General features: G+C 61.0%; 46 protein-coding genes (1 of these 46 only partly in view). 14 read left to right on the forward strand and 32 right to left on the reverse strand.

Annotation, left to right across the window (positions count from 1 at the left end):
• The first annotated feature begins 159 nt into the window (after positions 1-159).
• Both QWJ34_RS10870 and QWJ34_RS10875 read left to right on the forward strand, forming a co-directional pair.
• A complete protein-coding gene (locus QWJ34_RS10870) occupies positions 160-897 on the forward strand; it encodes a DUF554 domain-containing protein (protein WP_302727647.1) in 738 nt (245 codons plus the stop codon).
• A 28-nt stretch (positions 898-925) separates the two neighbouring features.
• The gene (locus QWJ34_RS10875; RefSeq protein ID WP_302727649.1) at positions 926-1,651 is read left to right on the forward strand and encodes a metallophosphoesterase; all 726 of its coding nucleotides are present in this window, start codon (positions 926-928) and stop codon (positions 1,649-1,651) included.
• 61 nt (positions 1,652-1,712) lie between these two features.
• On the opposite strand, the gene QWJ34_RS10880 is transcribed toward QWJ34_RS10875, so the two are convergent.
• The 4 genes from QWJ34_RS10880 to QWJ34_RS10895 form a co-directional block, all read right to left on the reverse strand.
• Positions 1,713-3,068: a S41 family peptidase gene (locus QWJ34_RS10880; protein ID WP_302727651.1), complete on the reverse strand. Its 1,356-nt coding sequence runs from the start codon at positions 3,066-3,068 to the stop codon at positions 1,713-1,715.
• 204 nt (positions 3,069-3,272) lie between these two features.
• Positions 3,273-3,776, reverse strand: coding sequence for a hypothetical protein (locus tag QWJ34_RS10885; RefSeq protein ID WP_302727652.1), 504 nt, complete (start codon positions 3,774-3,776; stop codon positions 3,273-3,275).
• A gap of 161 nt (positions 3,777-3,937) precedes the next feature.
• Positions 3,938-4,219 carry a hypothetical protein gene (locus tag QWJ34_RS10890; protein WP_302727653.1) on the reverse strand — a complete coding sequence of 94 codons (282 nt, stop codon included), beginning with the start codon at positions 4,217-4,219 and terminating at the stop codon, positions 3,938-3,940.
• An 83-nt stretch (positions 4,220-4,302) separates the two neighbouring features.
• A complete protein-coding gene (locus tag QWJ34_RS10895) occupies positions 4,303-5,649 on the reverse strand; it encodes a VWA domain-containing protein (protein WP_302727655.1) in 1,347 nt (448 codons plus the stop codon).
• Positions 5,650-5,952: 303 nt separating this feature from the next.
• On the opposite strand from QWJ34_RS10895, the gene QWJ34_RS10900 reads away from it, so the two are divergent.
• The 3 genes from QWJ34_RS10900 to QWJ34_RS10910 all read left to right on the forward strand — a co-directional run bounded on the left by QWJ34_RS10900 (position 5,953) and on the right by QWJ34_RS10910 (position 9,286).
• The gene (locus tag QWJ34_RS10900) at positions 5,953-6,768 is read left to right on the forward strand and encodes a ZIP family metal transporter (protein ID WP_302727657.1); all 816 of its coding nucleotides are present in this window, start codon (positions 5,953-5,955) and stop codon (positions 6,766-6,768) included.
• Positions 6,769-7,370: 602 nt separating this feature from the next.
• Positions 7,371-7,907, forward strand: a complete 537-nt coding sequence (locus tag QWJ34_RS10905; RefSeq protein WP_302727659.1) for an ArsR/SmtB family transcription factor — start codon at positions 7,371-7,373, stop codon at positions 7,905-7,907.
• A 2-nt stretch (positions 7,908-7,909) separates the two neighbouring features.
• Positions 7,910-9,286 carry an MFS transporter gene (locus QWJ34_RS10910; RefSeq protein ID WP_302727661.1) on the forward strand — a complete coding sequence of 459 codons (1,377 nt, stop codon included), beginning with the start codon at positions 7,910-7,912 and terminating at the stop codon, positions 9,284-9,286.
• A gap of 485 nt (positions 9,287-9,771) precedes the next feature.
• Here QWJ34_RS10910 and QWJ34_RS10915 read toward each other — a convergent pair whose 3' ends face one another.
• From QWJ34_RS10915 to QWJ34_RS10935, 5 genes are all read right to left on the reverse strand, one after another.
• Positions 9,772-10,755 (reverse strand): ABC transporter permease, encoded by a 984-nt coding sequence (locus QWJ34_RS10915; protein WP_302727663.1) that lies wholly within the window; start codon positions 10,753-10,755, stop codon positions 9,772-9,774.
• Complete coding sequence (locus tag QWJ34_RS10920; RefSeq protein ID WP_302727665.1) at positions 10,752-11,477, reverse strand: ABC transporter ATP-binding protein; 726 nt, start codon at positions 11,475-11,477, stop codon at positions 10,752-10,754. Before QWJ34_RS10920 ends, QWJ34_RS10915 begins: the two co-directional genes overlap by 4 nt.
• 12 nt (positions 11,478-11,489) lie before the next feature.
• A complete protein-coding gene (locus QWJ34_RS10925; RefSeq protein ID WP_302727667.1) occupies positions 11,490-12,464 on the reverse strand; it encodes a hypothetical protein in 975 nt (324 codons plus the stop codon).
• 169 nt (positions 12,465-12,633) lie between these two features.
• Positions 12,634-13,350: a response regulator transcription factor gene (locus QWJ34_RS10930; protein WP_302727669.1), complete on the reverse strand. Its 717-nt coding sequence runs from the start codon at positions 13,348-13,350 to the stop codon at positions 12,634-12,636.
• 3 nt (positions 13,351-13,353) lie between these two features.
• Positions 13,354-14,835, reverse strand: coding sequence for a sensor histidine kinase (locus tag QWJ34_RS10935; RefSeq protein WP_302727671.1), 1,482 nt, complete (start codon positions 14,833-14,835; stop codon positions 13,354-13,356).
• A 333-nt stretch (positions 14,836-15,168) separates the two neighbouring features.
• On the opposite strand from QWJ34_RS10935, the gene QWJ34_RS10940 reads away from it, so the two are divergent.
• Positions 15,169-16,050 (forward strand): hypothetical protein, encoded by an 882-nt coding sequence (locus tag QWJ34_RS10940; protein WP_368046497.1) that lies wholly within the window; start codon positions 15,169-15,171, stop codon positions 16,048-16,050.
• A 394-nt stretch (positions 16,051-16,444) separates the two neighbouring features.
• Here the strand turns inward: QWJ34_RS10940 and QWJ34_RS10945 are convergent, their stop codons facing one another.
• A complete protein-coding gene (locus tag QWJ34_RS10945) occupies positions 16,445-17,953 on the reverse strand; it encodes an MFS transporter (protein ID WP_302728198.1) in 1,509 nt (502 codons plus the stop codon).
• A 191-nt stretch (positions 17,954-18,144) separates the two neighbouring features.
• On the opposite strand from QWJ34_RS10945, the gene QWJ34_RS10950 reads away from it, so the two are divergent.
• A complete protein-coding gene (locus QWJ34_RS10950) occupies positions 18,145-18,561 on the forward strand; it encodes a MarR family winged helix-turn-helix transcriptional regulator (protein WP_302727673.1) in 417 nt (138 codons plus the stop codon).
• A gap of 30 nt (positions 18,562-18,591) precedes the next feature.
• Here QWJ34_RS10950 and QWJ34_RS10955 read toward each other — a convergent pair whose 3' ends face one another.
• The 3 genes from QWJ34_RS10955 to QWJ34_RS10965 all read right to left on the reverse strand — a co-directional run bounded on the left by QWJ34_RS10955 (position 18,592) and on the right by QWJ34_RS10965 (position 21,870).
• On the reverse strand, positions 18,592-18,987 hold the full coding sequence (locus tag QWJ34_RS10955) for a hypothetical protein (protein ID WP_302727674.1): 396 nt from the start codon (positions 18,985-18,987) through the stop codon (positions 18,592-18,594).
• Between the two features lie 35 nt (positions 18,988-19,022).
• Positions 19,023-20,234 carry an enoyl-ACP reductase FabV gene (gene fabV, locus QWJ34_RS10960; protein ID WP_302727675.1) on the reverse strand — a complete coding sequence of 404 codons (1,212 nt, stop codon included), beginning with the start codon at positions 20,232-20,234 and terminating at the stop codon, positions 19,023-19,025.
• 250 nt (positions 20,235-20,484) lie between these two features.
• Entirely contained in the window at positions 20,485-21,870 is a 1,386-nt protein-coding gene (locus tag QWJ34_RS10965) for a methyl-accepting chemotaxis protein (protein ID WP_302727677.1), read from the reverse strand.
• Between the two features lie 286 nt (positions 21,871-22,156).
• Here QWJ34_RS10965 and QWJ34_RS10970 point away from each other — a divergent pair, with 286 nt between their 5' ends.
• Positions 22,157-23,716, forward strand: a complete 1,560-nt coding sequence (locus QWJ34_RS10970; protein ID WP_302727679.1) for an SMI1/KNR4 family protein — start codon at positions 22,157-22,159, stop codon at positions 23,714-23,716.
• A gap of 418 nt (positions 23,717-24,134) precedes the next feature.
• Here QWJ34_RS10970 and QWJ34_RS10975 read toward each other — a convergent pair whose 3' ends face one another.
• Positions 24,135-25,820: a methyl-accepting chemotaxis protein gene (locus QWJ34_RS10975; protein WP_302727681.1), complete on the reverse strand. Its 1,686-nt coding sequence runs from the start codon at positions 25,818-25,820 to the stop codon at positions 24,135-24,137.
• Positions 25,821-26,144: 324 nt separating this feature from the next.
• Between QWJ34_RS10975 and QWJ34_RS10980 the strand changes: the two genes are divergently transcribed.
• The 5 genes from QWJ34_RS10980 to QWJ34_RS11000 all read left to right on the forward strand — a co-directional run bounded on the left by QWJ34_RS10980 (position 26,145) and on the right by QWJ34_RS11000 (position 30,242).
• Complete coding sequence (locus QWJ34_RS10980; protein WP_302727682.1) at positions 26,145-27,338, forward strand: M20 metallopeptidase family protein; 1,194 nt, start codon at positions 26,145-26,147, stop codon at positions 27,336-27,338.
• Positions 27,339-27,475: 137 nt separating this feature from the next.
• Positions 27,476-28,219 carry a tRNA(His) guanylyltransferase Thg1 family protein gene (locus QWJ34_RS10985; RefSeq protein WP_302727683.1) on the forward strand — a complete coding sequence of 248 codons (744 nt, stop codon included), beginning with the start codon at positions 27,476-27,478 and terminating at the stop codon, positions 28,217-28,219.
• 1 nt (position 28,220) lies between these two features.
• Positions 28,221-28,691, forward strand: coding sequence for an AAA family ATPase (locus tag QWJ34_RS10990; RefSeq protein ID WP_302727684.1), 471 nt, complete (start codon positions 28,221-28,223; stop codon positions 28,689-28,691).
• On the forward strand, positions 28,688-29,923 hold the full coding sequence (locus tag QWJ34_RS10995; protein WP_302727686.1) for an MFS transporter: 1,236 nt from the start codon (positions 28,688-28,690) through the stop codon (positions 29,921-29,923). The genes QWJ34_RS10990 and QWJ34_RS10995 overlap by 4 nt, the downstream gene beginning before the upstream one ends.
• 49 nt (positions 29,924-29,972) lie before the next feature.
• A complete protein-coding gene (locus QWJ34_RS11000) occupies positions 29,973-30,242 on the forward strand; it encodes a hypothetical protein (RefSeq protein WP_302727688.1) in 270 nt (89 codons plus the stop codon).
• A gap of 98 nt (positions 30,243-30,340) precedes the next feature.
• Here QWJ34_RS11000 and QWJ34_RS11005 read toward each other — a convergent pair whose 3' ends face one another.
• The 10 genes from QWJ34_RS11005 to QWJ34_RS11050 form a co-directional block, all read right to left on the reverse strand.
• Positions 30,341-31,633 carry an amino acid permease gene (locus tag QWJ34_RS11005; RefSeq protein ID WP_302728199.1) on the reverse strand — a complete coding sequence of 431 codons (1,293 nt, stop codon included), beginning with the start codon at positions 31,631-31,633 and terminating at the stop codon, positions 30,341-30,343.
• Between the two features lie 259 nt (positions 31,634-31,892).
• Complete coding sequence (locus QWJ34_RS11010) at positions 31,893-32,750, reverse strand: hypothetical protein (RefSeq protein ID WP_302727690.1); 858 nt, start codon at positions 32,748-32,750, stop codon at positions 31,893-31,895.
• Positions 32,751-32,883: 133 nt separating this feature from the next.
• Positions 32,884-35,466, reverse strand: a complete 2,583-nt coding sequence (locus tag QWJ34_RS11015) for an ABC transporter permease (protein WP_302727692.1) — start codon at positions 35,464-35,466, stop codon at positions 32,884-32,886.
• Positions 35,463-36,161, reverse strand: a complete 699-nt coding sequence (locus QWJ34_RS11020) for an ABC transporter ATP-binding protein (RefSeq protein ID WP_302727694.1) — start codon at positions 36,159-36,161, stop codon at positions 35,463-35,465. Before QWJ34_RS11020 ends, QWJ34_RS11015 begins: the two co-directional genes overlap by 4 nt.
• 156 nt (positions 36,162-36,317) lie before the next feature.
• Entirely contained in the window at positions 36,318-37,382 is a 1,065-nt protein-coding gene (locus QWJ34_RS11025; RefSeq protein ID WP_302727696.1) for a sensor histidine kinase, read from the reverse strand.
• Entirely contained in the window at positions 37,382-38,077 is a 696-nt protein-coding gene (locus tag QWJ34_RS11030; RefSeq protein WP_302727697.1) for a response regulator transcription factor, read from the reverse strand. Before QWJ34_RS11030 ends, QWJ34_RS11025 begins: the two co-directional genes overlap by 1 nt.
• A gap of 77 nt (positions 38,078-38,154) precedes the next feature.
• The gene (locus tag QWJ34_RS11035; protein ID WP_302727698.1) at positions 38,155-38,712 is read right to left on the reverse strand and encodes an SUKH-4 family immunity protein; all 558 of its coding nucleotides are present in this window, start codon (positions 38,710-38,712) and stop codon (positions 38,155-38,157) included.
• 40 nt (positions 38,713-38,752) lie between these two features.
• The gene (locus tag QWJ34_RS11040; protein ID WP_302727699.1) at positions 38,753-39,274 is read right to left on the reverse strand and encodes an Imm30 family immunity protein; all 522 of its coding nucleotides are present in this window, start codon (positions 39,272-39,274) and stop codon (positions 38,753-38,755) included.
• Between the two features lie 124 nt (positions 39,275-39,398).
• Positions 39,399-40,232: a hypothetical protein gene (locus QWJ34_RS11045; protein WP_302727701.1), complete on the reverse strand. Its 834-nt coding sequence runs from the start codon at positions 40,230-40,232 to the stop codon at positions 39,399-39,401.
• A 164-nt stretch (positions 40,233-40,396) separates the two neighbouring features.
• A complete protein-coding gene (locus QWJ34_RS11050) occupies positions 40,397-41,008 on the reverse strand; it encodes a TetR/AcrR family transcriptional regulator (protein ID WP_302727703.1) in 612 nt (203 codons plus the stop codon).
• A gap of 202 nt (positions 41,009-41,210) precedes the next feature.
• Here QWJ34_RS11050 and QWJ34_RS11055 point away from each other — a divergent pair, with 202 nt between their 5' ends.
• Complete coding sequence (locus QWJ34_RS11055) at positions 41,211-42,248, forward strand: aldo/keto reductase (protein WP_302727705.1); 1,038 nt, start codon at positions 41,211-41,213, stop codon at positions 42,246-42,248.
• 136 nt (positions 42,249-42,384) lie between these two features.
• Here the strand turns inward: QWJ34_RS11055 and QWJ34_RS11060 are convergent, their stop codons facing one another.
• From QWJ34_RS11060 to QWJ34_RS11095, 8 genes are all read right to left on the reverse strand, one after another.
• Positions 42,385-45,945: a glycoside hydrolase 5 family protein gene (locus QWJ34_RS11060; RefSeq protein ID WP_302727707.1), complete on the reverse strand. Its 3,561-nt coding sequence runs from the start codon at positions 45,943-45,945 to the stop codon at positions 42,385-42,387.
• The gene (locus tag QWJ34_RS11065; protein ID WP_302727709.1) at positions 45,942-46,937 is read right to left on the reverse strand and encodes a glycoside hydrolase family 130 protein; all 996 of its coding nucleotides are present in this window, start codon (positions 46,935-46,937) and stop codon (positions 45,942-45,944) included. Before QWJ34_RS11065 ends, QWJ34_RS11060 begins: the two co-directional genes overlap by 4 nt.
• A gap of 47 nt (positions 46,938-46,984) precedes the next feature.
• Complete coding sequence (locus QWJ34_RS11070) at positions 46,985-48,304, reverse strand: glycoside hydrolase family 125 protein (RefSeq protein WP_302727711.1); 1,320 nt, start codon at positions 48,302-48,304, stop codon at positions 46,985-46,987.
• Between the two features lie 395 nt (positions 48,305-48,699).
• Entirely contained in the window at positions 48,700-51,846 is a 3,147-nt protein-coding gene (locus tag QWJ34_RS11075) for an alpha-mannosidase (protein ID WP_302727713.1), read from the reverse strand.
• Positions 51,847-51,984: 138 nt separating this feature from the next.
• Entirely contained in the window at positions 51,985-54,303 is a 2,319-nt protein-coding gene (locus QWJ34_RS11080; RefSeq protein WP_302727715.1) for a glycoside hydrolase family 3 N-terminal domain-containing protein, read from the reverse strand.
• An 86-nt stretch (positions 54,304-54,389) separates the two neighbouring features.
• Positions 54,390-55,343 (reverse strand): carbohydrate ABC transporter permease, encoded by a 954-nt coding sequence (locus QWJ34_RS11085; protein ID WP_302727717.1) that lies wholly within the window; start codon positions 55,341-55,343, stop codon positions 54,390-54,392.
• Between the two features lie 50 nt (positions 55,344-55,393).
• Entirely contained in the window at positions 55,394-56,323 is a 930-nt protein-coding gene (locus QWJ34_RS11090) for an ABC transporter permease (RefSeq protein WP_302727719.1), read from the reverse strand.
• Between the two features lie 78 nt (positions 56,324-56,401).
• A protein-coding gene (locus tag QWJ34_RS11095; RefSeq protein ID WP_302727721.1) for an ABC transporter substrate-binding protein crosses the window boundary here: on the reverse strand, positions 56,402-57,671 show its 3' portion. It continues 209 nt past the right edge of the window; the window shows 1,270 of its 1,479 coding nt (coding positions 210-1,479); its start codon lies off the right edge, out of view; the stop codon is at positions 56,402-56,404.

Raw genomic sequence — 57,671 nt, forward strand, 5'->3', positions numbered from 1 at the left:
AGTCTCCGCAGTCTCTCCCTGTCTTTCTCCACTGCCGCCTACCGGCCCTCTCCTTCCGCGTTCGTTATTGTCGCGGCGCGCAATCGGGATTAGAATAAGAGGAATGCCGAAGATTTCGGCGATTCAAGCTCAAGCCGTTCGGCAAGGAGGAGAATTTCAATGCCCGTAGGGCCTTTAATCAATGCGCTGGCCGTCCTGCTGGGCGGTGTACTCGGCGCGATGCTCGGCGGTAAAGTCCCCGAGCGCCTGCGCGTCAATCTGCCGCTGACGTTCGGCGCGGCTTCGATGGGCATGGGCGTCGTGCTGATCGCCAAAGTACACGCGCTCCCGCCCGTGATCCTGGCTCTGCTGCTCGGCAGCGCAATCGGCGAGCTGGTCATGCTGGAAAAAGGCATCGAACGGCTGGCCGGAAAAATTCGTGGTCCGATCGAACGGCTGCTCCCCGCCGGAGTTTCCGGTTCTTCTTCCGGCGCCGGTCCGGACCCCAACGTCTTTATGCAGCAGTTCGTCGGCATCGTCGTGCTGTTCTGCGCCAGCGGTACCGGCATCTTCGGCGCGCTGAACGAAGGCATGACCGGCGATTACACGGTGCTGCTGTCCAAGTCGTTCCTCGACTTCTGCACGGCGTTGATCTTCGCGGCTTCGCTCGGCTATATCGTGCCGACCATCGCGCTGCCGCAGGCCGCGATCCTGCTGGCGCTGTTCTTCGGCGCGGGGCTGATCCTGCCGCTGACCACGCCGGAGATGATCGCCGATTTCTCGGCCGCCGGCGGCATCGTTATGCTGGCGACGGGATTCCGCATCTGCGGCATCAAAGCTTTCCCGGTGGCGAATATGCTGCCGGCCCTGGTTCTGGTCATGCCGATCTCGCATTACTGGACCGTCCTGTTCGGTTAAACTTTTCCCCGAAAGAGAGGCCTCTCACATGTCAAAAAGAATGCTGGCCATCAGCGATATTCACGGCGAGCTGGATCTGCTGGACCGGCTGCTGGAGAAAACGGGTTACGATCCGGCAGCCGACCGATTGATCCTGCTCGGTGACTATATCGACCGCGGAGCGAACTCCATGCAAACGCTGGAACGGGTCATCGAGCTGCATGCCGGCGGCGCGGCGGCGCTGATGGGCAATCACGAAGATCTGATGCTGCGAGCGCTGGACGGAGGCGGCGAAGAAGACTGGAGCCGCTGGGTCGTGCGCAACGGAGGCTTCGCCACGCTGCAAAGCTACGGGTTCAGCGAAAGCGAGCTGCGCGTTATGCCGGGACCGGACTTTCGGCGCCCGGAGCTGAACTCTCCCGTACTGGAACGCCATCTGAAATTCGTGCGCGGCCTGGACCTGTATTACGAAACGCCGGACGTTATCTATGTCCATGCCGGCGTGGAGCCCGGGCGCGATCCGGCCGACTCGCCGGCGTCCCAGCTTGTCTGGATTCGCGAAGAATTTCATAGGGGCTACCGCGGCGAGAAAACGGTGGTGTTCGGCCATACGCCGACGCAGGGCCTGCACGGCGATCTCGACAACAACAGTATCTATTACGGAACGAACCGGATTATCGGCATCGACGGCGGCGCCGTGTTCGGCGGACAGCTCAACGCCATCGATATGACGAGCGGCGAGACGTTTTATGTAAAGTCGCAGCCGCGGATTTAGCCGTAATCTCGATCCGACTTTCCCGCAACCGGGCCGATCCGTTTTTTCGACGATCGGCTTTTTACTTGTTGCCTCGACATCGCTTCTCCGCGGCCAGCACCGCCCGCACATCGGGATCGTTCTCCAGCCCTTCCACGCTCCGGGTCCGGTCCCCGATCCGGATATCCGGCTCCGTGCGTACCTCGAAATTCGCCGCTCCGGTCGAGTCCAGTCCCATCCCGAGCTCCATGCGAAACATATAACCGCTGTTCGGAAGCGTCACATACGCGCCTTCCCAGCCGATCCCGTCTCCGCCGGTAAGCCGGCCGACCAGGGTCGCCCAACCGGTGGACTTCGCAAACACCGCCCATTTCTCCGCCGATGAAAAAACGCCTCCGTCCACCAGCAGATAAATCCGGCCCCGGAATCCGATCGAGTGTTCGCGGTCCGGTTCGATCCGGTTTTCGTATTTCTCGTAGCGGTCGAAATCCGTGTAAATCTCGGGCGGAAGAGCCGGCAGACGTTCTTTTTTCAACGCTTCGATCCCGGGCAGACTCGCGTAGACCATCCCCCGCTTCGCTTCGATAAAAGAAATCCCGGTCTCGCCGCCGCGATACGCGCTGTACTCGGTCCATGCGGCCGGCTCGTCCAGCAGAATCGGGATCAAATGATGCGTCCAGTACCGACTGTCGCCTCCCCCGTTGCCGCGAATATCGAAGATCAGCGCGTCGGCGCCGCAGTTTTCCCGCAGAAAAGGCAGAAGCTGCTCCATATCGCCCTCGATACGCTCGTTTTCCAGTCCGGGAATCTTGACGTATGCGACTTTGCCCGCCTCCAGGCTGTCCAATACAAGCGGTTTGCTCTGCCGGAGCATGGCCGCGGATCGTTCCAGCGCGCTGTCGCGATCCGGTTGATCTTCCTGCCGGTAACGGGCCCGCGCCGCGGGAAGATCGAACTGCTCGATCCAAGGTCCGTAGTTTCCCGGCATGTGCCGTTCCATCAGCGCTTTGACCGTCCGGTACTCTCCTTCGTCGACCATGCGCGCATGACCGTTGTGCAGCTTTCGCAGAATACGGTTCATCGTCCGGAAAAATTCTTCGTCGCTTTCGGTCCGGGCAGCCGCCCGCTCGTTGAACTCTTTTTGCGCCAGCCAGTCTCCGCCTCCCGTCCGCTCGTTCACTTTCAAATAAGGATAATTCTCCCGATACTGCTCGTATAAAAAATCGAAATCCGCGATCTTTTGCTCGGCTGTAAGCGGCGCGGATATCGGGGCGGCTTGGTCATGCGCGTTTTCCGATTGCGCGCGGACAGCGGGGCGAAGCGTTCCCTCGCCGGTCTTCCCGCCGTCCGCCGCCGGCTCCGCGAACGGACCGCCGGTCGCGCTGCAAGCCGCAGCCGCCACAAACACGATACAGACGGCAATTCTCCCGAACTTCATCCCGCTCCACTCCTTCTGACGGGTTCCTGACGACCGCCCCGTTCGAAGAAAATAATACCATTCAAAGAATAAAAGAGGAGTCGAAAAACGCACAAAAACCCATTTCCTCCGATAAAAGTTTCCGGAAGAAACGGGTACTCGAAAATCGCTTGATTAGGGTATGTCTTTAAACCCACGGCGTGCCCAAAGCCGGTCGGCCGGGCTTCAGAACTCCGGCGGATTGACAGGCTGTACATCCGGCGGGTCCACCGGTTGGATCTCCGGCGGCTGCTGCGGCTGAATGTCCGGCGGGTTGATCGGTTCGATCTCCGGCGGCTGATTCGGCTGCACGCCGGGAGGTTCGCTCGGCGTCACTTCCGGATGATGCGGACGCACGCCCGGCATATCGTCGGGATCGAATTCCGGCGGCTGGCCCGGCTGTACGCCCGGCGGCTCCTGCGGCACGGTTTCCGGCGGCTGTCCGGGCTGCACGCCCGGCGGTTCGCCCGGCGTCACTTCCGGCGGACGTCCGGGCTCTACGCCCGGCGGTTCCTTCGGCTGAATCTCCGGGTCCGGTCCCGGCTCCGTGCCGGGCGGTTCTTCCGGACGCGGCTGCGGCGCATCCGGGGAATCCGGAACGGCGGGAGTATCCGGCGTTCCCGGAGTCTCCGGCGGATCGGACGCGCGGACGATATACAGATCCTGATGGTCTCCGATCGTCTGTTTCATGGAAATCGCCTCCTTGGCGGATTGGGATAATCGTTTTTTCTCGGGTACGCTTTAGGGCGCTTACATCCTTCATTACCCGTTCCGGCCGGACCCGGCCCTTTTTCGATCGATAAAATCATAAAAAAAGACGAAGCCTTTGCAGGCTCCGCCGTATTGCCGCCTTACCACTCGTGCCAAAGTCCCGGTCCGCCGACCTGCGCGATCGACTTTTTCTGCGTGCGGCCGTGATTGAAGCTCATCGTCCGCAGTTCGTAGCCCGGCGATTCGAGCGGAAGCATCTTTTTCCACTTGGACACCGGATGCGTCGGCTTGCCCGGGCGGGCCATATCGACCAGCACCAGGTCTTTGTGCAGCATGTTCAGGCACTGCCCGAGCGTCAGCCCGGTAACGGTTTGTTCTTCACGGTCTTCTTGACGTTCCTGCTTCTCGTGATGCGGATTCATGATGGATGAGTATCTCCTTCTGCGTAGGTTTATCGAGTATGGCTGCCGCGTTCGATGTCATCGTTTGTTTGCGTTCGGCCCGATCAGCCCGTCAAAATCCCGCGCGACCGCACTTCTTTCAGCCAGCTTGGAAATTCGTTGAGCAGCCGGTCGTACAGATCTTCGTCGCTCACTGTGTCCAGATCGTCCAGAGCGAAAAAGTCGGCGTTGTCGACCGTCCGTCCTTTGAGATCGTCGAGCTGCTCCAGCACGCCGTAATTCGCGCGGCCGAGCCCGACGAACTGCCAGAAGATCGGTTTGTCCGAATACTTGATGAGCAGCTTGGAAATTTTCTTCGTTTCGTAAATGCCGCCGTCGCTGAAAAAGATAATGTAGGTCGGCGTCGTATAATCGGGATCTTCCTGCGTGTACTTCTTGACGATATCCTCCATGACGACGGGTTCGTTGTTGCCGAAGCCCAGTTTGCTTTTCATGCTCGGTCCCGGATACGTTTTCTTGACGTAATTCTCGTACTGGAACTCGGTCACGCTCGGCGCCCGCATCATCTTGGTCGCGAAGAACCAGACATCCATAATGCCGTCGTCGTCCATGCGGGCCGAAACGGCGAGAATGCGCTCGAACGCCCGCTGCACGGTCCCGTTCTTGTACAGCTGGGTCATCGAGCCGGAGGCGTCGAATACGACGGCCACCCTCGCCTTCTCGTGCGCGATATTTTTCTTCTCCAGCGAGATGCCGACTTTGCGCTTGAGCAGGTCGATCTTGCCGAGCGGTACGGACGGCTCGGGATCGGGTTTCTTGGGTGCCGGCACAGGCGGGGCAGCGGGCGCGGAAGAACCGCCCGGCGTCGATGCCGGCGGAGACGGCGGAGTCGAAGCGCCGCCCTGCGTCGGCGTTTCCTCCGGCGTCCGCTCGTCTTCGATCTCGACGCCGTGCGCTTCGGCCAGCGGCTTGAGGCCGCCGTTGAAGCCCCGGCCGACCGCGCGCAGCTTCAGACCGGACGCATGCCGGTACAGCTCCGCGAAGACGAGCGAGCGCTCGCGCGTCGCTTCCTTGATCTCGTACAGAATCTCGCCGGACGCCGCTTCCGCCACGATCCGGCAGCCGGCTACGTCTTCGAACGTGCCGGGGCCGTCCAGCGTCGCGGAGAATACGAACTTGGCGATCTCGCTGCCGAGCTCCGCCGTGCGAATCGTAAATACGGCCGTATTCGTACCCTTGCGTTCGTACTGCACCGTGCCCCCGGGACCGGAATCCTGGTTGTAGAAAATAAAGTAATCGTCCGACGGAACTTTACCGTTCTCCCCGACCATAAAGCAGCTGATGTCGAGGTCCGCTGGCGCCGACGTCCATTCGATCCGTACGCGCAGCTGCGCCGTTTGCCCGATCGGCGCGTTGGCGCCGGTCGTTAATACCGTTTGAGGTGTACCCATCCGATTGCCTCCCGCTTCCGGCTTGTTTTCTTTAAATTCGTTTTCAAGATTATACCATGCCCGCATTCATAATGCGAAAAAAGGCGAACGTACGTCCTGTGAATGCGTCCTCTGCGCAATGCGCGAAACATCCATCCCCGGCTTCTACGCCGCCTCGCTCGATTCGTTTCAAATCCGACTTGTTTGCCGCCAAATACCGCTGGTTAATGAACATTCAAAGAGAAGGATTTATGTCAGCATATACACAAGATCAATCTCGGCAAGCCAACGGAACAAGACCAGGAAACGAAAGGAGCCGATCTTATGTGGGCAGCTTTGATGTGGGGCGGGATATCCGCTTCGGCCGTCATGCTCGGAGCGCTGGCCGCGCTGTTTTTGCATATTAAAAAAAGGGTGATCGGCTGGATCATGGCGTTCGGGGTAGGGACGCTGATCGGAGCCGCCGCGTTCGAGCTGCTGGGCGACGCGCTCGAATCGGGCGGGCTGAAAGCGACCGCGATCGGCTTTACCGCCGGCGCAATCGTGTATACCGCGTTCGACCTGCTGATTTCGAGCCGCGGCGGTTCCAACCGCAAGCGCTCGGGCGGCGGCGATTCTTCCGGGGATACGCTGAACGGCGATCCGGGCGGTCCAAGCGGTTCCGGCAGTCCAGGCCGTGCAGGCGATTCGAAAACGGACGGTTCCAATCAGAGCGGCCTGGGCATCTTCGCCGGCACCGTGCTCGACGCCATTCCGGAATCGATCATGCTGGGCGCGAGCCTGCTGGCCGGCAGCGGAGTCAGCGTCGTGCTCGTCGTTTCGATCTTCGTCAGCAATATCCCGGAAGGCCTGTCGAGTACGGCGGGCCTTCAGCAGAACAACTTTTCGCGCGGCAAGATTATCGGGATGTGGATCGCCGTGCTGATCGTTTCGGCGCTGGCGGCGATGGGCGGCTACCTGTTCCTGGAGCAGCTGTCCGCAGAGATGAAAGCGGCGATCGGCGCGTTCGCCGGCGGCGGCATCATCGCCATGCTCTGCTCGACCATGATGCCCGAAGCGTTCGAGGAAGGCGGCCCGATCGTCGGGTTTATCGCTTCGATGGGATTGCTGGTATCCATCCTGCTTGATACGTTCTCGTAAAGCGCTGAACGATCAAGCTTGCTTGATACGTTCTCGTAAAGCGCTGAACGATCAAGCTTGCTTGATACGTTCTCGTAAAGCGCTGAACGATCAAGCTTGCTTGATACGTTCTCGTAAAGCGCTGAACGATCAAGCTTGCTTGATACGTTCTCGTAAAGCGCTGAACGATCAAGCTTGCTTGATACGTTCTCGTAAAGCGCTGAACGATCAAGCTTGCTTGATACATTCTCGTAAAGCGCTGAACGATCAAGTACCTTATCAACGCTAAAGATAAGTTTATGAAATTCAATTTTTTTCAGGCGGACTTTCAAAGTCTTTTCCACTGTTGGAAAAGGCTTTTTCTTATGCGCTCTGCTTGCTCCCAAGCAAAAAAAGCCCGCGCCGTAACGGTTTGAGCGGGCGATTATCGGTATCCGCCCGCTGCCGGCTCCGCGGAGTTTGCGTGCACGCCCCGGCTTTTGCCGCTCTTTTCTATTTACTTTTTCGCGCGGATCGTGTTATATTTCCAACATCAATCTGGAATTTAGATCATACTGAAATTAGATCGAAGCAAACCGCATAGATTGGTCTCCACAAAAAATTCGAATGGGAGGCATACTGCGATGGTGCCGAAAAAACAGTCTCAACAAGGAGCGGGGCCGAAGCGAGAACCCGATCAAGACACGCTGGTGATCGACGAGAAACAGAACAAGCTGCTGCAAAACGCGCTGCGGATCAAGATCATGCACGCGCTGTCGCGCGAACCGATGACATCGAAGCAGGTCGCCGACCTGATCCGGCAGACGCCGGGCAATGTGCATTATCATATCCAGCGTTTGTACGAAGGCGGGCTGCTGGAACTGGCGGATACGCGCAGCGTGTCGGGGATCGTCGAGAAATATTACCTGGCCAAAGCGTCGCATTTTCATTATCCCGGCTTGAAAAATGACGACGAATGGGACGTCCGGCGCGGCGAACACGAATATTACGCGACCCGGCTCGATTTGTCGGAGGAAGAAGCGGTCCGGTTCTCGCGGGAGATCAGGGCGCTGCTGGAAAAATGGGAACGCAGCACCGCGGGCGGGCGGGAATACGGGGTCAGCGTGCGGATCGGCCGAATCGGCGACGATCGCGAGCGCGCTGCCGAAGGAGAGTTCTAACCATGCTGTCGGATGCCAACAAAAACACGGCGGATCAAACATCTTCGCGCCTGGCCGCTTTTTTGTCGCCGCTGCGCAAATCGAAAGCTTTTACCTACCTGTGGCTCGGCCAGTGGATCGCCATGCTCGGCAGTTCGGTGTCGGTGCTGATCCTGCCGCTCGTCGTCTACTCGCTGACCGATTCGTCCACGGCGCTCGGCTTCGCGATGACCTGCTATATGCTGCCGAATATTCTCGCGCTGCCGTTTGCCGGCTGGATCGTGGACAAAACGGATCGGCTGCGGCTGGTCATGCTCAGCAACTCGGCCCGGCTGTGCATCATGCTGCTGGCGGCGATCTCGCTGTTCACGGGCACGATCACGCTGGAGCGGCTGTATATCGGGCTTGTGTTCTACGGCCTGATGGAAGGCGTGTTCAACCCGGCGTATTCCGCTCTGCGCGCCGAGGTGTTCACGCCCGATATCCGCAACGCCGCCAACGCGCTGAGCCAGATCAGCATCCAGGGCGTCCGCCTGCTCGGCCCGGCGCTGGGCGGGATGCTGGTGACGGCGGCTTCGCCGGGAGCGGGCTTTGCGCTCGATTCCGTCACCTACCTGATCTCGCTGATCTGCTTTACAGTGCTGGGTCGTGTGCTCGCCTCGCAAAAAGAACGGCACGGCGCAGCGGCGGGGACGCGGATTGGCGCGGCCGAATCGCGGACGGCTGCGGGCACGGCGGCGGAAAGCGCTCCGGCAAGCGGCGCTTCCGTAACGCTCAAGAAATCTTCCGTGCTCTCCGGCTTCGGGTCGGAGTTTATGGAGGGCGTGCATGTGCTGCGGCGGCTGCCGTGGCTGTGGATCACGATCGTCGCTTTTTCTCTGCTGAATATTTGCTATACCGGCATCGTCGCCGTGCTTGTGCCCTGGCTGTTCAAAGTCCATCACGGCCTGCCGCCGTCCGTTTACGGGATTGCGATGGCGGGCACGGCGGTGGGCGCGATTCTGGCGGCGGCGCTGTTCGGCTCAAAAAGGGATTGGAAACGGCGCGGCCTGGTCGCTTACGGCGGCGCGCTGCTGGGCGGGGTCGCCCTGCTGCTGCTCTCGGTCGTCACCTGGGTGCCGGGACTCGTGATGGCGATGATGCTCGAAGGCTTCGGAATGATGATGTTCATGATTATTTGGGAGATCAGCCTGCAGGAACTGGTGCCCGCCGAAAGCTTCGGCCGGGTCGCCAGCCTCGATATGCTCGGCTCGTTCGCGCTGCTGCCGGTCGGCTACCTGGTCGTCGGCCGCCTGGCCGATACGATCGGCGGCATCCCGACGATCGCCATTTTCGCCTGCGCCGGCATCCTGATCCTGCTGACCGCGCTCTGCTCGCCGCATATCCGGAGATTCGAGTAGCGGCTGCGCCGGCCTTTCACCCGGCTGCCCGGCTCGACGGGAACCCGGCAAGCATTCAAAAGCCAAATCGAAGTCGAAGTCGAAGTCGAAGTCGAAGTCGAAACGACGCCGTCCCGCTGCCGGGTGATCAAAACAGGACTTACATTGACTTTTAGGCAACGTAGAAGGATCTATTCTTGCACTTTGGCCTACTACGTTGTCGAAAAAGCAGCGTAGAACGCGTAATCGGCGCAAATATCCAACCAGGATTGTTCTACATTGCATAATCGGCAGCGTAGCCCGGTTTTCCTTTCTTTTTTGAGCTCTACGTTGCTTTTTAGGACATGCAGCGCTTGCCAAAACCGTTAACGGACATCTGAATGTGCAGCATACAAAAAAGCGTCTCCCTGTCTTTATCGAGGGGAGACGCTTTTTCTATAAATATCGTCCTATAGCAAAACTTCAATCCTTTTTCGCGGCATCGGCGGCGGAATCCTTCGGCTTCGTCAAACTTCCCTGGCGTCGAACAGCAGAATCTGCGCCGTCGTCAGCACGGTGCCGAAGCCCAGCAGAATGCCGGCGCCCGTCAGCAGTTGGCCGTAGGCGACTTCGGAGCCGATCACCGACTTGTACAAAGTCGCGTACTCGGTCGGCATCGCCGAAGATACCGCCGGGAACAGCAGGCCGATGCCGCCCAGCGCGGCGAGCAGCAGCACGCCGAGCAGAAAGCCCGACGTCGCGCTGCGCGCCAGCGTCGAAGCGAAGATCGCCGCGGCGCCGAACGCTGCCGCCGGAAGCAGCGTCAGGGCGTAGGCGGCCAGCACCGCCGGCAGGTCCAGTCCGCCGGAGCCCGCGCCCGAGAGCGCGCCCGCCGCGAGCGACAGCGCCAGCAGCACGGCCAGCAGGCCGGCCTGGTAGGCCACGATCGCGGCGAGCTTGCCGAGCGCAAGCGCGGGGCGGCTCACCGGCCGGGTGAGCGGGATCTTCAGCTCGCCGCGCTCCCGCTCGCCGGCGAACAGGTCCGCCGCCAGCATGCAGGCGGCCAGCGGCAGCAGCACGTACGCCGCCAGCGACAGCAGCGTGAACGGCAGGTTCGCCGGCGAGAAGCGGATCATGCTTCCGGGCAGCCGGTTGAGCAGCAGCACGATCAGCGGCGCCAGCGCGACCGGCACCGGGAGCGCCCGGTACTTGAACTGCGCGAGAATCTTGCGCAGTTCGACTTCGGCCGCGCGGCCGATCATCGCGGCGGTGCCGGGCGCTTTGACGGGCTGCGCGTCCGCCGCGCGCCCGCCCGCCTTTGCTTCGGGAGCGGCCGCGCTCCTCCCGGACGTCGCGTCCGAAGGCCGCGCGTCTTCGCCCGGCTTCGGCGCGGCCGAAGCCGAAAACGCATCCCCGGAGCGGCCCGGATTTACTCCCGGGCCGGCGGCTGCCAGCGCTTCGCTTCTCCCGCCGATTCCCGTTCCCGCTTTCAAGTTCGCTTCCCCACTCATGCCGTTCCTCTCCCTTCGCTGTTGTTCAGCTTCAGATAATACCGCTCCAGACTGCCGTACCTTTCCAGCGCCTCCGGCACGGACGCGGTATCGAGCAGCACGCCGCCCTGCAGCACGGCCACATGCGTGCACAGCTGTTCCATCTCGTGCGACAGATGGCTGGACAGCAGCACGGCGCAGCCGCGCGCCGTTTCCCGCCGGACGATCTCGCGAAACAGCGCCGCGCCTTCGATATCCATACCGTTGGTGGGCTCGTCGAGCACGAGCAGGTCGGGCTTCGGCAGCAGAGCGGCCGCCAGCGCCAGGCGCTGCTTCATGCCCATGGAGAACCGGCGCACTTTCTCGCGCCGCTGCGGCAGCAGTCCCACTTCATCCAGCAGAGCGCCGACCGCGTCCGTGTCGAAGCCCGGATAGAAGCGGCCGGTCAGCCGGAGGTTCTGCTCCGCCGTCAGGTACGGATACAGGCCCGGGCTTTCGATCATGCAGCCCGTTCTCGCCAGGATCGCGGGCAGATGCTCGGCCGGGTCCAGGCCAAACAGCGAGACTTCGCCGGCGTCCCGCGACAGCAGGCCGACGATCGCTTTCATCGCGGTCGTCTTGCCGCTGCCGTTGGGACCGAGCAGGCCGAGCACCTGCCCGGCTTCGATCTCAAGCGACAGCTTCTCCACGCCCCGCCGGTTGGCGTACTTCTTCGTCAGGTTGTCGATGCGGACAACGGTCATGGCGCGCCTGCCTTACTCGGAGCGGCCGGCGCCGAAAGGCCCGTGCCCGAACGGTCCGCCGAAGCCGCGTCCCGATTCTTCCGATCCGGCTCCGCGGAATCCGGCCGGCAGTTCAAGCTCCTCGACGGTCTTGCCCGTCACGTCGATGTCTTCCGGCACGGTGCTGCCGACATCGCTGATCGTGCTGGCGATCGAAGCCTCCACGACGGCGGACTTGCCGTCTTTGTCCAGGCCGGATACGCTCAGCGTCGTGTTCAGCGATACGATTGCGCCGTTTTCCACTTTGGCTTCAAGCTTCACATTGTCCACGCGGCCGTCCTGCGCGATCGGGAACAGGGTGTCCGGGTCGAAGTCTTTCCACTCCGAATCTGCCGCCCACGGCCCCTGCGCCGCTTCGCTCAACCGTTCACCGCCGCGCTTCGCTCCGGTTTCCAGCACCGCGTTCAGCGCCAGGTTCGCCAGCTCCGGCACCTGCGCCCCGGTCAGGTTCAGCGTGATCGTATCGCCGCTTTCCGTAAACCGGTCTTTGATATCGCCCAGCAGCAGATCGCTCGCCGTTTCCATCAGGCGCACCGCGCTCGGCGACGCTTCGTGTTTGCCCGACGGGCCGAAGCCGGCATGTTCGTCTTCGTCCGCGTCCGCTTCGGCCGAATAATACCGATCGCCTTTGCGCAGAATCAGCTTGCCGTCCTCCGTCGCCTGTTCGACGTCGATCTTATGACCGCCGACTTCGAATTGTCCCGACGAATAGCTTTCTTCGCCGGCCGTCTGCATTTCCACGTTTCCGCTTGCCGTCACGCTTCCGTTTTGCGAGATCCGGATCGTCGAATTGACCGTCGCGTTGTCCGCTTCCATCGTTTTAAGCGCCGCCGAGCGGAAATTCTCGTAAGCCCCTCCGTTCGCGTAAGCCGCCGCTCCCAGGCTCGCCGTTACGATCATGCCCGCCGCCATCACGCCCGCCGTTTTCATCCGCGTACTTTTTTTCATCTCAATCTCTCCCCTGCTTCGATTTGGATGTTTCTTTTGCGCACCCTTATCGTACAGCCCGGAGATAAACGCCCCATGCACACTTTCTAAACAAAGTTTAAACCGTTCCTAAACATTCCGGACAGCAGACGATCCGGGCCTTCCGGCAGCCTGCTCCCGCGCCCGTCTTCTACGCTTTGAACCGGTACCCCGCGCCCCACACGGTCTGGATATATTTCGGATCGCCGGGGTTGTCTTCGATCTTGTCGCGCAGCCGGTTGATATGCACGGCCACGGTGGCGCTGTCGCCGACGGCGTCGTAGCCCCAGATTTTCTCGTACAGCGTTTCCTTGCTCAGCACCATATCGAGATGCTCGACCAGAAACAGCAGCAGTTCGTATTCCTTGTTCTTGAGCGTCAGCTCCCGGCCCTGGACGTACACCCGCCGCGACTGCGGACGGATCGAGATGGGACCGGCTTTCAGTTCGCTCAGCTCGCCGCCGCCCGGCTCAAAGCCGCCCCGGCTGCGCAGGCGCTCGTACTGGGCCAGATTCGCTTTGACGCGCGCCACCAGTTCCCCCGGCGAAAAAGGCTTCACGATATAATCGTCCGCCCCCAGCCCCAGTCCCCGGATCTTGTCGATGTCTTCGCGCCGCGCGGTCACCATCAGGATCGGGACGTCGACGCTCTCGCGCAGTTTGCGGCATACGGCGAACCCGTCCGCGCCCGGCAGCATCACGTCGAGCAGGATCAGATTGAACTCCCCGCTGCCGCCTCTTTGTATGCCGGTATGACCGTCGCCCGCGATCTCCACCGCAAAGCCGTCGATCTCCAGATAATCCCGTTCGATCTCCGCGATCGCGCTGTCGTCTTCGACGATCAGAATTTTTTTGCCGCCGTCCGTCATAAGTTACGCCTCCTTTTCGCTTGGCCGTACCGGCAGCTCGATGACGATCCGCAGACCGCCGCGCCCTCCGTGCTCCGCGTAAATCCGCCCGCCCATCATCGATACCGCTTTTTCCGAGATCGCAAGACCCAGGCCGCTGCCGCGGTTCGGACTGCTGCGCGACGCGTCGCTGCGGTAGAATACGTCGAACAGCTTCGGCAGCGCTTCGTCCGTCACGCCCGGCCCGTCGTCTTCGACCACGATCCGCAGCGTTTCGCCGCTTATGCCCATTGTCGACGCGGACACCTTCACGCTCACTTCCGGCCGCTCTTTGTATTTCAAACTGTTCTCGACCAGATTCGCCAGCACGCGCCGGAACTGCACCGGATCGGCATGCAGCGTCAGCCGCCGCGGCAGCCCGTTCAGCTCCACGTTCAGCCCCTGCTCCGCATGCTCCTCGGCCGCCGCGCGGAAGAAACTTTCCAGCTCTTCGCGCGGATCGAGTTCCTCGGGATAATTCGGGTAATCGCCCAGATCCATTTTCGAAAAAAGAAACAGCCGCGACACCATATGGTCGATATCTTCCGCTTTGGTCTTGATCATGCCGGCGTACCGGCGCTGCGATTCGGGCGTGCCCGCCACCCCGTCCAGCAGTCCTTCCGAATACGCTTTGATCGACGTGAGCGGGGAGCGCAGATCGTGGGAAATGCCGGCCAGCAGCTCTTTGCGATTGATCTCCTGCTTCTGCACGGCCCGGATCGATTCCTTCAGCCGGCCTGCCATCTCGTTGAACGCTTCGCATACGGCCCGGAATTCGTCTTTGCGCTTATAGTCGATCCGATAATCCAGATTGCCGTCGCGGATCTCCCTCACCCCGTCCGTCAGGATCTCCAGCGGCCGCCGGATATTGCGGAACACGGAACGCGTCAGGAACTGGCTGGTCAAAAAAACAACCGCGATCATCGCCAGCAGCAGCAAAACGGGCGCCCGGCGAAAACCGTAGTCTTCTTCCGCGCTTGCGTCCAGCTTCGGACGGTCGCTCAGCAGCTCGATCCGGTAGGCATGACCGCTCTCCTCCAGCTCGGACACGTACAGTTCGCGGCCGTTTTTCCCCGCGACGCCCGTTCCGCCAAGCGTTTCCAGCGCCTGCGCAAGCTCGGCATCCGTCGCGCTGTCGGCGTCGCTTAGGAGTTCTTTGCTGCCCAGATTGTAGCGTACGGCGTCGTCTTCGTAAACGAGCAGCGACATCTTGTTCGTCTCCAGCATCGTGTCGGCGCGCTCGATCAGCATGGACAAGCGCTGGGCGTCGGGATTGACAATCATATCGCGCGCAGTCTCCATCACCGAGTCGCGCGCGCCGTAATAATCGTCGTCGCTTTGCAGCCGGTAGCCGGTAAAGTCTTTCCAGACCAGCAGAAACACCAGCGCGGCCAGCAGAATCGACAGCACGATGGGAATCGCGATCATCAGGATATTGGATATAAAAAGCCGGCGTTTAATCGTCATGGTCAGGGCTCCCGTCCTATTCGGATCTGTTCGGACTGCGGCCGCGCGCCGGCTCGAAGCTTCTTCAAGCCGAGCCGCGGGCGGGCGCGTCGTTACCTGCATGATAGCACGCCGCGATAACCGGGAGCTAAACGAGAGTTGAACAAAAGTTAAACTGGATATGTTATACTCGCCGTAAGCGAATATGAACGAGCGGCGAAGAACGTCCTCCCGGCAGACTGCCGAGGGGGCGTTTTTTTGTGCGTTGAGAGAAGTTTGGCGATCAGGCAGACGTTCGGCTCAGCGTTTATCGCTCGCTGCTCGATTCTATATTTAATCCGAGGAGGAATAGAGATGTCCCGCAAAAAATCCGTTTTAACCGATCGACCCGCCGCAGCCGGTTTGTCGACTTCCGTCGCTTCACCTGCGCCGTCTTCGGCACGACAGGCGCGAGCAGAACGCGGAGAACGCGAAGAACGCGGCGGCGATTCGGCGGCTCGCAGCAGTGATTCAGCGGCTTACAGAGGCCAAACCGTTCCGCCCCGTTCGACGCTTTCTGCCGGTCTTTTTGAAGAAGCTCACCGCTTGTTTCTGGCGCGTCATCTGGATGCCCGCTCGGGCGAGCGCCGGGGCAGACTTGAGCGCGGACACCAGTATGCGGAGAAACTGTTTCTCGAACAGGTCTGGTGGCCGCTGCTCGGCAGCTTCGACCGTCTGCATCCGGAATACGAGATTTACGACTGGAACCGCCGTTCGCAGTTTCTCGATTTCGCGTTCCTGCCCGAAGGCGGCGGCCGGATCGGCATCGAATGCGACGGCTTCCAGAGCCATATCAAAGACATGGACCGCGAGAAATTCAGCTATGCGCTGAACCGCGATTCTTTCCTCACCGGCATAGGCTGGAAAATGCTGCACTTTTCCTTCGACGATATCCAGCGCCGCCCCGACGTCTGCCGCATGCTGCTTCAGCTGAGCGTCGGCCCGATGCTGATCGACAGCCGCCGGGAACGCGCCAGTCTGTCGCCGGAGGAAAAAGACGTCCTGCGCACCGCCTGGCGATTGGGCCGGGCGATTCGGCCGAAGGATGTGATGGTTCGGTACAAGATGAGTTTCCGCCCGGCCCGAGAACTTCTGCAAAGTTTATCGGCACAGGGACTTTTGAATCCACGCGCAAACGGCAAACAAATCCGCGGCTACGAGCCGACCGGCACGTTTCCTTTTCATTTGCTTGATTAGGGCTTCAAAAAACCTTCATCTCCCGTTCCCGGGAAAATGAAGGTTTTGGTCCGCCTCTGCTTTTTTGATGATATCGAGGCAAAATATGCGTTCAAATCTTTCTTGCAGGAAGAGCCGTCTTAACTACATTGCCGAAAAAGCAACGTACAGCGTATCAAACAGCCAAACCGCAAACTAGATTGCTTTTCTGTCAACGTAGAGAGCAAATTTGCCGGAAATCCGTCTTTTATCTCGCTCTACGTTGCACAAAAAGCAATCTAGCTATACGAAAACCCAATTTTCCGCTTCTACGTTGCCTTTTTGTCAACGTAAGGTAGCGGACAAAACGATCAACGAGAAATTTGACGATCCTGCGGCTGTTGCAAGCATGCGCGAACTGCGTCCGAGCTTAAGTTCAAGCCTTCGCCGGCCCGCGGCTGCCGGCGCTCTCGCCCGAAGCCGAACTGCGCTCGCCGGAGACGGGGCTCTCGCCCGAAGCCGGTCCCGGCGCGCCGGGACTTTCGCTCTCCGACCGGCCGCCGCCGCGACGGCCGCGGGTCAGCAGGCGCCAGCCGGTCAGCAGGGCGCCGGCGACGCAGATCGAAGCGGAGACGGTGAAGACGACGTGCATGCCGGACAGGAAAATGTCCGGGCGGTCCGGGATGAGGCCGGATACGCGGTATCCGGCGCGGCCGCTCATCACGCCGAACAGCGTCGTGGTGGCGACGGCGATGCCGACGACCATGCCGAGGTTGCGGATCAGCGAGTTGACGCTGCCCGCCACGCCGAGCTGCGGACGCGGCACGGTCGACATGACGAGCGAGTTGTTCGGCGACTGGAACAGTCCGCCGCCCAGGCCGAGCAGCGCGATAAACGCGCCGACCCGCACCAGCGTGCTGCCGGCGTGCAGCGAAGCCAGGCCCGCCTGCGCGCCGACCATCAGCAGCAGACCGAGGAAGGTCAGCCATTCCGAGCCGAAGCGGTCGGACATCGCTCCGCTGAGCGGCGCGACGACGACCATGACGAGCGGATAGATCATCATCATCCAGCCGGCGTCGCGCGGGGACAGCTGGAGAATCGACTGCAAGTAGAACGGCGCGATAATGTTGTAGCAGAACATGCTCACAAACACCAGGAAGCCGCACAGGATGCTGAGCGAGAACAGCGGATTGCGGAACAAATTCAGATTCAGCATCGGTTCGTCCCGGCGCGACTCCAGCCGCAGGAACGCGGCGAACGCCGCGGCGGCGAAAACGAACAGCGCCAGGATGCGCCAGTCGCCGTAGCCGGCTTCCTGCCCGAACAGGATCGCCGCGATCAGCGAGACGATAAAGCCCGCGAACAGCAGGCTGCCCGCTCCGTCGATACTTTTCTTCGATATGCGGATATCGCCGGGCAGCAGTCTGGCGCCGAGCAGGATCGCGACCAAGCCGATCGGCACGTTGATCCAGAAGATCGACTCCCAGCCGAGCGAGCTTACCATCAGGCCGCCGAGGCCCGGTCCGGCGATGCTGCCGAGCGAGACGAACGTGCCGACAAGGCCGAGCGCTTTGCCGCGTTCGTTCGCCGGGAAGATGTCGGTTACGATGCCCTGGCTGTTCGCCATCGTCATCGACGCGCCGATCGCCTGGACGATCCGGGCCGCGATCAGCGTCGCCAGCGAACCGCTGAGTCCGCACAGCAGCGAACCGACCACGAATACGATCGTGCCGATACGGAACACGCGAATCTTGCCGAAGATATCGCCCAGCCGGCCGAACAGCAGGATAAACGAACAGATCGCCATCAGGTAGATGCTCGATATCCACTGGGTATGGCCGAGCGGAAGATTCAGGTCCCGCGAGATCGAAGGCAGCGCCACGTTGACGATACTGCCGTCGAGCGTGGCCATAAACGTAAACAGATTCAAAATAACCAGGATCATCCAGCGGCGCTGCTGCACCCGCGGGTCGTCCTGATACGTTTGTATATTCGCTTTCACCCGTACACCCCGATTCTTTGGTTGCTTACGCAACGAATTGACTTGTCCAGTGTACGTCACTTTAGTTGCGAACGCAACGATTTTCCGATAATATTCAAAGGGACGAACGGAAAAAGGAAAGGAGCCCCATTCCCATGAGCCCGCAATTCCCGATCGGAAAATCGATTTCCCTGATCTACCGTCAGAACCAGAAGCGGCTGGCCCAGGCGTTCAAGCCCTACGGGCTGGGCGGCGGCGGCCATCACAGCTTTTTGAAAACGATCGTGCTCCATCCCGGCATCCGGCAGGATCGGCTGACCGCCGACCTCAAGTTCGACAAAGCGACCACCGCCCGGGCCGTGCAGCATCTGGAGCGCGAAGGATATATCGAACGCCGCCCGGACGACAGCGACCGCCGCTCGCACCGTCTTTATCCCACGCAAAAAGGAGCCGACTTCATGCCCCGGCTCAATCGCGTGCTGTCCGATTTCAACGCCGAACTGACGCAGAATCTGGACGAAGAAGAACAGAAACAGCTGGTGGCTTTGCTGCAAAAAATTTACCGTCCGTGACCTTCAGCTCAAAACGTCCGAAGCGGCGGCTCACCGTCCGGAACGTCTGCGGCGCGCCCGGGCGCGTCCCGAAACGACGACGACGGCGCGAAGTCCCGCGAGCACGCTCGCGATGACCAGCACAATCCAGACATATTCGAACGCCGTCCCCACGCCCTGCTGCCGGAGGTAACGTCCGCCGTACCAGATCAGCACGAAAGCGACGCCGACAGCCAGCAGAAAAGAGATCGCCACGACCGCTTTGCGTCCGGCGCCGGAACCGCGCCAGGCCGCGATGAGCGACCTGCGGTTTCTCAGCGCCGCCAGCAGCATGTAAGCGGTCAGCAGCGGCAGCGCATACGCATTGTCCAGAAGAAACAGACTGATGCCCATCAAGGCGAACAGCAGCCAGGAGATCCAGCCGAAATGACGGTCGAAAGCTTTCACGGACGCTCCTCCTTTTTTATTGCCGAACCCGAGGCTCAGGATTCCTGCGCGGCCCTCAGGCTCTCTGCCGGAATATCGACCTGCGGATCGGTATCGGCTTCATAGTCGACGCCGTCCGTTTCAAAGCCGAACAGCTGGAAGAATTCCCGCCGGTAGCCTTCCAGGTCGCTCAGTTCGCGGATATTGTCCGACGAGATGCGCGCCCAGATGTCGTCCACTTCGCGCTGAACGTCTTCCCGCATCTCCCAATCGTCGATCCGGATTCGGCCCTGTTCGTCCACCGGCACTGCTCCGCCGCCGTACAGGCGCTCCGCGAACAAGCGGTACGTCTGCTCGATGCAGCCTTCGTGCAGTCCTTTTTCCTTCATGATCTTGTACAAAACGGAGACGTACAGCGGCACGACCGGGATTGCGGAGCTCGACTGCGTGACCAGCGCTTTGCTGACCGAAACGAAAGCCCGGCCGCCGGAAGGTTCCAGCTGTCCGCCGATGCGCAGCGCCGAGGCTTCCAGATCGTCTTTGGCCCGGCCGATCGAGCCTTCGCGGTAGATCGGCTGCGTCAAATCCGGGCCGATATACGAATACGCGATCGTCGTCGCGCCTTCGGCCAGTACGCCGCCTGCGCGCAGCGCGTCGATCCAGAGCCGCCAGTCTTCGCCGCCCATGACTTTGACCGTGTGGGCGATCTCCGCCTCCGAAGCCGGTTCGAGCGTGACTTCACTCACTTCGCCGGTATGGAAATTGACGGTCTTGTTCGTATAGGATTCGCCGATCGGCTTCAAGACGGAATGGGCCGTTTCGCCCGTCCGCGGGTCGGTCCGGCGGGACGAAGCGACGCTGTACACAACCAGATCGACCGAGCCCAGTTGTTCGCGGATCGTTTCGACCGTTTTCGCTTTGGTCTCGTCCGAGAAAGCGTCGCCGGTCACGCTGAACGACTTTAACCCCGCGGCTTCGGCTTCTTGTTCAAAAGCGGCGGAATTGTACCAGCCCGCCGACGCGGTGCGCGTCTCGCTGCTGCGGCTCGGCCGGTATACGCCGACCGTCGCCGCGCCCGCGCCGAAAGCGGCCGCGATCCGCGCGGCCAGGCCGTAGCCGGTGGATGCGCCGATTACCAGCACGTTCTTGGGACCTTCGATACGGGGATTGCCCGTTACATAGTCGATCTGCCGCCGCACCTGCGCGGCGCAGCCGGACGGATGCGCGGTCGTGCAGATAAAGCCGCGCGTTCTCGGTTTGATTATCATGGATGGATGTCCCTCGCTTTTCTATTCTTCTTGTCGCGGTGTCGTACCTGCATTTGTTTTATAGTGTAACAATATTTTCGAATTTAGGCACTCTTCATGCTTGTTAAGTCCTTGCGCAAAATCAAAAAAAGGCAGAGACTGAGCTCGTTAGAGCTTCGTCCCCGCCTGCGTTTATCCTGCTTTCAATCGATCTTACAATCGCTTTTGAACACATCCCAACCTGCTTTGACGCTTACCGCGCCGCTTCCGCTCAGGCAATACTCGGCGCGGCGGATTGGGCGGAAACGGACGATGCCGAACCGGTCTGCAAGCGAGGCGCCGGCTCCGCGGAGGACTGTTCGTTCTCAAACCGGAAGCGCTCCACCAGATCTTTCAACCGTCCCGAACTGATTCCGACACGCTGGGCCTGGGCGGCCACCTGGTCCGCCACTTCCATCACGCCGGACGTGCGGGTAAAGATCGTTTCCACGCCTTCGGCCGCTTCGCTGTTGGCGGCGGCGATTTCGCCGATCGCTTTGGCCAGATTCTGTACCGATGCGCTGAGCTGTTCGCTCGTTGCGCTGAAATCGGCCACCATGTTCTCGATATACAGCGCGTCCTGCATGTAAGAGCCCGCGTTTTCCTGCATCATCTCGTAGTCGGCGGCAATTTCTTTGGTCATCAGACCCAGCAGCCGGCTGGAATAGCTCTGGAGATTGTCGACCGAGCCGACCACCGTTTCCGTAACGGTCCGGATCTGCTCGACCGAATTCTTCGAAGCGTCGGCGAGTTTGCGGATTTCGTCGGCGACGACCGCGAAACCCTTGCCCGCTTCGCCCGCTCTCGCCGCTTCGATCGAAGCGTTGAGCGCCAGCAGGTTGGTCTGCTGCGCCACCTGGAGGATCGAATCCGCCAGGGCGCGAATCATGCCCACGGAATGCGATTCTTCAAGCGCGCGCGCCAGGCCTTCCCGGACTTCTTCGTAGACAGCCGTCGTCTTCTCCATCGATTCCGCCAGGTTGTCCTGGATCTGCATCGCGCGCGTGCTGACCTGACCCGCCTGCTCCGTGCCTTCCGCGGCGCGTGCGGCGATCGAAGCGACGGCGCGTTCGAATTCCTGCGTCGCGGCATCCATCTCCTGGGCCGTCGCCGCAGTCTGCTGCATGCCCGCCGACATCTGCTCGGTCGTAGCCGATACGCCGCGCAGCGCTTCTTCCATGCGTCCGAAGTGCACGCGGGCCATGCCCGACGACTCGCCGATGCCTTCCGCTTCCACCGATACGGCCGACAGCAGCGTTTTGGACGAACCGTGCATGCGGTCTACCGCCTGTGCCAGCATGCCGACTTCGTCGCCCCGCCGCAGGTACTTTTCAGGCAGGCGATCCGTGAAGTCCCCGGCCGTCATCCGGTCGAGCTGCGCCGCCGAAGCTTGAATCGGCTTGACAATCCCACGTACAATAAAGAACAGCAGAATAAAAGAAACGACGAATCCGAACAGCGAAATGATTCCGGGACCGATATGCATAAAGTTGGCGCGCTGCACAAACTCGCTCATCAGCACAAAGTTGAGCAGCGTGGGCAGCAGCATACCGACAACCGCTGTCGCCAGCACGCGTGCCAGCAGGCTTCCGGTCCATATTTTTAAACGATTTCTCATCTTTTTTGCACCTCGTTTGTTAAGATTGGAGAGTAAAACAAACTTTTGGCCCGCTTCAAAAGAAAAACTCTGTTTTTATTTCTTTATGTAGGCATTTTTATCTACGCCAGGGCTTTAGGTCTAGTCCTTACTATCCATTAGTTATTATATCCTAGTTAGCTAGCAATTAAACAGCCTTTCCTAACCATTTTGCGAAGTTTTACATTTCTATTCATTCCACTCTACGATTCCACGATCGGCAGCGGGGCTTTCGGGCCGGCGTTCGTTCGATCGGAAGGAGATTTTCATGACATCAGGCAGCATCACACGAGAGCAGTTCGCAGACTGGATGAAGAGCTGGAAGCGGCTGATCCACAAGATCAGCGGCGCGGGAGCGGGCACATCGGCCGGCATCCTCGCGCATCATTCTTACGAACCCGAACGCAATTTGAGACAAACCGAAGAACGGCTGGGCGCTTCCCTTCCCGAAGATTTCCGGGACCTGGTGCGCTGCGGCGCGTTCGCGGCCACAATAAACTGGCGCATCCCGACCGAGCTGCTGAGTCCTTTCGGCCAGAGCGAAGGCGATCTCGGCTGGGATATCGACACGCTGAATTTCCCCGATCTGTTCGGCGAAGACGGCGAGGAACATCCGCAGCTGCGCTACCTTGCGTTTCACGAAGGCGGCAGCGGCGACAGGCTTATGCTGGACCTGGAAGGCCCGACCGATTCGGCCGTGGTCTTCTGGTCCCACGAAGAAAACGCATTCCGCCCGCTCGCGCCTTCCCTGCCGCAGTTTCTGGAACGGATTACGCGGCTCGGCCTGGTCGGAACCCATGCCGGGGCTTACGAGCCGTTTATCGGCGAAGACGGTCTGGACCCCGACGGCCCCAATGCCCGGAGCTGGCTCGGCTGGTTGAAGGACTTTACGGAGTTCGACTGGGAAAAAGCGAAACAGGAACTTCCGCTGGCGATCCGGCTGTTCGAGATGCGCGCGACAAACGATGCGCGGCAGCAAAAAATCGGCTCGCTGCTGACCGAGCTGTATCCGGTCGCGGATATTATTCCGGAATGGCTGCGCCGCAACGAAGCGGAGACGATTCCTTCCTATCGCCGCGAGCGGCTGAAGCTGATCGGCGACGCCCTGCGCGGCGAAGCGGCCGATTGGGTCCGCTCGCTGTGGGACGGCCGGACGCCGTCGGCCTCCGGCGCGGAATCTCCCGGCGGCTCGCTGCCGGGTCTGGACGACGGCGTGCTGCATTATTTGGCCGCCGTGTGTCTTCCGGAAGAAGAAGGACTTCCGCTGGTGCTGCGCGAACTCGAACGGCAGCGGCGCGAAGATACCGGACCGCAAGCCGAAGTGAAATCCGGAACAAAGTCCGGAAGCGGTCCCGAAGCGCAGCTTCCGGCGGACTCTGCCGCCGGATCGGCGCCGGAAACGGAAGCGCGATCCGAAGCGGACAATCGGGCGAAGCCCGATTCCGGGCGGCTGGCTCCGCCGACGCATTCGCTGTCGCCGTTCCACAGCCGGCGCGTCATCCCGTGGATGGAGCCGCGCGTCGCGTTCCCTTACGGCGGCTGGGACACCCTGCTGGCCGCCTCCCGGCCGCAGGCGGAAGACCTGCTGCGCTGGCTGCGCGGCCGCGACGCGCTGCGCATGACCGCCGTCTCCGCGATCGGCCTGCTGCCGCCGGCGGAACGCGCCGCCCTGTTCGCCGGAAGCGTCGGCGAACGGCAGCGCCTCGATGCGCTGCGCCTGCTGCGCGGCCTGCACGGGCACGCCGTGCTGCGCAAAGAAAAAGCGGCGATCGCCGAAGCCGTCGCCGCTCTCGAAGAAGCCGGGGCCCGGCCTCCCCGGCCGCAGTAACCGCTGCCTGTTTCAGGCGGCGGCTTTTTTTCGCCCGCCCGCGCCCGGCGCCCGGGACGGCGCAATACGCTTTTTCCCTCGGCGTCGGCGGATCGAGGGAAAAAGCGCCCTCTCGGCGCGCTCTGCCGATCCGTGTTCGTCTCGGTGGACAGCCTGCCTTACGTTGACAAAAAGGCAGCGTAGAAGCAAAAAAGAAAGCTTTTATATAGATACATTGCTTTTTATGCAACGTAGAGCAGGATAAACAGCGGATTTCCGGCCAATCAACTCTCTACGTTGACATAAAAGCAACCCAGCTCGCAGTTCGGCTTTTTTATACGCTGTACATTGCTTTTTCGGCAACGCAGCCCAAGCTGCTTTGCTTGTAAAAAGAACCGGGCTTGATCCGCGCTTCCCTTCCCGGCCCGTTCTCCGCTTCTTACACCTTGAAGCGCGACACCAGCGTTTGCAGCTCGTCGGCCAATTCGTTCAGCGACGAAGCGCCGTGGAGCATTTCTTCGCCGGCGGCCAGCTGTTCTTCGGTCGCCGCCGCGATCTCCTGCGTGCCGCCGGAAATCTCCCGGCTGCCTGCGCTGATCTCGTCCATCGAGCCGGATACCCCGGCGAAGCCTTCGTGCACGCGCTCCGTCGAATCGGCCATCTCGCCGGTCCGTTCCGAGACGATTTCGACCGCCGCCAGAATGCCGTCGAACTGCTCCGCGCCCCGGCGGGATACGGCCGCGCCTTCTTCCACCCGGCTTTTCACTTCCCGCATCGTTTCCAGCGCCGCGTGCGTATCGCTTTGAATGCCCGCGACCAGCTCGCGGATGCCGCGCGTCGAATCCGAAGACTGGTCCGCCAGCTTCTTCACTTCGCCCGCGACCACGGTAAAGCCCCGGCCGTATTCGCCGGCGCGCGCCGCTTCGATGGAAGCGTTGAGCGACAGCAGATTGGTCTGGGCGGAAATCTCGTTAATCAGCGCGGTAATCGCGTCGATTTCTTTGGCGCGATTCGCCAGCTGCTGGATATGTCCGTCCGCTTCGCCCACCGCCGCGCCGATAAAGCTCATCTGCTCGTCGATCTGCCGCACCGCGCGTCCGCCGTCTTCCGCCTGCTCCATCATCCGGCGCGACACGCTCGCGACTTCCGAAGTCGAAGCGGCGATCTCGGTAATCCGCCGCAGATTATCGTGCGTCGAAGCCGCTCCGCCGTCGACGATCCTCGCCTGCTCGCCCGAACGTTCGGCGATCTGCTGCATGGACACGGCTACCTGCTGCGAGGTCGCTTTGGACTGTTCGGCGCTCGCCGAGAATTGTTCCGACGCCGAAGCCAGATGCTGCGACGCGTCCCCGATCTGCTTCATCATTTCGCGCAGCGAACCGACAAAGCGGTTGAAACCGCCCGCCAGTTCGCCGAACTCGTCTTTCTGGCGCAGCTCTATGCTGCGGGTCAGATCCGCGTCGCCTTCGGCGATTTCGTTCATCTGCCGGTTCAGCAGCCGAAGCGGCTTCAGGATCGAGCGCAGCAGCCAGAATCCGAGGGCAAGGCCGACCGCGACCGAAGTCAGGATGCCGTAGAACAGAATATTCTGGTTGACCCGCGCTTCCTGCCGGTTTGCGTTTTTGAGCGCCGCCACTTCGGTTTCCAGCCGTTCGACGAATTCGTTGACCGCCGGATCGACCTGCTGTTTGCGCAGAGTGCGCTCTTCGCCGAAATGCAGATTTGTCGCTTCTTGCGTTTTGCCTTCGCCGACCAGTTGAACGACCTGACTGTTCAGCGCGATCAGCTCGTCCAGCTCCCCGCCGATTTTTTGCAGCGATTCCAGATCGGCTCCCTGAAGAACCGCTTCCTCGCTTTTCAGCAGTTCGAGGATTTCCGCCGACTTCGCCGACATGCCGTCCGCGAATTCCGTATCTTTCGTCAGCAGATAACCGCGTTCGTCGTTGGACAATCCGGTCATGCGGTATTGAAGCTGCTTCAGGAATTTTTGCGTTTCCAGCTTGGCTTCGAGTTTGTCGCTGTTCACCAGACTTTTTTCGATCGCGACCAGCGACTGGGCGCCGCTGCCGATCAGCACCGCCACCAGCATCAAAATAATGGCGAACAGCTTCGTTTTTACTTTCATAGGTCATCCTGCTTTCCCGGTCGATTTAGGTTTTCTTTTAATTCCGGCCTTCAATTCAATTGCTCGCAAACTATCTATCCATTATTATCGGTCAGTTTGTCGTTTTTTTAAATTATTTGTCGAAATTTTTTTCTGTTAAACCAAGTTATATACTCGGAAAAATAAGAAAAGAACGTTAATCCGCCCGCATAAGCGGATATTCGGCCGTTTTCGGCCTGTAAGTTCGTTTGACGTTCCCCGGCGAAAGTGATAGTTTGAAAACCATAACCGGCGGGAGTTTTTAAAAAAATCTACATATATAGAAAGCGGGAGGAACCTTAACCGATGAGCACACTGACCAAGAACCGATGGATCGAACAGCTTGAGCAGGCCCAGGAGCAGATCGTGGAATGGCGACGGCATATGCACGCCAATCCCGAATTGTCGTTCCAGGAAACGAACACGGCGCGGTTTATCGCGGAGCAGCTGACAAGCTTCGGCTACGAAGTTCGCACAAACGTCGGCGGCAACGGCATCCTGGCCGATCTCAAAGGCGCGCATCCCGGCAAAGCGATCGCGTTTCGCGCCGACTTCGACGCGCTGCCGATCCCCGAAGAAAACGACGTGCCGTACAAATCGCAGAATCCCGGCGTGATGCATGCCTGCGGACACGACGGGCATACGTCCACCCTGCTCGGCGTCGCCAAAGTGCTGGCGGACCAGCAGGATTCGCTGCGCGGCTCGCTCCGCTTTATTTTCCAGCATGCCGAAGAAAAGCTTCCGGGCGGCGCGAAGTCGATGATCGAAGACGGCGCGCTCGACGGGATCGACGAAGTATACGGCGCGCATCTGGCGAGCTATATGCCGCTGGGCAAACTGTCCGTTTCCTCCGGCCCGTCGATGGCGGCGGTGGATTCGTTCTCGATCACCGTGCAGGGCAAAGGCGGCCACGGCGCCAAGCCGCACCAGACGGTGGACGCGATCGTGGTCGGCAGCCAGCTCGTCACCGCGCTCCAGCATATCGTGGCGCGCCATATCAACCCGCTCAAGTCCGCCGTCGTGACGGTGGGCGTGTTCCAGGCGGGCGCCGCGTTCAACGTGATCGCCGACAAAGCGAAGATCGAAGGCACGGTGCGCAGCTTCGATCCCGACGTGCGCAAGCAGCTCGAACGCGATATTCGCGATATGATCCACGGCATCACGCTGGCGGAACACGCGACCTACGAGCTGGAATACGTCAACGGCTATCCCGCGCTGGTCAATCCGCCGCAGCAGGCCGAAGAAATCCGCGCCGTCTTCACCCGCCAGTTCGGCGAAGAAGCCCTATTCGGCCTCGACGCTTCGATGGGCGCGGAAGACTTCGCTTACTATCTCCAGGAGCGGCCGGGCAACTTCTTCAACGTCGGCTCGCAGAACGACAGCGAAGACACGGCGTTCCCGCACCACCACCCGCGTTTCGATATCGACGAACGCGCGCTGCTGGTTGCCGGCAAAGCGTTCCTGGCGATCGCCGCCGACAAACTGCTGGACGAAGCGTAAGTTTTTGGACAAGCCGCAATCCAAGCCGCCGGCACCCGGACTCTCCGGGGCTGCCGGCTTTTTTGGCATGAACGCTTTCCATTCTCCTCTCTCGTCGGGTAGACTTTAGAAAACGAAGCAAAGGAGTTTATCCCGCTATGCATATCGACGACTTCGGCGCGCGCATGAAGAATTACGAGAACGCGTTCCGCCACTACCTGCCCGGCCGCATGCCCGTGGTGATCCGCATCGACGGCTGCCATTTTCATACGTTTACCCGGGGGATGAACAAACCGTTCGACGAACCGCTGATCCGCGTGTTCTGGGAAACGTGCAAATACCTCGCGCAGAATATCATGGGCTGCAAGCTGGTCTATCATCAGAGCGACGAGATTTCTATTCTGCTGACCAACTACGACAAACTGACGACGGCGTCCTGGTTCGAAAACAATCTGCAAAAAATCGTTTCCGTGGCTTCGTCGCTTGCGACCGCCAAATTCAATGAGGAGATCCGCGCCGTTTATCCGGACCGTCCGCTCGCCGCCTTCGACGCCCGCGCCTGGGTGCTGCCGCAGGACGAAGTAACGAATTACTTTCTGTGGAGGCAGATGGACGCGACCAAGAACAGCATCTCGATGGTCGCTCAGGCGCATTTTCCGCACGGCGAGCTTCAAAGTCTGGACGGCCGCGGGCTCAAAGACAAGCTGTTTACGGAAAAAGACTTCAACTGGAACGACCTGCCGGCCTGGCAAAAGCGCGGGGCGTGCATCGTGAAGCGGGAGTATCTCAAAGGAACGGCGGTCCGCCGCAAATGGGAAGTCGATCTCGACACGCCGGTGTTCTCGCAGGACCGGGACTATATCAACCGCTTTGTTTATCTCGACCGGGAACAGGAGGGGTAGCGTGGAGTGCGTGATTTTTACCGGCATCCAGGCTTCGGGCAAATCGACGTTCTATAAAGAACGCTACGTCGACACCCATCTGCGGCTCAATATGGACATGCTGCGGACGCGTTATCGGGAAAAGCTGCTGCTGGACGCTTTGCTCGAAGCGAAGCAGCCGTTCGTCGTGGACAACACCAATCCGCTGCCCGAAGACCGCCATCTCTATATCGAAGCGGCCAAAAGTCACCGGTTTACCGTCGTCGGCTTCTACTTCGCGCCCGATTACGAGGAGTCGGTCCGGCGCAACAATCTGCGGACGGGCAAGTCTTTCGTGCGGGAGATCGGGATTCGGAGCGTGCTGAAAAACCTCGTCCCTCCCGCCTACGGAGAAGGATTCGACGAGCTGTATACGGTGACGTCGGAAAACGGCTTGTTTACGGTGGAACGTACTGCGGATACGCCGGCAGCGCCCGGGGAGGCGGAATATTGAGCATACAAAACCTTTTCCCGAGGCTTCGCGGCAACAGCCGGGGCTGCCTGGCTTTCGAGCCTTTTTTCCTGATTCCGTACAGCATGATGGCGACTTACGCGACGCTGTATATGTACGAGCTGGGCGTGACCGAGACCAATATCGGCTGGATTACGACGCTCGGGCTGATCGCGCAGGTGCTGTCGTCGTTTATGAGCGGCTACCTGACCGACCGGCTGGGCCGCAAGCGCGCGATCTTGACGTTCGACGTGCTCAGCTGGAGCGTGGCGATGCTGATTTTTGCTTTTTCGCAAAACGTCTGGTTCTTCGTCGTCGCCACCTTTATCAACGGACTGCAGCGGGTGCCGCATGTGGCGTTCTACTGCCTGATCGTCGAGGACACGCCGCCCAAAGACCGGACCTACGTGTTTACGCTGCTGCAAATTATCGGCGTGATCGGCGGTTTGTTCGCTCCGCTCGGCGGGCTGCTGGTCGATCATTACGGACTCGTGTCCGGGACGCGGATCATGTACGTGCTCTGCTCGGTGCTGATGACGTTCCAGTTTATCGGGCGGCATATGACGACGAAGGAAACGGAAATGGGCTACCGGAAAATGCGGGAAACGCGCGAGCTGGGGCTCCGCAAAAGCCTGATCGAGTACAGCGGCGCGATCCGCGATCTGTTCGCAAGCCGCAGCCTGATCCTGATCTTCGTCGTGTATATCCTGTTCAATTTCCAGGCTACGCTCAAAACGACGTATCTGTCGCTGTACCTGGCCGACTATCTGCATGTGGACAGCGGGCTGATCTCGCTTGTGCCGGCGGTCTCGTCCGTGATTATGCTGCTGGCGCTGTGGCTGATTATGCCGAAGATCGCGGCGCACGCCGAAACGCGTTCGATGATGGCAGGGTTCGCCCTGTCCGTGATCTCGAATATCATGCTCGTGCTGTGGCCGACGTCGAATCTGGTCTGGATCGGGCTGAGCACGGTGCTGGCCGCGGTCGGCCTGATGATCAGCTCGCCGTATCTCGAAGCCGCCGTGCAGAACGCGATCGACGACGAAAAGCGGGCCAAAATGTTCTCCATGCTGTCCGTCGTCATCCTCCTGCTCACCTCCCCGGCCGGCATCGTCGGCGGCTGGGCGTACACGCTCGACCCGCGCATCCCGATCTGGATCATCACCGGTTCGTTCGCGGCGGCGTTCGTGTTTCTGATGATTCATTTGGGACGGAGAAAACGCAGGATGGTATAATGATCGGAACAAGAATTGTTCTTATTCAAAACACAAGGGAGGACCCGGTATGCAGCAGCGTGAGATCGAAGCTATTGCCCATGTACGCAGTGTAGTGAAAAAGACGGCAAAAGAATTAGGAATATCTGAAGATAAAATGATCGAGCTTGTACGAAAGTCCGACGTGTCTCCAGAGGCTATGGATCTTAAAACATATTTGGATTCCTCGGAAGTTCAAGCCAGCATGCAGCCCAGCATGAAAAAGATGTCCAAATGGGTAGGTACGCTGCCTTTGAAGGAAGCGGACTCGTTATCGGCTCATATGAAAGAGATTCGGTAGATCCCTATTTATAGAAAAGAAAAAGCCGGATGCGAAGTTTTCGCATCCGGCTTTGCTTGCAGCAATCAACTTTTGTTCCGGGTCCCGGCCTTTCGCCGTTACGCCTCGGACTTTTTAAATTTCAACACCGACCACACAATCAGCAGAAGCAGCACGCCCACGCATACCCCGATGCTGAGCCGGTTCTGCGGATCGACGACGAAGCCCGCCGCGATCACCGCCAGAACCAGGGCCGTCAGCGCCGTGACATACGGAAAGCCCCAGATGGCGAATGTCGGCCTGGTCGGGTACTGCGGCCGCAGCTTAAGCTGCGCCAGGCAGATCGACAGCCAGACGACCAGCACGACGAAGCCCGGCACCGCCAGCAGGATCGGGAACAGATTGTCTCCGGCGAAGAAAGCGATCAGGGCGCCCAGCAGCAGCACGACCGCGCACAGCCGCAGGCTGCCGGTCGGCACGCCTTTGGCCGACGTGGCCGCCAGCGACTTCGGCGCTTCGCCGGCGGCGGCCATCGAATGCAGCATCCGCGTCGCGCCGTAGATACTGGAGTTGGCCGCGGACAGCACCGCCGTGACCAGAATAAAGTTCATGATATGCGCCGCGCCCGCAAGCCCGGTCGCTTCGAGCACCTGCACGAACGGGCTGGCCTGCCCGGCCAGTTCGTCCCACGGAATCAAGCCGCAGATCACGAGGATCGGCAGCGTATAGAACAGGATTACGCGCAGGATAAAGCTTTTGACCACTTTCGGCATGACCTTCTCGGCGTCTTTCGCTTCGGTCAGCGTCAGGCCGATCAGCTCAGAGCCGCCGTACGAGAACATGACGACGAGCAGCGCGGAGAAGATCGACAGCCAGCCGTTGGGCAGGAAGCCTCCGTGCGCCGTATAGTTGACCAGTCCCGGCGCTTCGCCGCCCGTTCCCGGGATCACCCCGAACAGCAGACCCGCGCCCAGAATAATAAACACGATAATCATGACGATCTTGATGCCGGCCAGCCAGAATTCGGTTTCGCCGAAGCTTTCGACGCTCATCCGGTTGATGCCGAGAATCAGCGCCGCGCTGGCGAGACTGAGCGCCCACAGCGGCACGCCGGGCATCCAGTACCGGAGAAACGAGCCCGCGGCCGTTACTTCGATCACGCATACGCTCAGCATCAGAAACGCGTACAGCCAGCCTACGATAAACGCCGGCCGAGGACCGAAAGCCTGCCGGACGAAGTCTTTCATATTGCGGTTGGGGTAGACGCTCGCCAGCTCCGCGATCGCGCCCATCACCACGAGCAGCAGCAGACCGCCGAACAAATACGTCAAGATGACGCCCGGTCCCGCCAGTCCGATCGTTTCGGCGCTTCCTTTGAAGATGCCGGTTCCGATTACGCCGCCCATCGCCATAAAGCTGATATGCCGCGGCAGCAGCTTCTTCTGAAGCCGTTCGCCTTCCGGCTTGTTGTGATTTTCCAAATGAAGCTCCTCCGATTTCTTTGACCCGATTCTTTTTTGCAGTGATGCGCACCCGCGTTTACGAGACGCACACTCTATCCTACAACAAAACACGGGAATCGGCATCGGATCAACGAAAAAAATCACCGAACGGACGCAAAATGTCCGCCGGTGATGGATGCTTGAATGCGACTTCGCCTATAAACTACGGTCAATCGATATCGACGATGATCCAGTTTCCGTTTTGTTTTTGCAGCGCGTAAGCCGAGCCCCGGGTATCCTTCTCTTCTTCGTATCGCTGCAATACGTTAACGATCGTGGTCGGACTATCCTGCAAATACCGGATATCCGCTATCAGCGTCTCCGCGACTTTACCCGGATGGTCCTGCAGGACCCCCATCTGCGCGTTGGGCGTAAACTTCTGCGCATAGCCTTCCGCATCGCCCGCGTTGCGCCGCTCGATACTGGCGTTAATCAGCTTGAGCATGTCCAGCTCTTCGCCGTCGTACCCGCTCTCGTCCGCGTAAGGTCCGTCCGCCCGAAGAATGTCCGCAATCCGCCACTGCCCGTTTGCTTCGCTCAGCGTATACGCGACCGGATGGTATTCGCCGTCCGCCGTTTCCCGGTACGAACCGACGAAGGTGTTCGTTTCCCGGATATCGCCGGACGGGTTCAGCTCGATCTTATCGACGGTAAACGCGATCTGTTTGCCGCCGTCCGGCGCGTCCGCGGCAAACAGCGCCGAATACGCCTGCTCGTCGCCCGCGTTCTGCGCGCGGAACGATTCGTTCAGCAGATCGATCTGCTCCGGCCGGACCGAAGTGCCGCTGTAATACTTTTTATTCAAAAACTCTTTTTCCGCAGGCTGTTCTTGTTCGGGGTTGGACGGCTGTTTGTTTACGGCTGCGGCCGACGTCGGTCGGGTTTGCGCCGCTGCCGGAGCCGCTTGTTTGTCCGCCGCTTCGGAATCGCGGTTTGCGCCGCAGCCCGCCGTCAGCGCGCCGAATACGATCAGCGCGGCGGCCAGGGAAGCGGGTGTTCCATGGAGCCGTTTCCGGTTGTTTTTCATTTGAAAAAAGTCCTCCTGTTTTCCCGCCTCGATCGCGGCAAATTGGGCCGCGGCGGCGGACGGGTTTAACACATAGACGCGGAAAGCGCATCTTTAGTTGCATTCCATGGAGTCGCGCGAACGGGCAGCCGAATCAGCCCGCTTCGCGCAGCCGGTCGGTGATCGAGTCTTTGGACAGCATGCGGCAGACGGCCTGCGTCGCGAGATAAGCGGCCGCAAGCAGCAGAAGCAGCAGGCCGGCGGTCGGCAGCATAGTCATGCGCATGACGGTAAACGCCATGTTGTCCGTCATAAGTTTGACGATCCCGTACACGAGCGAAGTGCCCAGCGACAGCGACAAGACTGCCGTCAGCAGCACGATCCATATGCTTTCCCACAGCAGCAGATTGCGAAGCTGCCGCTTCGTCATGCCCACGCTCTCCATCGCGGCCAGCTCCCGGCGCCGCGCAAGCGCGGAGGCGAGCGCCGTATTGACGTAATTCAGCAGGCCGATCAGCGCGACGATCAAGCACAGGCTGTAGCCGACAATGCGGAATACGCGCACAAAACCGGCCAGCTCCCGGCGGTAATCGTCGCGGGATTGGACATCGGGCGCCGGCGAGCCGAACGTCAGGGCGCGAGCCTGCGCCTCCACGCCCGCCCGATCTTCCGGGGCGGCCGTCAGCGAGACCGACAGCAGGGAAGCGTCCGGGAAAGAAGCGTTCGTCTCGGCTTCCGGCAGATAGACATTGAAGCCGTACGGATAAAAAAACCGGCTGCCCAGCGCATAAAACGCATTGGAGCGCAGCACGGCCATCACTTCGTACTCCCGGTCGGATCCCGGCGGGGCAAAGCGGTCTCCGGGATGATAATACGCGGCGTATCGATCCGCGCCGCCGAGCATCGCTTCGGTAATCAGCACGTATCGCCCCGTATCGAACTTCGAAGCGTCGAACGCGCCTTCGACGATATCGCCGCGCTTGAGCATTTCGTACAAACCGCCGCCGAGGCCGTATAGCTGAACGGTTACCCGGCCCTGCTCCGGCAGCGGATCGCTTCTCCGACCGGTACCGTTGTGCCTCTGCGCTTCTTCGTCCAGCCGCTCGCGAATCGCGCCGTCCGCCGGCAGCAGCAGCTCCGCCCTGTATACCCGGTCTGCGGCGGACGCGCCGGGCAGATCGGCGAGGCGGTCCGCCAGGTCTTCGGTCAATCCCGGTTGTGTTCCGGCTTCGGCGGCGGAACGATCGTCTTCGGCAGAAGCTCCGGACGGATTCGCGCCGGACGCAGACTCCGCGCGAATCATAATATCGCCCGCCATAAATCCGTCGAGATACTTTTCCGGGCTGACCGACCCGATCACGTTGTAGACGACCGCGAACAGGATCAGGCTGAGCGACAGCGAAGCCAGCACCGTCGACAGCCTGCCCGGACTTCGGGACAGATTGCTCCAGGCCATCCGGTGCGCTTTCGCGCCTCGTGCTCCGCGTCCGCGCGCTCTGCGCCTGCGGGCCGGTCCGGGAGCCCCGGCATACTTCGAGGCTTCGATCGGCGCGAATCGGGCGGCCGTGCGCGCGGGCCGCGCGGCGGAGAAGCGCACCGTGATCCAGGCGAACAAAGCCGCGCCGATAAAAATAACGGGATTGGCCGAGTAGGCCGTTTCGCGTACGCCTTCCGCCACCGACGAAGCGAGCGGTGCCAGCAGCAGCCCCGCGGCGTAGCCGGACAGCAGTCCGGCCGGAAGTGCCAGCGCGTAAAGCAGCAGGCTTTGCAGCGCGACGATGCGCCGGATCTGCCGGGGCGTCGTGCCGATCGTTTTGAGCAGTCCGTAGAACTTGACCGAGCGCACGACGGAGATATGAAAAATATTCGAGATCAGCAGGTAGCCGCTCAGCATGACCGTCAGCAGCAGCGCGGCGTAAGGAATCAGGTTCGACGGATCGCGCAGCAGGCTTTCGCCGGTATACGCCCAGTTCACGCCGTAATCGGCTTTAACGCCGGTGCGCTCCAGCACGCCGCGCATTTTGCCGTCCAGTCCGAACGAGCCGCCGAACATCACGTACAGCTGCCGGGAACCGGTTGTGACTTCGCCCCGGTCCGCCGCGGCCGGATCGTAATCTCCCAGCTCGGCGGCGACGAATGCCTGCGAAACGTACGCGATGCCGGACACGCTGCCGCCTCCGCCGTTCAAATTCCGGTCCGCCCGGTAAAAGCCGCCGAGCGTGAACGTCCGCTCCAGCACGCGCCCGTCTCCCAGCGTAATCTCAAGTTCGACCGGCGCGCCGATAACCGGCTCTACGCCGAGTTCGTCCAGCGCCCAGGTGCTGAGCGCGATCCGGTCCGCGGCCTGCGGCAGGCCGCCCGCGTCGAAAGCGACGAACGCGTGGCGGGGAATCGCCTCGTCGGCGGCCAGCACTTCAAGCTGCGCGGACGCGAACGGGCCGCTTTGCAGCCGGCCTGCATAGATCGTCCGCGCCGACTCGCGGACAGCCGGATCGGCGCTCAGGCGGTCTGCCTGTTCCGCCGTCAGGTTCTTGAAGCTGCCGTGGTAGTCGGTGCCCGACGTCTTCATCGCGGCAAGCTGCATCGACTCGTTCAGAGTCAGCGCCAGCGTAAATATAGCGGTCAGCAGCAGCACGGTCAGCGCGATCGCGCCGCAGGCAATCAGGCTCTGCGCCCGGTTGGCGCGCAGATACCGGACCGCAAGCCGCCGGACGGACGCTTCTCCCCGGCCGTTCAAGAACGGCCGCTTTCCGCGGCGGAATCCGGCCGCTCCGCGATCCGGCCGTCTTCGATGCGGACGATCCGGTCCGCCGTCTGGGCGGCTTCGTCGTTATGGGTAATCATCACGATCGTTTGATGAAATTCTTCGCCCAGCCGCTTCATCAGCAGCAGGACTTCCTGCCCGGTACGGCTGTCCAGATTGCCCGTCGGCTCGTCGGCCAGCACGACCGACGGTTTGGAAGCGAGCGCGCGGGCGATCGCCACCCGCTGCTGCTGTCCGCCGGACAGTTCGGAAGGCAGGGCGCCGCGCTTATGCTCCAGGCCGAGTCTGGCGATAATCCGGTCCACATGCCGTTTGTCCGCTTCGGAACCGTCCAGCTCGATCGGCAGCACGATATTTTCGTACACGTTCAGCACCGGCACCAGATTGTAGCTCTGGAATACGAAGCCGATGCAGCGGCGGCGGAATACGGTCAGCTCGTTATCGCCCATCGCCAGAATATCGCTGCCGTCGACCAGCACCCGCCCTCCGCTCGCCCGGTCCAGTCCGCCGAGCAGATGCAGCAGCGTGCTTTTGCCGCTGCCGCTCGTCCCCACAACGGCGACGAATTCTCCCTTCCGCACGCTCAAATCCACCTCGTCCAGCGCTTTGACCGCCTGTTCCCCGCTTCCGTAAATCTTCGTCAATCTTTCCGCTCGCAGCATGTCCACGCAGCCACTCCCTTTTTGGCGTTTGTTTCAGTATAGCGAAGAAATCTGTCGTTCCCGTGTCCGGAATCTTTCGGTTTCGACAGATTTCGGACATGGCGGCGGCGATGCGCAAAGCACGGCGCAAAAGGCGGTCCGCTTCGCGTCCGCCGGTCTCCGTTATTCATGCGCGGGCAGAAAAAACGTAAACAGCACCCCGCCTTCCGGCGGTTCGGAGATCCGAATCCGCCCGCCCTGCGCCTGCGCGATTTCGCGCGCCAGAAAAAGCCCCAGACCCAGCCCGTCGGCGCCGGCGGCGTTCCGTCCGCGATAGAACCGCTTGAACAGCTCCGGCCGTTCCTGCTCGGAAATGCCGGGTCCGTCGTTCCAAACGCCGATCCGCGTAAACAGTTCTCCCCGGCTCGCCGTAATGCGAATCCGGCCGCCGTGACGTCCGTATTTTACCGCGTTGTCCAGCACGTTGAACAGCGCTTCGCCCGTCCATTTCGCATCGTAAACCGCTTCTTCGTCCGCGACGTCCACCGCCAGTTCCATCTCGGCGAATTCCGCGCGGGATCGGATCTGCGCGGCCGCGGCGCGAACGACATCCAGAACCGGAGCCCGCTCGGGACGCATCGCCAGTATCCCCGTTTCCAGCCGCGACATCTCGACCAGCGCGCCGATCAGAAAGCGCAGCTTGCCGCACTGCTCCCGGGCTTCCCGGGCCAGCCGGCTCGCCGCCTCGTCCGCCGCCGTTTGCTCTTCGAGCAGCTCCGTATACAGCACGATATTGGACAGGGGCGTTTTGGTCTGATGGGAAATATCCCCGACCAGGCGCTGGATCGCCGCTTTTTCCCGGGCGGCGCCGCGCTCGTGAGCCTGTACGGTATCGGCGAATCGCATCAGCTTGTGTTCCAGCGAAGACAGGGCGCTTTCGGCATAGCCCGTGCGCCGGGGTTCGCCGGCCGCCGCGCCGTCCACCACGCTGTGCGCCGCAGCCATAAACGCCGACACCTCCCGGCGCAGACGAACCGCCCAGGCGGCCGCGACCGCCGGCAGCGCGGCAAGCGCCGCGGCGAGAGCGGCCGGGGATACTTCCCCCGTGTCCGTTTGCCGCCAGACCAGCCCGAGCAGAGCAGCGGCGGCCGCGGCAAACAAGACGGCGTAAGGAAAAGTCAGCCGCAGCCAGGAAATATCCCCGCCGGTCGGAACCGGCTTCGATCGATCGTCCGTTCGAGCTTCCATCATCGTTCCTCCATCGCCCACGTATAACCGAGCCCGTAAGCCGTTTTGATCCATCTCGGCGCGGCCGGATCGTCCTCGATCTTGGCGCGCAGACGTTTGACGCAGACGCTGAGCGCGTTTTCGTCCACAAAGTCCGCTTCGCCGCTCCAGACATGCTCAAGCAGTCTTTCCCGGGTCAGGATGCGTCCCCGGTTCTCCACGAGCACTTTCAACAGCTTTTGTTCGGTGCGGCTGAGCGTTATCTTTGAGTCTTTTTTCACATATTCCATCCCGCCAAAATCCAGCGTAAGCGATCCGAACGTAAGCTTTTCGCCGGAATCCGTTCCGGAGCCGGGACGCGTCCGCCTCAGCACCGCCGACACTCTCGCCCGCAGCACCATCAGGCTGAACGGCTTGGTGATATAATCGTCGCCGCCGAGCGCAAGTCCCGTCACGATATCGCTTTCCAGATCGTTGGCGGTCAGAAACACAACCGGCACGCGGTAAGATCGGCGCAGCGAAGCGCAGAACTCCAGCCCGCTGCCGTCCGGCAGATTGACGTCCAGCACAATCAAGTCGATCTTTCCATATTCCAGTTCCCGGCGCGCCTGAGCCAGATTGTACGCCTGGACGATACGGACGTCTTCGCCGCCGAGCGTCAGCGCTATGCCGGTATTCAAACTCTCGTCGTCTTCGACGACCAGAATCGCTGTCATGACTTCCCCCGCCTTCGCTATGTAGGTTTGCTCCCGCTTTCGTTCATCCGCCGGTCCGGGCCGCGCGCAGCGCGCGGTCAGACCCGCAGCCGTTCTTCCACTTCCTGCCGCCAGAACGTCCCGTGCGCGAACGCCGCCGGATCGATCCGGCCGAATTCCCGCACGACCCATTTCAACGCTTCCTGCGGAATCTCGTTTTCCAGAAAAGCATCCGGGCCGTTCTCGGCAATCGTCCGCTGGACCAGTTCCGCGTAAATCAGCAGAAATTCCGCGAACTGCGGCACGGACGAGTTGATAAACCATTCGTCGCCGCCGCGGTCCATGCGGATACACACGACCTGCGAGCCGCCGGCTTTCAAGCAGACCGGGTCGCCGTAGCCCGTCGTGCCCAGCAGCCAGTAGGCCGAATATTCTTTGGGCATGCCGAAGACGGTCTTCAGGTCGGACAGCGTGCCCTGGCCGGATCTGAATTCAAGATACGGGGCCGAATCGGCCGGCAGACCGGCTTCGCATAGAAAACGCCCGGCTTCTTCCGTGATCGGGACCGCGGACAGCGCTTCGGGATCGAAACGCAGCAGCGGCCCGTCCACGGACGTGTTCCAGGCGGCGTTAAATTGTTCGGGCGTCATGGCCATCCGGCTTACCTCCATCTTTTGCATCGTTTTCGGCTCTGCGCTACTCCTGCGCGCAGGCCGGCCGATCTCCCGCCTCCTCCCGGATCAGCAGGGACATAAACGCGTCCACCTGCTCCGTATACAGCTCGGGCTGATTGCGTTTGATTTCAAGCAAAATATTGACCACCCTGCGCACGCTGCTTGCGGGAATTCGCCGCAGCGCCGCCCCGTACGCTTCGAGATAAGGCTGCTCCGGCCGGTCGCAGTTCAGCAGCATGCGATGCAGCCGATCCGCCCAGCCCTCGGCCTGGGGAAACAGATTCGGGATTCCCCGGGCGAGCTGCCGCATGCTCTCGTCGGCTCCGCAGCGGTCCGCGATATAGAAAATGGTCTCCAGCAGATCGCCCGCGGCGCTCGGTTCGATAATATCGTCCTCCAGCACCCGGCACAAATACGGAATCACATCGGCCGAAGCCGATTCGCACAGCTCGTTCAAAATATCGGTAAAACGATCGAGGTCGTCGTCTTCTCCGTCCAGGTAGCGCATCCGGTAAAGCTCGTCCAGCAGTTCTTGATCCGGCAAAATGAGATCGCCTCCGCTTCTGTCTGAATTTCTTTACGCCTCTATATCATACCCTATCTGCGCACAAGCAAAAACCGTGCCTCGCGGCACGGCCTGCTGAAAAATGAAGTTTGCGCTTTGCGAACTAGTCGCCGATCGTCGACAGCGCGGCATAGAGCAGTGCTTCCGGGTCTGCGGAAGCCGATTGTTCCGGCACATGAATGCGCAGGATATAGCCTTTGTCCACGGTTTCCCACAGCATATATTCATAAGTCGTTCCGTCCTGCTCGGCTTTCAGCGCCAGCTGCGAAAAGTTCAGCAGTTCCGGCAGGTCGCCGCCTTTGACTTCGGACGTTTCGCCGTACGTCTTGAGTTCTTTCTCGCCCTGCTTGCGCAGCGAAGCGATCGCGTAGCCTTCTTCCAGCGGCTGGATCACCGCATAAAGCTGCGCATCGTCTTTGGACGAAAGAGTGTTGCTGTCGGCGTCGAATTCGAAGCCTTCCGGCACATACAGCGAATATCCGTAGCCTTCCGCCAGTTTCGCAGACGCTTCTTCCGCAGAGCCGCCGACGACCTGGATCTTGTCGCTTTTGGAGCGATCGGCGCCCGCGCCTTTGTCGCCCTGCTTGGACGCGTCGGCCTGCTTCTGCTTCGCGGCGAAGTCGTCGGCTTTCTTCTCGCTGTCGCCTTCCGCCTGCGCTCCGCCTTTATCTTCGCCGGACGTTTCGGCCGATTTGCCGGCATCGGAACCTTCTTCCTTATCGGCGTCCGCGGCTTTGTCGGGCTCGGCTGTCGCCGGTTCCTCGATTGCGGACGATTCGCCTCCGGCGGCGTCTTTGTTTGCGTTGTCGGTGTCGGTCGCGGCCGTATCGGCCGGTTGGGTTTGAGATGCGGAATCCGACTCGTTTCCGCAGGCTGCCAGAGCTCCGCTCAGCAGCAGCACGCCAAGCAAGCTTGCCGCGCGGTTATAAGTTTTCATAGGTGCACCTCCATGCCAGAATAAAGAATAGACGAACAAGGACGCCAAAATGTTACAAAAAGCGACCTTTTCGCGCACCCTCTCCTTTTAACCCTCACATGGCGGCGTGACTCAGAAAGCAGGCAAAACGCGGCGGGAGGGCACCTGGCAAAGACGCCGCCGCTCTAATCCCCGACCCGGCGCACGATCTCGTCGAGGCAGGGCGGCGCCTGGATCAGCCGGGTCAGCATGAGGGCGATTTCGTCCGGCGCGAGATTCATGCCCGCCGCGAACCAATGCCGGATCAGACCGAATTGAGCCGCGCCCAGATAGGCGATCAGGTAATCGGACGCCTGCCGCTCCGATTCGTACTGCGCGCCGACTTCCGCGTACGTATGCTCGCCGAGCAGCCGTTCCAGCCGCTGCGCAACTTCGGGCGCGGCGGAAGCATGGAACACGGCTTTGAAAAAATAAGCGTGCCGCTGCAAATATTCGAACGCTTCCACGATGGCGGGGAACGCGCGTCCGCCGCCGTCGTAAAGTCTGAGCTGTCCGAGCGATATCGGTTTGAAAATATCGAGCAGACCGTTCATCACTTCAGTCTGCTCGATCAAATCGTACAGATCCCGGTAATGCAAATAAAAAGTGCCCCGGTTGATATTCGCTTTTTGCGCCAGGTTTTTGACGTTCAGGTCTTTGAATCCCCGCTCGGCCATCATCTCCAGCAGCGTTTGTTCGATCAGCTTGCGGGTCCGGACGACCCGGCGGTCTTCGGTTTCCGCGCCGCGATGTTCCATTCTGCCTGTTCCCTCCCCGTTTCGGCAGCGCGCGGCTCCTGTTCGGAACCGCGGACAATCGACACTTTCGGCAAAGTGTCCGTTAACGGACACGCCGCTCGTATTGTCGATTGAGGCGCCGGTTGTTTTTCATTATAGTGAGACGCGTGATCGATAATCAACTCGCGATCATAAACGTTGTTTGGACGAAAGGAGTGTCGGCATGCAGCTTAGAAAACTGGCCCGGACGGGCGTGGATGTCGGTATTTATTCATTGGGAGGAGCCGCGTTCGGAACGACGGCGGAGCGCGGCGACGCGCAGCGGATCGTGCACGAGGCGCTCGACGCCGGAATCAACCTGATCGATACGTCCGACCGCTACGCGGACGGCGAGTCCGAGCGGATTATCGGCGAAGCGATCCGCGGACGCCGGGCGGACGTGCTGATCGCGACCAAAGTCGGAGCGACTCCGGGCGGACCCCCGAACCGGATGGGCGCTTCCCGGCTGTGGATCAAACAGGCGGTCGAACGCAGCCTGCGGCGTCTGGACACGGATTATATCGATCTGTACCAGCTGCATCATCCTTTTCCGGACACCGAATTCGAGGAAACGATGGATGTGCTGAGCGATCTGGTGCGGGAAGGCAAAGTGCGCTATATCGGCACGTCCAACCATCAGGCCTGGCAGCTGGTCGAAGCCCGGGCGGTCAGCGAGCGCCGCCGTCTTCAGCGCTTCGTCAGCGAACAAACGCTGTACTCGCTGCTGAACCGGGAGATCGAACAAGATCTGGCCGAAGCGGCGCGGCGGTACGAGTTCGGCCTGCTGATCTACGGCCCGCTGTCCGGCGGACTGCTTACCGGCAAATACAAAGCCGGCCAACCGGCCGATCCCCGCTCGAGAGCCGCGCGTTTCGGAGACAGCCCGCTCGGCCGCAGTTTCGATCCGAATTTGCCGGAGAACCGGCGGAAATTCGAGATTATCGCGCAGCTTCAGTCGCTCGCCGAACAGGCGGGCATGACGCTGCCGCATCTGGCGGCCGCTTTTATCCGGGCCCATCCGGCAGTCACTTCCGTTATCGTCGGCCCGCGGACTCCGCGGCAGCTGCAGGATTATCTGGCGGGCGCACAGATCCGGCTCGGAGCCGATCTGCTCGACGCGATCGACGATATCGTCTCCCCGGGTTCGACGATCAACGACGCCGCTCCGGGCTGGACGCCCGAATGGTTGTCCGATCCCCGGCTCAGACGCCGGAACGATTGAAATCGCGATTCCTATACGGATACGCCGTTTCGCCAAAAAGAACCTTCGCACCGCCGACAGCGCGGATGCGAAGGTTCTTTCGTACGAAGGATTCAGCTTTTGCCTTTCGGCCCGCGGGCCGACGATTGCGATCCGCTTACTGCCCGGAGCGGATCTCCACTTCCTCCGGCCGGTATACGGCCGTTACCGCGCCTTCGGCGTTCGCCGCGAACAGCACGGAGCGGTCGCTTTCCAGGGTAAAGCCGTACACCGCGCCCGTGGCCCGGTCGCGGACTTCGATCTCCGTGTCCCAGGCATACTCGGACACGAACACGTACAGGCTGCCGCTCGCGAAGCCGAGCTTGCGGCCGTACACGCCGGCCAGCTCGCCGCCGGCCAGCCAGTCCAGGTCGTCGGTTACGCCCGCCCGCTGCGCGGCGCAGCGGTACAGTTCGGCGATCGGCTCGTCGCCCGATCCCAGCTCGACCGGCAGCGGGCTCCAGATCAGCCGCCCTTTGCCGTTCGGCACGTCGAGCACCGCGTCCGCCCGGCCTTCGGCGTCGGCCGGGATTTCTTTGAGCGTTTCGGCGATGCGGCGCCCGCCGAAGGACACCGGGAGCCTGCGGCCGCCCAGCTCCAGCACTTCTTCGCGCCGCACATTCGACAGCGAGCGGATGCCGAGGAGCTTGTCGGCGCGGTCGGACTCGTGCCAGTAGGCGTCTAGACCGGCCGGGCCGGTAATGACCAGCGTCGCGTGCGTCGACTTGGCGATGCGCAGCAGCTTCTTCATCGAATCCTCGTCCATATTGTGCGGACTCGGCAGCAGAATCAGCTTCGCCGGATTCGACTTGAGGCTGTCGAGCCGGTATTCGGACACCGCCCGGAAAGGCAGCTTGAGCCTGTAGGTCAGCACCCGCGTCAGGCGGCTTGTCGCTTCCTTCGCGAACGGGCGGTTCGAGAAATCGTTCGAATACGGGAATACGGCAGCCACGTCTTCCGGGACGCGGCCCGTAAACAGATCGCGGATCTGCGCCATAAAGCGGCCGAAATCGTAGGAAACGTCCGCTTCCGGTTTCTGCGTGCCGTCCGCGCGCAGCGCGCCGATATGCGACTCGTTGGCGTTGTCCATATAGAAGTTCGTGTTCCAGATCCACTGGATCGCGCCGGCGCCGCCGGTCGAGAACGCGTACGCGTATTTGCGCTCCAGGATATTGCGCAGCTCAAGCTCGCTGCGCTTGGCCCGGCCGTCCGGCGTTTCGACGTACATGATGCCGGTCTCCTGGATCAGGTTCGGCTTATCCGGCGTTTTCGCGAACACGCCGTCCCAGACCAGGTCGTCGTTCAGCCACCACGAATGCACCGTCGTGTAATCGACGGCATCTTCGTAGAACAGCGGCGACGGACGCTGCGAACCGAGCGCTTCGTCCTGGCCGACCGTCACGAGATGGTCCGGCACAAGCTGCTTGATCGCCGCGTTCAGTTCGGCGGCCCAGGCGCTGTGCATCTCGGCCGAGAACAGGCAGTAATCGAGCCAGCGCGTTCCTTTCTTCGCGGAGGTCATATCCTGCACGTCGAAGTTGATTTCTTCGACTTCCGGGATCGCGGCTCCTTCGAACGACGGCAGTTCGGCCGGCGTCATGTTCCAGTGTTCGCGCAGCGCGTGAATCGAGCCGTGCCGCCGCTTGAGCCAGGTGGCGTAAGCGGCGCGCTCGTATTCGTCGCGCATGGAACGCGGTCCGGACGAGAAGATACGCGCCGGATCGAACATCGACGGCTCGTTGATAAGGTCCCAATCGACATGCGTCGTCTTCGTATGCCGGCTCACGATCGAACGGACGAAGCGCTTCTGCGCTTCCACGCTCTGCGGATCGAGATACGGATTCTTGCCTTCCCAAGTCTCCGGGGTGAACGAGAAGAACGTAAACGTCACATGCAGATTGTGCTTGGCCGCCGTCAGCAGAAAAGCGTCGATCGCCAGCAGCGCTTCTTCGGACGCGTGACCGTCCACCTGCATAATATTGCGGTACGCCGTCCAGATCCCGGTGCGAATCCAGTTGATGCCGGCCCGCGTCATCTCCGCCATATCGCGGTCCCAGACCGCGGCGTTCGGCAGGAACAGGAATTTGCGCGCCACGTCGGACGTCATATAGGTCATGCCGACGACCGGCAGCGGACGTCCGCCCTGCACGAAGTAGTCCCGGCCCGCCGAGATCGGACTGCCGGCAGACAGCAGCTCGTCGTCGCGGCCCCAGAAGCCCTGCGTCAGCGTACGAACTTCGCCTTCCGGCGATTCGGCGATGCCGTTCACGGTATACAGCCCCGGTTCCACGTCAAACGGGAGCGAAATATTCAGCGCGTTCCAATCGTGCGTCACCGTCATCCGAAGGCTCTGCGCGAAGACTTCGGAGCCGCCCGGCGAAGTCACGGACAGCCGGAACGTCCAGGTTCCGTGCGCGGCCGAAAGCGCCGCAGCCGCATTCCCGGCAAGCGCCGCGTCCACGGCGCTCGCGGCGTTGGCCGCATCGGCAGGCGCGGCGGCGCTTCCGGCATCCGGCGCGCCGGCGATCTTCGCGGGTTCGGCCGCGCTGAACTCCTGCGCCGCATGGGCGGCATTCTTATCCGCCGAATTTCCGCCGCTCGAGGCGGCAGTTCCGCGGGCGCCGCCCGCGGTCTTCGCGATCCGCTCGATCTTCGCTCCGGCGGCAAACTGCGCCGCCCCGCCCGCGAACGCCGGCAGATCGGCGGGCGAGCCCGCCCGCCGGATGGCCTGCGCGCGCAGCGTAAGCCGAGCGCGCTCGCCCGGCTCGTACACGGCGCTGCGCGACGCCAGCGACAGCTCGACCGCTTCGCGTTCGCAGAACGCCGCCCAGCGGGCCAGCGCTTTAAGCCCTTCGCCCGCCGCCAGCTCGGCGTTCAGCGGGCGATTGACGAAGATCCAGCGCGAGCCCGTAAACGGGCCGCGCAGCTGTTCCCACAGCACGACCGGCGCGGCGATCGGCCGGTCCGAGGCGTCGTACGCCCGCAGCAGCGGCGTAATCCGCGTGCTCATCGTGCCCGCCGAGCCGTTCTGCGCCGGCAGATCGGCGTCGCGTGTCGTATGCGGCACCAGATTCCAGGTGCCGCCGACCAGTCCGCCGGCGCCGAGCCGCACGCCGGTTCCGGCTTTGCTTTCCGTCCCCGGCGCGGCCGAATCGACGCCCGCTTCAACGCCGGTTTCCGCAGCGCCGGCTCCGGTGCCCGCAGCCTCTCCTCCGCCGAACCCTCCTTCATCGCCGCGCAGCAGCGGCAGCTCCGGCGAAGCTTCCAGCCTGACCGCGCGTCCGGCCTCCACCGGCAGCGTCTCGTGGATGAAGAGCTGCTGATGGTAGCCGGTCTGCTCCGGTCCGATGCGCCAGCGTCCGCTTTCCTGGCGCACCGGGCGCTTGAACGGCGCGCCGCCGACACTGAGCAGTCCGCCGCCTTTTTGCAGGAAAGCCAGGATGCTTGTCCATGCGCTCTCCGGGAAATACGGCGCGTGCAGATTGACCAGCACCCCGCCGCCGTCGCCGAAGTTGTCGCTCAGCACGTCGCCCAGGTCGGCCGCGCTGGTCACAACGCCGTACGCGCCGAGCTCTTTAAGCCCCGGCAGCGGTCCCGAAGCCGGAAAGCTCGGATCACGGAAGAAAATCAGCCGTTCGTTGAACGGCTGATCGCTTGGGTTTGTTTTCACTCTATTCATTTCTGCTCCAGCGGATATTCTTTCATATAATTCAGCAGTTCATCCACGGTCGTAAACGCCAGGCCCGTCACCGTATCGGCGCATCCGTAGTAGATCGCGATGCGTCCGGTCTCGGCATCGGTCAGCGCGGCGCACGGGAACGTCACGTTCGGCACGTCGCCGACGCACTCGTACAGCGTTTCCGGGCCGAGGATGTAGTTGCGCGAACGCGCTTTGACGATCCACGGTTGATCCAGGTCCAGCAGCGCGACGCCGATCCGGTACACGAAGCCGTTGCACGTATTGATGACGCCGTGATAGATCAGCAGCCAGCCTTCGTCGGTTTCGATCGGGATCGGTCCCGGACCGATCTTCTTCGACTGCCATGCCGACTCGTCGCCGTTAATGGTGCCCATCACATAGCGGTGTTTGCCCCAGAACGTCAGGTCCGGGCTTTCGCTGTAGAAAATATCGCCGAACGGCGTATGTCCCGTATCGCTCGGACGGCTCAGCATCGCATAGCGCTCGCCGATCTTGCGCGGGAACAGCACGCCGTTGCGGTTGTACGGCAGAAAAGCGTTTTCGAGCTGGCGGAACGTTTTGAAATCGAAGGTGTACGCGATGCCGATCGTCGGGCCGTGGTAGCCGTTGCACCAGGTAATGTAGTAACGGTCTTCGATCCAGCACACGCGCGGATCGTAGCGGTATTCACGCTTCGTGATCTCTTCGTCGCCTTCGAACGAGATCGGCTCGTGGTTGATGTTCCAGTTAATGCCGTCCTCGCTGAATCCGGCGAAGATGTCCATGCTGACCGAACGCGAGTCGCAGCGGAATACGCCGGCGAAGCCGCCTTCGAACGGCACGACCGCCGAGTTGAAGATGCTGTTGGAATTCGGCGTGGCGTGGCGTTCGATAATCGGGTTCTGCGAATAGCGCCAGACCGGCGAATGCGTGCCTTCCGGTTTGTCCTGCCAGGGAATATTGGACAGCTTGTCTCCGATAATTGTGCTCATGAATAAACGCTCCTTTTAACGATGGGATGTCGGCGAACCGCTTTTTTTTACAAAATGCCTTCCTGCATCGACTTGTACACGAGCTGCGAGAACAGGCTGTTCGACCAGGCGAACCATTTGCGCGTAAAAACGGCCGGATCGTCCGCGTGGAAGCCTTCGTGCATATAACCGGTGTCGGCGTCGGTGTTTTCGAGCATTTGGATCAACTCCAGCTTCTCTTCTTTCGCGGAAGCCGTCAAGCCCTGCATGGACAGCGCCATATGCCAGATATACTGCGGCGGGGTATGCGGACTGCCGATTCCTTTGGCCGCCGACCCTTCGTAGTAAAAAGGATTTTCCTTGCTCAGCGCAAAACGTCTCGTGTTCTGGTACACCTCATCGTCCGCGCCGACGTACCCCAGATACGGGATCGACATCAGGCCCGGCGTGCCGGCGTCGTCCATCAGGCAGTAGTTGCCGAAGCCGTCCGTCTCGTACGCGTAGATCGGCCCGAATTCCGGATGGCGGTAAATGCCGTACAGCCGGATGCCGCGGTCGATTTCCTGCTCTAATTTTCGCAGCTCGCGCACGTAATCCTGGTCCCGGAAGATCCATTCGAAGAATTCGCCCATCTGGCGCAGCGATACGACCGCGAACATATTGCCCGGAATATTGTAGTGGAAATCGCACGCATCGTCGCTGGAGCGGAAGCCCGACCAGACCATCCCCGTATAGTTGACCGGCATGCCGAGTCCTTTGTTTTGCAGGGTATCGTGTGCGATGCCGTTGTCGCGCCCGAAGCGGTATTCGGACTGTTCCAGATGGTACTGCTCGGTGCGGAACACGTTCACGATCTCTTCCATCGCTTCGCGGAAATCCTGGTCGAAGATATCGGTCAATCCGGTTTCTTTCCAATACAGATACGCCAGACGCACGACGAAGCAGAGCGAGTCGATCTCGAATTTGCGCTCCCAGACCCACGGGGACATTTCGGTGCCGTCGTTTTTGTTCCAGTGCCAGTCGTTGGCCGACTCGTTGAACGCGTTGGCGTAAGGATCGATTCGCACGTACCGGATATGGCGCTTGATCAGCCCGCCGATGATGCGCTGGAGGTCTTTGTCTTCTTTGGCCAGCGGAATATAATGGATCACCTGCTCGACCGAGTCTCTCAGCCAGCTGGCCGGAATATCGCCGGTGATGACGAAGGTGGTGCCGTCGTCCATCAGTTTGGTGGTCGTCTCCAGCGTGTTCGGAAAACAGTTCTTAAACAGCTTCAGCAGCTTCGGCCGGTGCGCAAGCTTCGTGTCCGCTTCGGCCAGCACGTCCTGCACGGCCTGCGGCAGTTCAAGCTTGGGCATCGGGATCTTGGGGAGTCTGAATTGTTCCAAGTGAAAGGTCTCTCCTTTGTGTGTGCATTCAACGATTGATACATAGGATATGTTCGATTGCTCGATTCAAATCCACTTTCTACCCGTATGGGCTACGCTGCTTTTTAGGCAATCTGGAAGGTCATTTCAAGACAGCGGCGAAGCTACATTGTCTAAAAGGCAATCTGGAAGGCTATTTTATGCGTGATTCCGCTTTTTTGCGTTTCTACGTTGCTTCATTGTCAACGTAAAGAGGATTGAAGACCGGTTAGCGCTGTCTACGCTGCTTTTTAAGCAACCTACCTAACTTGCGCTTCCCGGCCGCTTGATTCCCGGCTGCGCAATCGCAGCCAGGCGGCCGAGCGTCTTGTGAAGCCTATCGCAATCGACCGAAAAGTTTCGGTCAAAAAAACAAATTACGCCCGGATCAGCTTGACCGTCTTGATCTCGTACGGCTTGAACGACAGCGTGATTTCGCCGCCGCTGCTTGCCAGCGCTTCGCCGTCTTCTTCCAGCGCGCCGGACAGTACGGCGCGGTCGAACGGATGCGGCCAGTTCAGCGTGACCGATTCGCGGCCGCCCGCCGATTCGTACAGGCGCAGGACCACGCCGCTGCCGTCTTCGGCCGGCTTGACCGTATCGAGCACGACGTGCTCGCCGGTGAATCCGATCAGCGAAGCTTCGGCGGTCAAAGCGCCCGCGTGCGAAGCCGCGCGCACGACCGGAAGGTCCTGGTTCAGCGCGGCCGCGGCCTGCACGGTGCCGGCGCTTCTCCAGTCGCCGGAGTGCGGATACAGCGAGTACGTAAAGTCGTGCTCGCCCAGGTCGGCCTGCGTATCCGGCCATTTCGGCGCTCTCAGCAGCGACAAACGAATCGTGCTTTCATGAATATCGTAGCCGTATTTGCAGTCGTTCAGCAGGCTGACGCCGTAGCCGCTTTCGGACACGTCGGCGAACCGGTGTCCGCATACTTCGAACTGCGCCTGTTCCCAGCTGGTATTGCGGTGCGTGGCGCGCTCCAGCGAGCCGAACGGAATCTCGTAGGTCGCTTTCTCGGCCAGTACGTCGACCGGGAACGAGACTTTGAGCAGTTTGTGCGCTTCGTGCCAGGACACATGCGTTTTGAAATCGATGCGGCGGTCGTGCTTGTAGAAGATCACGTCCTGCTCGATCGTCGATTCATTCAGCTTCCAGCGGAATCGCAGCACGTCGCGCACGCCGCCGGACGCGACAACTTTGCGCTCCAGCAGTTCCGCTTTGCCGGCCGGCTGCTGTTCGAAGCGCGGATCGACGTCCCAGGCGTCCCACTCCGTCGGACGGTCGTGGAAGAACTGGAATACGTTCACGGCTTCGCCCGGCTTCACCACTTCGCGCCGCGCTTCTTTGTCGAGCAGGGAGACGATCTCGCCCCGTTCGTTGAAGCGGACCGTGTAGTGCGGCGTTTCCCAGACGTCCGGGAAGCCGGCGTCGCCCGCTTGGGCGGACCGGCCCGACTCCGTTCCGGCCGGCTGCGCCTCGCCCGCGCCTTGCGAGCTTTCCGCGCTTTCCGAATGCAAACGGATCGTCGTATATCCGAGCGCCGGAATCTGCGGCACGAATACGGTCAGTTCGCCGCTCTCGGCGTCGTAATCGGTTTCCAGCAGTTCCCCGTTCGGCCCGTAAGCGGCTTGGCCGGCGGCGTTCTCGATCCGCACGGCCGCCGAGCGGTTCCAGCCCAGTCCGTTGAAGACGATATAAGGCGTGCCTTCGCCTTCGGTGTTCACCTGCTCCGCAAGCGCCTGAACGCCGATATCCAGCCCGCGGCGTCCTTCTTCGAATACTTCCGCGTATTCCGCGTCCGACGTTTGGTACGTTTCCGTAATCGCCGAGCCCGGGATAATATCGTGGAACTGGTTCAGCAGGATCAGCTTCCAGCCTTTGTGCAGACGCTCCAGCGCTTCGCCGTAACCGTCGTGCACATCGGACGCCGCGTCCGCCGCCAGCACGTTCCACAATTCCGCTTCGCGGTACAGAATCTCCGCTTTGCGGTTGGCGCGCTTGTTGTAGGCATGCGTCGTGTACGTGCCGCGGTGCAGCTCCAGATACAGGTCGCCGCGCCACGACGGAAGCTGCGGATTCGCCGCGCTTATGCCGTCGAAGAATTCCGCCGCCGTGCTGTATTTGCTGCCCGGCTGGCCGACCATCAGCTCGGCCCGGTCGATATATTCCAGCATTTCGCGCGTGACGCCGCCGCCTCCGTCGCCGTGCCCGTACAGCAGCATCTGCTCGGCGTGCTTGTCTTTTTGCCGGTAAGACTGCCAGTGTTCGTGGATATCCTTCGGATGCGTGTGCTCGTTGACGCCGTGGTTCAGGTACGACAGGATCGGCGTTCCGTCGATGCCCACCCAGTGGAACAAGTCGAACGGGAACACATTCGTATCGTTCCAGTTCAGCTTGGTCGTCATAAAGTACTCGACGCCGCCGTGCTTGAGGATCTGCGGCAGCGACGCGCAGTATCCGAACGTGTCCGGCAGCCATTCGATCTTCGAAATCCTGCCGAACTCTTCCCGGTAGAACCGCTGTCCGTACAGCATCTGGCGCATCAGCGATTCGCCGCTCGGGATATTGAGGTCCGGCTCGACCCACATGCCGCCGACCAGTTCCCAGCGCCCTTCCTCGATGCGCGCTTTCACCCGCTCGTACAGCTCGGGATCGTTCTTTTTGATAAAGTCGAACAGGATCGGCTGGCTCTGCGTGTAGATATAACCCGGATACTCGCGCATCAGCGTATCGACGCTGGAGAAAGTGCGGCTCGCTTTGCGCACCGTTTCGCGCACCGGCCACAGCCAGGCGATATCGATATGCGACTGGCCGACCATATGCTCCAGCCCTTCCGCGTTGTTGCCGCCGATCTCAAGCGTCCGGCTTCTCAGCTTTTCTTCGACGGCCGATACGGCGGAGCCTTCGCGGACTTCTTCTTCGTTCAACCCGGTAAAAGCGTCCATCGCGCCGTGCAGCGCTTCCAGCAAACGCACGCGGCGGAAGTCCGTGTCCGGCAGCAGCGCCAGCGAATCGCGCACGACCGTCACGGTGTACATCAGGCTGCGCACCGGCTCGTTCGGCAGCACGATCAGGCTGCGGATCGCCGTGATCGGCGGTTTGATCGTCGACTGCTGGTTGAGCGGATCGTACGGCTCGGGAATAATATCGAACATTTCGATCTCCAGCTCCGGCTCGCGGCCGACCGCTTTCAGATCGAGCGTAGCGTACGTATGGTTGTCGTCGATGCCCTGGTAAGAGCTGCCGTTGACGCGCAGCAGCCCTTCGCCGCCGCTTTCGAAGATCAGGCCCGCCGTGTTGGCGTTCCAGTCTGCCGGCAGTTCAAGCTTCGTGCGGAAGAAATACGTCGTGCCGTTCTTGCTCGGAAAAGGCGTTAGTTCCTTGCCCTGCGGATAAGGCTCGACATCCGTGTATTCTCCCGGAAGTCCGTAGGTCGAGCGGGTGATGTCCCAGCTTTTGAGTTCCATCTGCTTCAGCCACTGCCGCTGCGACAGCTCCCGGATAAAACGCGTTAAACGCTGCATAAGTATATTCATTCCTCTCCTGCGGTCGGATCGCCGGACCCGATCGTCGGGGTATGGGGTCTACTGCTCTGGATTCACGTCGGTTTGCATCAAGATTGTGCCGGCCGCGATGCGCGGCCGGTCGTTATTTGCTGCGTGTCAGTCGGTTACAATCAGGTCGGCGCTGCGCGTATCGACCGCGCTGCGGCCGACGCTCACCCGGAACAGTCCCGGTTCCACGACCGGCGCCAGATCCGGCCCGATATAGCGGAGCTGCTCCGTGCCTACTTCGAATTCCACGGTGCGGCTTTCGCCGGGCTCCAGCCAAACTTTGCGGAAGCCTTTGAGCTGAATGCCCGGCCGGGTCGCCGCGCTGACCACGTCCGTAATATAGAGCTGCGCCACTTCGGCGCCCGCCCGCTCGCCGGTGTTCGTCACCGCGACCGACACGGTCGTGCGTCCGCCCTGCGCGATGCGGCTTTGTTCCAGCACCGGCTCGCCGTACTCGAAAGACGTATAGCTCAGCCCGTAGCCGAACGCATAGCGCGGCTTCGAATCGTCTTCCAGATAGCGTTTGCCGCGCGAGCGCTTGCCGTTGTAGTACACCGGAAGCTGCCCGACATGCTTCGGAACGGAGATCGTCAGGCGGCCCGACGGATTCACGTCGCCGAACAGAATATCGGCGATCGCGTGTCCGCCTTCCTGCCCCGGGTATCCCGCCTGGAGAATCGCCGGGATCTGCTCGTCGGCCCACGGCTCGACGACCGGTCTTCCGCCGATATACACCAGCACGACCGGCTTGCCGAGCGCGTGCACTTCGCGGATCAGCTCGGACTGCACGCCCGAGAGACCGAGCGTCATGCGGTCGATGCCTTCGCCGCAGTCCATATCGCTGACGGCTTCGCCCGTAACCATCGACGCGCCGGTGCGCAGATCGATCGTGCCTTCGCCGAAGTCGCGGGCGCTGGAACCGCCCATGACCATCACGACGGCGTCGGCGCGTGCCGCGATCTCCAAAGCCCGCGCGAAGCCTTCGCGCGAATCGCCGCGCACGCGGCAGCCCGGCGCGTACAGCACGCGCGCTTCGTCCCCGCCGAAGCGGGCCCGCACGCCGCCGAGCACGGTGGCGACATGGTCCTGCGGCTGCGGCGAGGTGTAATCGCCGAGCTGGTTGTAGCCCCGGTCCGCGTTGGGACCGATGACCGCGATGCTGCCGATATCGTTCGGCAGCGGCAGCAAAGCCCCGTCGTTCTTGAGCAGAACGACGCTTTCGGCGGCCAGCTCGCGGGCCAGCCGCTTGTGCTCGTCGCAGCCGATGACTTCGGCTGCTTTCTTCGCGTCCGCGTACGGACGCTCGAACAGGCCCAGCCGGAACTTGAGCGTCAGCACGCGCTTCGCCGCGAGCTCAAGCACTTCCGGCTCCAGGCGTCCGCCCTCGTAAGCCGCCAGCAGATGGCGGCCGAACATCTCGCCGGACATCTCCATGTCGATGCCCGCCCGGATCGACTGCACCGCCGCGTCCTCGCCGTCCTCGGCGGTGTCGTGGCCGCTCGCCAGCATGTCGATCGCCCCGCAGTCCGTAATCACCGGACCGTCGAAGCCCCATTCGCCGCGCAGAATGCCATCCAGCAGCCGCTCGTTCGTCGTGCACGGCACGCCGTCGATCTCGTTGTAAGCCGGCATGATCGAAGCCGCTCCGGCCCGCACCGCCCGTTCGAACGGATACAGATCGCTTTCGATCAGCTCTCTCCAGCCCATATGTACCGGGCCGGCGTTGCGTCCGCCTTCGGACGCGCCGTAGCCCGCGAAGTGCTTCAGCGTCGCCCCGACGCTGTCTTCCGCGTCCAGGCTTTCGCCCTGCAGCCCTTCCACGGACGCCACGGCCAGCTCGCCGATCAGGAACGGGTCCTCGCCGAAGCATTCTTCGGTCCGGCCCCAGCGCGGATCGCGCACGACGTCGAGCACCGGCGAATACGTGACCGCTCCGCCCTGCGCGCGCGTCTCGGCCGCGACCGCCCGGCACATGCGCCGGTACAGCTCCGGGTTCCACGCGCTGCCGATATTCAGCGGCACCGGGAACACCGTCGCCCCGATCGCCATATGCCCGTGCGAGCACTCTTCGCCGATCAGGATCGGAATGCCCAGCCGCGAATGTTCGACCGCGTAGCGCTGGATCTCGTTGACGGCTTCCGCGCCTTCGGCCGGAGACAATCCGGTTTCCAGCGTCACGCCCGTCCACGGGTCGGCGCGCAGCGTGCCGTACAGCGAACCGATATCGCCCCGGCGCACCCGTTCTTTAAAATTCTCCGTAAGTTCGGCTTTCCCTTCGTGACGCGAGTATGTCATCCAGCCGAACGGCTGAATCAGCTGTCCGACTTTTTCGCGCGCGTTCATCGCCGCCAGCAGCAGCTCCGCCCGCTCGGCGGGCGGCAGCGCGGCGTCCATCCAGGGCCGCGCCGTTTGCGTATCGTTTGTCATTCGCTTCATTCCTCCCTTTTACCGCTTGCATTCGAAGACCGGGACCGCTTTTTTAGAAGCTTCGACTTTTTTCCCGATTCTTCCCCTTATTCCTTCACCGCGCCGACCGTCAATCCCTGCACGAAATAACGCTGGAAGAACGGATAAGCGAAAATGATCGGCAGCGTCGCCAGCACGACCATCGCCATGCGCGCCGTATCCTGCGGCAGCGATTGGAGCGCGGCCATGCTGATATTGGCGTTCGACGAATTCTGCTGGATAAACTGCATGCTGGATTCGATCCGCATCAGCATGGACTGGAGCGGCACCAGATTCGGGTTGTCGATATACAGCAGCGCGTTAAACCAGTCGTTCCAGTAACCGAGCGTGCTGAACAATCCGATCGTTGCCAGACCCGGCAGGGACAGCGGCACGATAATGCGCAGGAAAATGCGGAACTCGCCGGCGCCGTCGATCTTGCCCGATTCGATCAGGGCGTCCGGCACGCTGGTGCTGTAGAACGTGCGCAGGATCATGACGTAGAAGGCGTTCATCGCCAGCGGCAGCACAAGCGCCCAGATACTGTTTTTCAAGCCGAGCAGCTGCGCCACGATCATGTAGGTCGGGATCATCCCGCCGTTGAACAGCATGGTCAGGATCGCGAAGATCGAGAAAAAGCGGCGGTAGCGGAAGTTGCGGCGCGAGATCGCGTACGCATACAGCGAGATCATGACCAGGCTGACCACGGTCCCGATCAGCGTAACGGCGATCGTCACCCCGTACGCCCGCAGCAGAGTGTCTCCGCTTTCGAAAATATATCGATAAGCGCCCAGGCTCCATTTGGACGGAATCAGCCGGTAGCCTTCCAGCGCCAGCACGCTTTCATCCGTGAAGGAGATAATAACGACGAAGATAAACGGGAAAACGCAGGCAAACGCGAACAGCCCGGCAATCAGATTGAATACGATATTCCAGCCCGGCGAGATCCGGTGAAAATCACGGGTCCGCAGACGTTTTTTGGGTTCTTTCCGCGTGTTCGATTCTTTGCGCGCAAGTTGCATCCAAGCACTTCCTTTCTTTTGTAAGCCCCTGTGAACCGATCGTCAAGCCGTCAGAACAGCGAACTGTCCCGGTCGACGCGCCGGACGATATAGTTCGAGAAGATAACGAGCACGAAGCCCACGACCGACTGATACAGTCCCGCGGCCGCGCTCATGCCGATCTCGCCCGTGGTCATCAGCCCCCGGTAGACGTAGGTATCGATAACGTTGGTAACGGCGTACAGCGTACCGGAATCCCTCGGCACCTGATAGAACAGCCCGAAGTCCGCGTAGAAAATCTTGCCGACCGCAAGCAGCGTCATGATCGTCATGATCGGCGTCAGCATCGGGATCGTAATGCCTTTGATCTGCTGCCATTTGCTCGCCCCGTCGATCATCGCCGCTTCGTACAGCGATTTGTCGATGCCGAGGATGGACGCCAGGTAAACGACGCTGTTGTAGCCGATCATTTTCCACATATTGACCAGGATCAGAATGTACGGCCAGTATTTCGGATCGGAATACCACTGCACCCGCTCCATCCCGAACCAGCCGAGAATCTGATTCAGCAGGCCGCGGTCCATGCTCAGGAAGCTGAATACGAAGTAGCCGACGATGACCCACGACAGGAAATACGGCAGAAACATCCCCGTCTGATAAATCTTCGACATTTTGCGGCTGACCAGCTCGGACAAAATAATCGCCATCAGTACCGCAAACACGAGCCCGAGCACGATAAACGCGATATTGTACAGCAGCGTATTGCGCGTAATCGTAAAGGCGTCGTCGGTGCTGAACAGAAATTTGAAATTGTCCCAGCCGACCCACTCGCTGCGCACGATGCTGGCCCAGAATCCGTGGCGGCTGAAGCGGTACTCTTTAAACGCCACGATGGTGCCCGCCAGCGGGAGATACGAGAAGAAGAAAAACCAGATTGCGCCCGGCAGCACCATGAACAGCAGTGCTTTATTGCGATAGATATTTTTGAAAAAGCTTCCCATGTTCTTGCCATCCTCCTTCTAATAAAAAGAGCCGGACGACGTTTGCCCGCCCGACCCTTTCTATGCTGTGGTTAATTCTTACTTGCCGTTCTCCGCTTTCCAGGCGTCGAGCTGGCTTTGCGCTTCGGCCATGACTTTTTCGAGTCCCGCCTGGTTGAATTTCTCGATCGCCTGCGGCAGGTACTTGTCGGGATCGACGGTGCCGGTCATCAAGGAGGACCAGAACTGTTCTTTGACGTTCTGCACGGCGGTCATTTCGGTCGAAACGTTCTTCGGATCGAAGTTGAAGCTCAGGATCGGCGAATCCACGCCGGATTCGTTGAACGTTTTGAACTCGTCCCATTTGTTTTCCGGGTCGTTCGGGTTCAGGTAGAGCAGCATGTTGTTGCCCAGCGAGTAGGACGGCATATCGTAGTTCTTGGACTCGTCCAGATTCTCCAGCCGGTTGTCGGCCGTTTTCTTGTAGTGCGTGCCTTCGATGCCGGAGTCCACCATGTTGCGCAGTACCGGATCGGTATTGAGCAGGTTCAGGAACTGCATCGCTTTCTCCGGGTATTCCGAGTTGGCCGAGATCGCCATCATGGAACCCTGTACGGAGTTGTTCGTGATAATCGCGTCGCTGGCCGGCGTCGACGTAATCGGGTAGCCGTTGCTCTGCGACCAGAGGTTATCCGCGAACGGCTGCGTTTGCGCCCGGTCCAGCAGCCATTTGCCGGATTTGCCCAGATCGGCCGTGGAGCCCGTCGTTGCGGCTTCCGGAGCGACATAGCCCGCTTGATAGTACTTGTGCATCGTCGCCAGTGCTTCTTTCATTTCCGGCGTATCGAGAATATTGACGATCTGGTAGTCCGTCGTGTCCAGCTTGACCGCCATCGGCAGGTTCTGGATCACGTAATCGTACGGCACGTAGGGCACATAGTTTTTGTCCATGGCAAAAGGCGTGATATCGGGCGCTTTCTCCTTGACCGTTTTCAGCAGCGGCTCCAGGCTGTCCAGCGAGCGGACTTTGCTGGTGTCCAGGCCGTATTCGTCGACCAGGTTCTGGTTGAAGCGCCAGACTTCCTGCTGCGGAAGCTCTTTGTTGGCCGGAATCGCATAGTTGTGCCCGTCCACTTTGGAGCCTTCCAGGAACGCCGGGTTGATGGTGTCCTTGATATCCTTTCCGTATTCGTCCAGCAGTTCGTCGAGTTCCATGAACGCGCCTTTTCTGGCGTTCTGGACGTAATCGAAGCCGCCGGAAGCGGTGAAGATGATATCCATCGGTTCGCCGGAAGCGACCAGCACCTGCATCTTCTGCTGGTAATCGCCCCAGTCGATCATTTTCATGGTAACGGTCGCGCCGATCTTC

Source organism: Saccharibacillus sp. CPCC 101409 (assembly GCF_030518235.1).
Classification (GTDB): domain Bacteria; phylum Bacillota; class Bacilli; order Paenibacillales; family Paenibacillaceae; genus Saccharibacillus.

Coding starts and splice junctions, on each gene's coding strand:
- QWJ34_RS10920 (WP_302727665.1), bottom strand. CDS start 11,477: ATGACCGTTGTCCGCATCGACAACCTGACGAAGAAGTACGCCAACCGG.
- QWJ34_RS11035 (WP_302727698.1), bottom strand. CDS start 38,712: ATGGCCATGACGCCCGAACAATTTAACGCCGCCTGGAACACGTCCGTG.
- QWJ34_RS11065 (WP_302727709.1), bottom strand. CDS start 46,937: ATGAGCACAATTATCGGAGACAAGCTGTCCAATATTCCCTGGCAGGAC.
- QWJ34_RS11025 (WP_302727696.1), bottom strand. CDS start 37,382: ATGGAAGCTCGAACGGACGATCGATCGAAGCCGGTTCCGACCGGCGGG.
- QWJ34_RS10985 (WP_302727683.1), top strand. CDS start 27,476: ATGCATATCGACGACTTCGGCGCGCGCATGAAGAATTACGAGAACGCG.
- QWJ34_RS11005 (WP_302728199.1), bottom strand. CDS start 31,633: ATGGCGATGGGCGGCGTAATCGGAACCGGCATCTTCAAAGGAAGCGCC.
- QWJ34_RS11055 (WP_302727705.1), top strand. CDS start 41,211: ATGCAGCTTAGAAAACTGGCCCGGACGGGCGTGGATGTCGGTATTTAT.
- QWJ34_RS10880 (WP_302727651.1), bottom strand. CDS start 3,068: ATGAAGTTCGGGAGAATTGCCGTCTGTATCGTGTTTGTGGCGGCTGCG.
- QWJ34_RS10930 (WP_302727669.1), bottom strand. CDS start 13,350: ATGACGGACGGCGGCAAAAAAATTCTGATCGTCGAAGACGACAGCGCG.
- QWJ34_RS10900 (WP_302727657.1), top strand. CDS start 5,953: ATGTGGGCAGCTTTGATGTGGGGCGGGATATCCGCTTCGGCCGTCATG.
- QWJ34_RS10910 (WP_302727661.1), top strand. CDS start 7,910: ATGCTGTCGGATGCCAACAAAAACACGGCGGATCAAACATCTTCGCGC.
- QWJ34_RS11045 (WP_302727701.1), bottom strand. CDS start 40,232: ATGAAAACTTATAACCGCGCGGCAAGCTTGCTTGGCGTGCTGCTGCTG.
- QWJ34_RS10890 (WP_302727653.1), bottom strand. CDS start 4,219: ATGAATCCGCATCACGAGAAGCAGGAACGTCAAGAAGACCGTGAAGAA.
- QWJ34_RS11050 (WP_302727703.1), bottom strand. CDS start 41,008: ATGGAACATCGCGGCGCGGAAACCGAAGACCGCCGGGTCGTCCGGACC.
- QWJ34_RS11000 (WP_302727688.1), top strand. CDS start 29,973: ATGCAGCAGCGTGAGATCGAAGCTATTGCCCATGTACGCAGTGTAGTG.
- QWJ34_RS10965 (WP_302727677.1), bottom strand. CDS start 21,870: ATGAGAAATCGTTTAAAAATATGGACCGGAAGCCTGCTGGCACGCGTG.
- QWJ34_RS11075 (WP_302727713.1), bottom strand. CDS start 51,846: ATGCAGCGTTTAACGCGTTTTATCCGGGAGCTGTCGCAGCGGCAGTGG.
- QWJ34_RS10905 (WP_302727659.1), top strand. CDS start 7,371: ATGGTGCCGAAAAAACAGTCTCAACAAGGAGCGGGGCCGAAGCGAGAA.
- QWJ34_RS11010 (WP_302727690.1), bottom strand. CDS start 32,750: ATGAAAAACAACCGGAAACGGCTCCATGGAACACCCGCTTCCCTGGCC.
- QWJ34_RS10945 (WP_302728198.1), bottom strand. CDS start 17,953: ATGATCCTGGTTATTTTGAATCTGTTTACGTTTATGGCCACGCTCGAC.
- QWJ34_RS10935 (WP_302727671.1), bottom strand. CDS start 14,835: ATGACGATTAAACGCCGGCTTTTTATATCCAATATCCTGATGATCGCG.
- QWJ34_RS10940 (WP_368046497.1), top strand. CDS start 15,169: ATGTCCCGCAAAAAATCCGTTTTAACCGATCGACCCGCCGCAGCCGGT.
- QWJ34_RS10885 (WP_302727652.1), bottom strand. CDS start 3,776: ATGAAACAGACGATCGGAGACCATCAGGATCTGTATATCGTCCGCGCG.
- QWJ34_RS11085 (WP_302727717.1), bottom strand. CDS start 55,343: ATGCAACTTGCGCGCAAAGAATCGAACACGCGGAAAGAACCCAAAAAA.
- QWJ34_RS10980 (WP_302727682.1), top strand. CDS start 26,145: ATGAGCACACTGACCAAGAACCGATGGATCGAACAGCTTGAGCAGGCC.
- QWJ34_RS10950 (WP_302727673.1), top strand. CDS start 18,145: ATGAGCCCGCAATTCCCGATCGGAAAATCGATTTCCCTGATCTACCGT.
- QWJ34_RS11090 (WP_302727719.1), bottom strand. CDS start 56,323: ATGGGAAGCTTTTTCAAAAATATCTATCGCAATAAAGCACTGCTGTTC.
- QWJ34_RS10925 (WP_302727667.1), bottom strand. CDS start 12,464: ATGAAAAAAAGTACGCGGATGAAAACGGCGGGCGTGATGGCGGCGGGC.
- fabV (WP_302727675.1), bottom strand. CDS start 20,234: ATGATAATCAAACCGAGAACGCGCGGCTTTATCTGCACGACCGCGCAT.
- QWJ34_RS11030 (WP_302727697.1), bottom strand. CDS start 38,077: ATGACAGCGATTCTGGTCGTCGAAGACGACGAGAGTTTGAATACCGGC.
- QWJ34_RS10895 (WP_302727655.1), bottom strand. CDS start 5,649: ATGGGTACACCTCAAACGGTATTAACGACCGGCGCCAACGCGCCGATC.
- QWJ34_RS10870 (WP_302727647.1), top strand. CDS start 160: ATGCCCGTAGGGCCTTTAATCAATGCGCTGGCCGTCCTGCTGGGCGGT.
- QWJ34_RS10975 (WP_302727681.1), bottom strand. CDS start 25,820: ATGAAAGTAAAAACGAAGCTGTTCGCCATTATTTTGATGCTGGTGGCG.
- QWJ34_RS11080 (WP_302727715.1), bottom strand. CDS start 54,303: ATGACAAACGATACGCAAACGGCGCGGCCCTGGATGGACGCCGCGCTG.
- QWJ34_RS10875 (WP_302727649.1), top strand. CDS start 926: ATGTCAAAAAGAATGCTGGCCATCAGCGATATTCACGGCGAGCTGGAT.
- QWJ34_RS10970 (WP_302727679.1), top strand. CDS start 22,157: ATGACATCAGGCAGCATCACACGAGAGCAGTTCGCAGACTGGATGAAG.
- QWJ34_RS10915 (WP_302727663.1), bottom strand. CDS start 10,755: ATGAGTGGGGAAGCGAACTTGAAAGCGGGAACGGGAATCGGCGGGAGA.
- QWJ34_RS11060 (WP_302727707.1), bottom strand. CDS start 45,945: ATGAATAGAGTGAAAACAAACCCAAGCGATCAGCCGTTCAACGAACGG.